The 57,671-nt window shown below is 54.3% G+C and carries 49 protein-coding genes (1 of these 49 running past the window's edge); 35 read left to right on the top strand and 14 right to left on the bottom strand.

Going from position 1 to position 57,671, the window contains the following annotated elements; translation table 11 throughout:
• The 4 genes from qseE to glnB form a co-directional block, all read left to right on the top strand.
• Positions 1-1,106: the 3' portion of a two component system sensor histidine kinase QseE/GlrK gene (gene qseE, locus JGF26_RS08825; protein WP_028016069.1), read on the top strand. 322 nt of this gene lie to the left of the window's left edge; only the last 1,106 of its 1,428 coding nucleotides appear in the window; its start codon lies off the left edge, out of view; it ends in the stop codon at positions 1,104-1,106.
• Position 1,107: 1 nt separating this feature from the next.
• Positions 1,108-1,836: a two-component system QseEF-associated lipoprotein QseG gene (gene qseG, locus JGF26_RS08820; protein ID WP_108090920.1), complete on the top strand. Its 729-nt coding sequence runs from the start codon at positions 1,108-1,110 to the stop codon at positions 1,834-1,836.
• The gene (gene glrR / locus JGF26_RS08815) at positions 1,833-3,170 is read left to right on the top strand and encodes a two-component system response regulator GlrR (RefSeq protein WP_028016071.1); all 1,338 of its coding nucleotides are present in this window, start codon (positions 1,833-1,835) and stop codon (positions 3,168-3,170) included. Before qseG ends, glrR begins: the two co-directional genes overlap by 4 nt.
• A gap of 80 nt (positions 3,171-3,250) precedes the next feature.
• Positions 3,251-3,589 carry a nitrogen regulatory protein P-II gene (gene glnB, locus JGF26_RS08810; protein ID WP_003860685.1) on the top strand — a complete coding sequence of 113 codons (339 nt, stop codon included), beginning with the start codon at positions 3,251-3,253 and terminating at the stop codon, positions 3,587-3,589.
• A 41-nt stretch (positions 3,590-3,630) separates the two neighbouring features.
• Here the strand turns inward: glnB and JGF26_RS08805 are convergent, their stop codons facing one another.
• The 5 genes from JGF26_RS08805 to hmpA form a co-directional block, all read right to left on the bottom strand.
• On the bottom strand, positions 3,631-5,097 hold the full coding sequence (locus tag JGF26_RS08805) for an oligopeptide:H+ symporter (RefSeq protein WP_134707655.1): 1,467 nt from the start codon (positions 5,095-5,097) through the stop codon (positions 3,631-3,633).
• A 54-nt stretch (positions 5,098-5,151) separates the two neighbouring features.
• Entirely contained in the window at positions 5,152-7,293 is a 2,142-nt protein-coding gene (gene cadA, locus JGF26_RS08800) for a lysine decarboxylase CadA (protein ID WP_049005975.1), read from the bottom strand.
• A 76-nt stretch (positions 7,294-7,369) separates the two neighbouring features.
• The gene (cadB, locus tag JGF26_RS08795; RefSeq protein ID WP_129323982.1) at positions 7,370-8,704 is read right to left on the bottom strand and encodes a cadaverine/lysine antiporter; all 1,335 of its coding nucleotides are present in this window, start codon (positions 8,702-8,704) and stop codon (positions 7,370-7,372) included.
• Positions 8,705-9,044: 340 nt separating this feature from the next.
• A complete protein-coding gene (gene cadC, locus JGF26_RS08790) occupies positions 9,045-10,586 on the bottom strand; it encodes a lysine decarboxylation/transport transcriptional activator CadC (protein ID WP_134707656.1) in 1,542 nt (513 codons plus the stop codon).
• A gap of 147 nt (positions 10,587-10,733) precedes the next feature.
• The gene (gene hmpA / locus JGF26_RS08785) at positions 10,734-11,924 is read right to left on the bottom strand and encodes an NO-inducible flavohemoprotein (RefSeq protein ID WP_108090917.1); all 1,191 of its coding nucleotides are present in this window, start codon (positions 11,922-11,924) and stop codon (positions 10,734-10,736) included.
• Between the two features lie 304 nt (positions 11,925-12,228).
• Between hmpA and glyA the strand changes: the two genes are divergently transcribed.
• The gene (gene glyA / locus JGF26_RS08780; RefSeq protein ID WP_028016077.1) at positions 12,229-13,482 is read left to right on the top strand and encodes a serine hydroxymethyltransferase; all 1,254 of its coding nucleotides are present in this window, start codon (positions 12,229-12,231) and stop codon (positions 13,480-13,482) included.
• A gap of 54 nt (positions 13,483-13,536) precedes the next feature.
• On the opposite strand, the gene JGF26_RS08775 is transcribed toward glyA, so the two are convergent.
• Positions 13,537-13,959 carry a DoxX family protein gene (locus tag JGF26_RS08775; protein WP_028016078.1) on the bottom strand — a complete coding sequence of 141 codons (423 nt, stop codon included), beginning with the start codon at positions 13,957-13,959 and terminating at the stop codon, positions 13,537-13,539.
• 172 nt (positions 13,960-14,131) lie between these two features.
• Between JGF26_RS08775 and JGF26_RS08770 the strand changes: the two genes are divergently transcribed.
• Positions 14,132-15,271, top strand: coding sequence for a 3-phenylpropionate MFS transporter (locus tag JGF26_RS08770; RefSeq protein WP_049005525.1), 1,140 nt, complete (start codon positions 14,132-14,134; stop codon positions 15,269-15,271).
• Here JGF26_RS08770 and csiE read toward each other — a convergent pair whose 3' ends face one another.
• Complete coding sequence (gene csiE, locus JGF26_RS08765) at positions 15,272-16,549, bottom strand: stationary phase inducible protein CsiE (RefSeq protein ID WP_134707657.1); 1,278 nt, start codon at positions 16,547-16,549, stop codon at positions 15,272-15,274.
• Between the two features lie 125 nt (positions 16,550-16,674).
• Here csiE and JGF26_RS08760 point away from each other — a divergent pair, with 125 nt between their 5' ends.
• Together JGF26_RS08760 and JGF26_RS08755 are read left to right on the top strand one after the other, a co-directional pair.
• The gene (locus JGF26_RS08760) at positions 16,675-17,313 is read left to right on the top strand and encodes a DUF1007 family protein (RefSeq protein WP_134707658.1); all 639 of its coding nucleotides are present in this window, start codon (positions 16,675-16,677) and stop codon (positions 17,311-17,313) included.
• On the top strand, positions 17,304-18,284 hold the full coding sequence (locus JGF26_RS08755; RefSeq protein WP_134707659.1) for a nickel/cobalt transporter: 981 nt from the start codon (positions 17,304-17,306) through the stop codon (positions 18,282-18,284). The genes JGF26_RS08760 and JGF26_RS08755 overlap by 10 nt, the downstream gene beginning before the upstream one ends.
• A gap of 40 nt (positions 18,285-18,324) precedes the next feature.
• Here the strand turns inward: JGF26_RS08755 and suhB are convergent, their stop codons facing one another.
• On the bottom strand, positions 18,325-19,128 hold the full coding sequence (gene suhB / locus JGF26_RS08750; RefSeq protein WP_013098296.1) for an inositol-1-monophosphatase: 804 nt from the start codon (positions 19,126-19,128) through the stop codon (positions 18,325-18,327).
• A 131-nt stretch (positions 19,129-19,259) separates the two neighbouring features.
• Here suhB and trmJ point away from each other — a divergent pair, with 131 nt between their 5' ends.
• The 11 genes from trmJ to sseB all read left to right on the top strand — a co-directional run bounded on the left by trmJ (position 19,260) and on the right by sseB (position 27,899).
• The gene (gene trmJ / locus JGF26_RS08745; protein ID WP_028016083.1) at positions 19,260-19,988 is read left to right on the top strand and encodes a tRNA (cytosine(32)/uridine(32)-2'-O)-methyltransferase TrmJ; all 729 of its coding nucleotides are present in this window, start codon (positions 19,260-19,262) and stop codon (positions 19,986-19,988) included.
• 215 nt (positions 19,989-20,203) lie between these two features.
• The gene (iscR, locus tag JGF26_RS08740) at positions 20,204-20,695 is read left to right on the top strand and encodes a Fe-S cluster assembly transcriptional regulator IscR (RefSeq protein WP_008502158.1); all 492 of its coding nucleotides are present in this window, start codon (positions 20,204-20,206) and stop codon (positions 20,693-20,695) included.
• A gap of 119 nt (positions 20,696-20,814) precedes the next feature.
• Positions 20,815-22,029, top strand: a complete 1,215-nt coding sequence (gene iscS, locus JGF26_RS08735; RefSeq protein ID WP_008502157.1) for a cysteine desulfurase — start codon at positions 20,815-20,817, stop codon at positions 22,027-22,029.
• A 24-nt stretch (positions 22,030-22,053) separates the two neighbouring features.
• Complete coding sequence (gene iscU, locus JGF26_RS08730; protein ID WP_003860661.1) at positions 22,054-22,440, top strand: Fe-S cluster assembly scaffold IscU; 387 nt, start codon at positions 22,054-22,056, stop codon at positions 22,438-22,440.
• A gap of 13 nt (positions 22,441-22,453) precedes the next feature.
• Entirely contained in the window at positions 22,454-22,777 is a 324-nt protein-coding gene (iscA, locus tag JGF26_RS08725) for an iron-sulfur cluster assembly protein IscA (protein WP_003860659.1), read from the top strand.
• Positions 22,778-22,857: 80 nt separating this feature from the next.
• The gene (hscB, locus tag JGF26_RS08720) at positions 22,858-23,373 is read left to right on the top strand and encodes a co-chaperone HscB (RefSeq protein ID WP_134707660.1); all 516 of its coding nucleotides are present in this window, start codon (positions 22,858-22,860) and stop codon (positions 23,371-23,373) included.
• A gap of 14 nt (positions 23,374-23,387) precedes the next feature.
• Entirely contained in the window at positions 23,388-25,238 is a 1,851-nt protein-coding gene (hscA, locus tag JGF26_RS08715) for a Fe-S protein assembly chaperone HscA (RefSeq protein ID WP_134707661.1), read from the top strand.
• 1 nt (position 25,239) lies between these two features.
• Complete coding sequence (fdx, locus tag JGF26_RS08710; RefSeq protein WP_014071345.1) at positions 25,240-25,575, top strand: ISC system 2Fe-2S type ferredoxin; 336 nt, start codon at positions 25,240-25,242, stop codon at positions 25,573-25,575.
• 1 nt (position 25,576) lies between these two features.
• Positions 25,577-25,777: a Fe-S cluster assembly protein IscX gene (gene iscX, locus JGF26_RS08705; protein ID WP_003860650.1), complete on the top strand. Its 201-nt coding sequence runs from the start codon at positions 25,577-25,579 to the stop codon at positions 25,775-25,777.
• A 53-nt stretch (positions 25,778-25,830) separates the two neighbouring features.
• Complete coding sequence (pepB, locus tag JGF26_RS08700; protein WP_028016086.1) at positions 25,831-27,117, top strand: aminopeptidase PepB; 1,287 nt, start codon at positions 25,831-25,833, stop codon at positions 27,115-27,117.
• Positions 27,118-27,122: 5 nt separating this feature from the next.
• Complete coding sequence (gene sseB / locus JGF26_RS08695; RefSeq protein WP_134707662.1) at positions 27,123-27,899, top strand: enhanced serine sensitivity protein SseB; 777 nt, start codon at positions 27,123-27,125, stop codon at positions 27,897-27,899.
• 31 nt (positions 27,900-27,930) lie between these two features.
• On the opposite strand, the gene sseA is transcribed toward sseB, so the two are convergent.
• Positions 27,931-28,779, bottom strand: a complete 849-nt coding sequence (gene sseA, locus JGF26_RS08690; protein ID WP_028016088.1) for a 3-mercaptopyruvate sulfurtransferase — start codon at positions 28,777-28,779, stop codon at positions 27,931-27,933.
• A gap of 193 nt (positions 28,780-28,972) precedes the next feature.
• Here sseA and JGF26_RS08685 point away from each other — a divergent pair, with 193 nt between their 5' ends.
• From JGF26_RS08685 to JGF26_RS08625, 13 genes are all read left to right on the top strand, one after another.
• Positions 28,973-33,925 carry an alpha-2-macroglobulin gene (locus tag JGF26_RS08685; RefSeq protein ID WP_134707663.1) on the top strand — a complete coding sequence of 1,651 codons (4,953 nt, stop codon included), beginning with the start codon at positions 28,973-28,975 and terminating at the stop codon, positions 33,923-33,925.
• Position 33,926: 1 nt separating this feature from the next.
• The gene (pbpC, locus tag JGF26_RS08680) at positions 33,927-36,251 is read left to right on the top strand and encodes a peptidoglycan glycosyltransferase PbpC (RefSeq protein WP_134707817.1); all 2,325 of its coding nucleotides are present in this window, start codon (positions 33,927-33,929) and stop codon (positions 36,249-36,251) included.
• A 156-nt stretch (positions 36,252-36,407) separates the two neighbouring features.
• Positions 36,408-36,839 carry a nucleoside-diphosphate kinase gene (gene ndk / locus JGF26_RS08675; RefSeq protein WP_003860625.1) on the top strand — a complete coding sequence of 144 codons (432 nt, stop codon included), beginning with the start codon at positions 36,408-36,410 and terminating at the stop codon, positions 36,837-36,839.
• Positions 36,840-37,008: 169 nt separating this feature from the next.
• Positions 37,009-38,175, top strand: a complete 1,167-nt coding sequence (locus tag JGF26_RS08670) for a bifunctional tRNA (adenosine(37)-C2)-methyltransferase TrmG/ribosomal RNA large subunit methyltransferase RlmN (protein ID WP_134707664.1) — start codon at positions 37,009-37,011, stop codon at positions 38,173-38,175.
• Between the two features lie 293 nt (positions 38,176-38,468).
• On the top strand, positions 38,469-39,485 hold the full coding sequence (gene rodZ, locus JGF26_RS08665) for a cytoskeleton protein RodZ (RefSeq protein ID WP_108090903.1): 1,017 nt from the start codon (positions 38,469-38,471) through the stop codon (positions 39,483-39,485).
• 26 nt (positions 39,486-39,511) lie between these two features.
• On the top strand, positions 39,512-40,630 hold the full coding sequence (gene ispG, locus JGF26_RS08660; RefSeq protein ID WP_023308814.1) for a flavodoxin-dependent (E)-4-hydroxy-3-methylbut-2-enyl-diphosphate synthase: 1,119 nt from the start codon (positions 39,512-39,514) through the stop codon (positions 40,628-40,630).
• A gap of 80 nt (positions 40,631-40,710) precedes the next feature.
• Entirely contained in the window at positions 40,711-41,985 is a 1,275-nt protein-coding gene (gene hisS, locus JGF26_RS08655; protein ID WP_028016092.1) for a histidine--tRNA ligase, read from the top strand.
• A 13-nt stretch (positions 41,986-41,998) separates the two neighbouring features.
• Positions 41,999-42,619: a YfgM family protein gene (locus JGF26_RS08650; RefSeq protein ID WP_028016093.1), complete on the top strand. Its 621-nt coding sequence runs from the start codon at positions 41,999-42,001 to the stop codon at positions 42,617-42,619.
• A 10-nt stretch (positions 42,620-42,629) separates the two neighbouring features.
• A complete protein-coding gene (gene bamB / locus JGF26_RS08645) occupies positions 42,630-43,808 on the top strand; it encodes an outer membrane protein assembly factor BamB (protein WP_028016094.1) in 1,179 nt (392 codons plus the stop codon).
• 112 nt (positions 43,809-43,920) lie between these two features.
• Positions 43,921-45,396, top strand: coding sequence for a ribosome biogenesis GTPase Der (der, locus tag JGF26_RS08640; RefSeq protein WP_024908655.1), 1,476 nt, complete (start codon positions 43,921-43,923; stop codon positions 45,394-45,396).
• Between the two features lie 301 nt (positions 45,397-45,697).
• Positions 45,698-47,239 (top strand): peptide MFS transporter, encoded by a 1,542-nt coding sequence (locus JGF26_RS08635; protein WP_028016095.1) that lies wholly within the window; start codon positions 45,698-45,700, stop codon positions 47,237-47,239.
• 61 nt (positions 47,240-47,300) lie between these two features.
• Positions 47,301-48,335 carry a Gfo/Idh/MocA family oxidoreductase gene (locus JGF26_RS08630; protein WP_134707665.1) on the top strand — a complete coding sequence of 345 codons (1,035 nt, stop codon included), beginning with the start codon at positions 47,301-47,303 and terminating at the stop codon, positions 48,333-48,335.
• 50 nt (positions 48,336-48,385) lie between these two features.
• The gene (locus JGF26_RS08625) at positions 48,386-48,607 is read left to right on the top strand and encodes a zinc ribbon domain-containing protein (RefSeq protein WP_129323998.1); all 222 of its coding nucleotides are present in this window, start codon (positions 48,386-48,388) and stop codon (positions 48,605-48,607) included.
• Here the strand turns inward: JGF26_RS08625 and JGF26_RS08620 are convergent.
• Genes JGF26_RS08620 through xseA form a run of 3 tightly spaced genes read right to left on the bottom strand, consistent with a single transcriptional unit; the run spans position 48,604 to position 51,406 of the window.
• On the bottom strand, positions 48,604-48,954 hold the full coding sequence (locus JGF26_RS08620; RefSeq protein WP_028016098.1) for a protealysin inhibitor emfourin: 351 nt from the start codon (positions 48,952-48,954) through the stop codon (positions 48,604-48,606). The two genes, JGF26_RS08625 and JGF26_RS08620, sit on opposite strands and share 4 nt — an antisense overlap.
• The gene (locus JGF26_RS08615; protein ID WP_134707666.1) at positions 48,955-49,974 is read right to left on the bottom strand and encodes a M4 family metallopeptidase; all 1,020 of its coding nucleotides are present in this window, start codon (positions 49,972-49,974) and stop codon (positions 48,955-48,957) included.
• Between the two features lie 58 nt (positions 49,975-50,032).
• Positions 50,033-51,406, bottom strand: a complete 1,374-nt coding sequence (gene xseA / locus JGF26_RS08610) for an exodeoxyribonuclease VII large subunit (protein WP_134707667.1) — start codon at positions 51,404-51,406, stop codon at positions 50,033-50,035.
• Positions 51,407-51,565: 159 nt separating this feature from the next.
• Here xseA and guaB point away from each other — a divergent pair, with 159 nt between their 5' ends.
• Together guaB and guaA are read left to right on the top strand one after the other, a co-directional pair.
• A complete protein-coding gene (gene guaB, locus JGF26_RS08605) occupies positions 51,566-53,032 on the top strand; it encodes an IMP dehydrogenase (protein ID WP_028016101.1) in 1,467 nt (488 codons plus the stop codon).
• 67 nt (positions 53,033-53,099) lie between these two features.
• Positions 53,100-54,677: a glutamine-hydrolyzing GMP synthase gene (gene guaA, locus JGF26_RS08600; protein WP_024908661.1), complete on the top strand. Its 1,578-nt coding sequence runs from the start codon at positions 53,100-53,102 to the stop codon at positions 54,675-54,677.
• Positions 54,678-54,823: 146 nt separating this feature from the next.
• Here the strand turns inward: guaA and JGF26_RS08595 are convergent, their stop codons facing one another.
• Positions 54,824-55,042, bottom strand: coding sequence for a hypothetical protein (locus JGF26_RS08595; protein WP_134707668.1), 219 nt, complete (start codon positions 55,040-55,042; stop codon positions 54,824-54,826).
• Between the two features lie 297 nt (positions 55,043-55,339).
• Between JGF26_RS08595 and JGF26_RS08590 the strand changes: the two genes are divergently transcribed.
• Positions 55,340-56,722: an HNH endonuclease signature motif containing protein gene (locus JGF26_RS08590; RefSeq protein ID WP_134707669.1), complete on the top strand. Its 1,383-nt coding sequence runs from the start codon at positions 55,340-55,342 to the stop codon at positions 56,720-56,722.
• 156 nt (positions 56,723-56,878) lie between these two features.
• Here the strand turns inward: JGF26_RS08590 and JGF26_RS22520 are convergent, their stop codons facing one another.
• On the bottom strand, positions 56,879-57,061 hold the full coding sequence (locus JGF26_RS22520) for an HNH endonuclease (RefSeq protein ID WP_276321484.1): 183 nt from the start codon (positions 57,059-57,061) through the stop codon (positions 56,879-56,881).
• Positions 57,062-57,671: the final 610 nt, after the last annotated feature.

Raw genomic sequence — 57,671 nt, 5'->3', positions numbered from 1 at the left:
ACAACCTGTATAAAGCGTTACGTCAGGATCTGAACGACCTTGCTCAGCTACAGTGTAAAAATAGCGGTCCGGATACGACTGCCGCCGCGCGCCTGGAGGCCTTTGCCAGCGCCAACACCGAGATGGTTCAGTCAACGCGTACCGTGATTTTCTCGCGCGGCCAGCAGCTTCAGCAGGAGATTGCCGAACGTGGACAGTTCTTCGGCTGGCAGGCGCTGGTGCTGTTCCTGGTGAGTCTCGGGCTGGTTCTGCTCTTTACCCGCATGATCATCGGCCCGGTGAAGGGCATTCAGCGTATGATTAACCGTCTGGGAGAGGGAAAATCGCTCGGTGATACGGTTGCCTTTAAAGGTCCGCGTGAGTTGCGGTCCGTAGGCCAGCGTATTATGTGGCTGTCTGAACGTCTGGCATGGCTCGAATCTCAGCGTCATCAGTTTCTGCGCCATATTTCCCATGAGCTTAAAACGCCGCTGGCCAGCATGCGTGAGGGCACGGAACTGCTGGCGGACGAAGTGGCTGGGCCGCTGACCACCGAACAGAAAGAGATTGTCGAGATCCTTGATGCCAGCAGCCGCAATCTGCAAAAGCTGATTGAGCAACTGCTGGATTACAACCGCAAGCTGGCTGATGGCGCGGTTGTACTGGAAAACGTCGAGATTGAGCCGCTGGTGGATATGGTGATCTCCGCTCATAGCTTGCCAGCAAGAGCTAAAATGATGCATACCGGTGTAGAACTGAATGCGCCAGCGTGCCTGGCTGAACCCATGCTGTTAATGAGCGTTCTGGATAATCTTTACTCCAATGCGGTGCACTATGGTACTGAATCCGGTAACATTTATATCCGAAGTTATACGAATGGTTCACGGGTGTTTATTGACGTCGCTAACACCGGCACCCCGATCCCCGATGACGAAAAAGCCATGATATTTGAGCCCTTTTTCCAGGGGAGTCATCAGCGTAAAGGTGCGGTTAAAGGAAGTGGTCTGGGCTTGAGCATCGCCCGAGACTGCATACGACGCATGCAGGGTGAGCTAAACATTGTCACGGACGAACGTTCGGATGTTTGCTTCCGTATCGAATTGCCCCTGAGCCGGAAAAATCAATAACATGAATCTATGTCTGGTGAGTATGTCACACGTCTTTTTCCGCGCCGTACGCGCGGTGTTTTCCCGCAACACGCTTCGCCTGAGCTTGCCTTGTTTATTTCTGGCAGGATGTGTTTCCCATGCGCCGCAAAGTGCAATTAGCGATAAACAAGAAGATAAATGGCCAGATAACCAACTGGCAGACTTTCTTTCAACCCGCTGTGAGGACATCTGGAACCTGTCAGGTCATGACGTTGAAAGCAACCCGTTGTTCTGGCTACGCGGAATAGATTGCGCCCAGCGTCTGGCACCGGTAGACGCTCGTTCGAAAGCAGCGATGCTGGATGACGACACCTGGCAGGACGCTTTCAAGCGCGGGATTTTACTGGCAGATGCGAAAATCACACCCGTTGAACGCCGCGCCAACGTGACCCGGCTGGACATGTTTGTGGTCAACCTTCCGGTCCAGATTCGCCCGGTATATCAGCTCTGGCGTGATGGGCAGACATTACAACTTCAACTGTCTGAAGAGCGCTCCCGCTACAGCAAATTGCAGCAGTCCACCGACAGCGAACTTGATACGCTGCGTCAACAGCAGCAACATTTGCGTACGCAACTGGATACCACGACGCGTAAGCTGGAAAACCTGACCGATATCGAAAGACAGCTTTCGTCGCGTAAATATCAGCCGGGGAGTTCATCTGCTGCACCGGACAGCGATACGCCGAAACAAGAGGATGTGAAGCCATGACCAGCCGTAAACCTGCCCATCTCTTACTGGTGGATGACGATCCCGGGCTGTTAAAGCTGCTGGGCATGCGTCTGGTGAGTGAAGGCTACAGCGTGGTAACCGCTGAGAGCGGGCAGGAGGGGCTGAGAATTCTCAGCCGCGAGAAGATTGATCTGGTGATAAGCGACCTGCGGATGGACGAAATGGACGGCCTGCAACTGTTCGCGGAGATCCAGAAGCAGCAGCCGGGCATGCCTGTCATTATTCTCACGGCGCACGGGTCGATCCCGGATGCGGTTGCCGCGACACAGCAGGGGGTGTTCAGCTTCCTGACCAAGCCGGTGGACAAAGATGCGCTTTACAAGGCTATCGACAGCGCGCTGGAACATGCCGCCCCGTCGAATGATGAAGCGTGGCGGGAGTCTATCGTCACCCGCAGCCCTATTATGCTGCGTCTGCTCGAACAGGCCCGTATGGTGGCGCAATCTGACGTCAGCGTGCTCATTAACGGCCAGAGCGGTACCGGGAAAGAGATCCTCGCGCAGGCGATTCATAATGCCAGCCCGCGCAGCAAAAATGCTTTTATTGCGATTAACTGCGGCGCACTCCCGGAACAGCTGCTCGAATCTGAACTGTTTGGGCATGCCCGCGGCGCTTTCACTGGCGCGGTAAGCAGCCGGGAAGGGTTATTCCAGGCAGCGGAAGGCGGCACGCTTTTCCTGGATGAGATTGGCGACATGCCTGCGCCGCTGCAGGTTAAATTACTGCGTGTGTTGCAGGAACGAAAAGTTCGCCCGCTGGGCAGCAACCGCGATATAGATATTAATGTGCGTATTATTTCGGCGACACACCGCGATTTACCGAAGGTGATGGCTCGCAACGAGTTTCGCGAAGATCTCTACTACCGTCTTAACGTGGTGAACCTGAAGATCCCAGCGCTGGCCGAACGTGCGGAAGACATTCCCCTGCTGGCGAACCATCTTTTACGCCAGGCGGCCGATCGCCATAAACCGTTCGTTCGTGCGTTTTCCACCGATGCGATGAAACGGTTGATGGCCGCAAGCTGGCCGGGCAACGTGCGTCAACTGGTGAACGTAATTGAGCAGTGCGTCGCGCTGACCTCATCACCGGTTATCAGCGACGCGCTGGTGGAGCAGGCACTGGAAGGGGAAAACACGGCATTGCCGACGTTTGCCGAAGCGCGGAATCAGTTCGAGCTGAACTATTTGCGTAAGCTGCTGCAAATTACCAAAGGCAACGTGACCCACGCGGCGCGAATGGCGGGGCGTAACCGCACCGAATTCTACAAGTTACTGTCTCGGCACGAGCTGGAAGCGAACGATTTTAAAGAGTAGTACCGCAAAATTCGCTTGAATATGATACTGTGAGCAACCGATTACGAAGCAGCTTACAGGCAAGAGTTTAAGGACCCACCATGAAAAAGATCGATGCGATTATTAAACCTTTCAAACTGGATGATGTACGTGAAGCGCTGGCGGAAGTTGGCATCACCGGGATGACCGTGACGGAAGTGAAAGGTTTTGGTCGTCAAAAGGGCCACACCGAGCTTTACCGTGGCGCAGAGTACATGGTGGACTTTCTGCCGAAAGTGAAAATTGAAATCGTGGTGAGCGACGACATCGTGGATACCTGTGTGGATACCATCATTCGCACGGCGCAGACGGGCAAAATCGGCGACGGCAAAATCTTCGTCTTTGACGTGGCGCGCGTGATCCGTATCCGTACCGGCGAAGAAGACGACGCGGCGATTTGATGGTATTCCTTCGCTGCCATTCCCTGGCGGCGAAGGGGCTTTTAATCGTGCTCTGTTTCCGGCAACGTGAGTGGAGAAGGGGTAAAACATCTTCTCAAACCAACGAATGTAACGATCAGCATCACGCAGCCTAGCGTCCACCCGCTCATCTGAGAGAAAAAGTGGGCATAGGCAGCAATCGCCGTATCGTTAATCTGTGGCTCTGTGGTTTGTTGCGCCACGCGTCCTGCCAGCCAGTTGGCGACTGCGCCTGTTGCCAGCATATAAATCCCCGTTAACAGACCTGTGATGCCCGGTAGATTCAGACGGGTGATTTGCGCCATCGCTACCGGGTCGATAAACAGTTCGGCGAAACCCATTAGCGCCAGACCGGCGATCATCATCCCCATTGAGACCTGTCCGTTTAACCCGCCATGACGTGCATTCAGCGCCAGTAACATAAAACCAACGCTCATTAACAACAGACCTAATGCGAACTTCAGCCATACGCGTAGCGCTGAGCGTATTTTCCCTTCCGGACGCGCTAGCCAGGAAAGGGCAATACCTGCTGCCATTACTGCAATGGCATTAACTGACTGAAACAGCGCCGTTGGTACCTCAATATTTAGCAGCTGTCGGTTAACAAAGCGGTCGATAAACAGGCTTATAGTACTGCCACCCTGCTGTGCCAGCACCCAGAACAGCGTCCCTGTTATCATCAGTATCGCGATTTGCCAAAGTGCGCGGCGATGCTCAGGAAATCTCATCATAATGCGCGCCACCATTATCACAGCAAACGCGCACACGGCGACCAGTAGATAACCAGAGCCATTATTCTCCAGTAACAGGGTAAAAAAGAGGGGCGCGATGCACAGCATTATCAGCAGCCAGCCCCAGACCGGGAGGAGATACTTTTTGCTGCATAATGCCTGTTTATTAACACCGCGCGTATGGTGGAAGTGGTGATGCCCGCTGAGGAAAATCAGCAAACCTGCAAACATGCCGATCCCGGCCAGTGCAAAGCCAATATGCCAGCCGTACCATTGCGCCGCCAGTCCGCAGGCAATCGGCGCAGCAATGGAGCCAATGTTCCCTGCGGCATATAACAGCGAAAATCCGCCATCACGACGTGGATCGTCATGGGCATAAAGTTCTCCCAACAGACAACTGATATTGGATTTAAACAGACCATAACCACATATGATTATCGCCAGTGCAACGTACAGACTGCGGGTTGAGTCAGATTCGATACCTAACACCACATGGCCGAACGTCATCAGCAATGCACCGGTAATAATGGCTGTGCGGTTGCCAAGCAGGCGGTCAGCCAGCCAGCCGCCGAGAATAGGGGTGACGTAGACCAAAGATGCGTAAGCGCTAAAGAGTGTGATGGCGTGGCTATCGTCGAAACCAAGCTGATGGGTGAGGTAGAGGATAAGCAGAGCACGCATGCCGTAAAAGCTGAAATATTCCCAGATTTGAATCGCCACGATGTAATAAATCGCGCGCGGTTGTGAGGGTGTTTTCATGTTATCTCCTTGCGGCGTGAAAAAGGGAAGTGGCAAGCCACTTCCCTTTAGTCTTTATTTATCGTTTTTCAGTACCTTAACGGTATAACGACCATCCGCCTGGCGATATGCACCATGGATGTCGGTTTCAAAGCCTGGATAGTGAGCACCTATTTCGCACAGCATTTGCAGGAATTCCAGCACTGGACGGCTCTCTTCAGTGATCATCTCACCAGGCATAACCAGCGGTACTCCTGGAGGATATGGCAGGATCATATTGGCGTTGACGCGGCCCACCATCTCACTGAGATAGACCTCTTCCGTCTCACCATGCAGCTCTTTCTGGAACGCGGCATACGGTGTTATCACCATTTTTGGCAGCACTTCAAATGCACGGAACATCAGATCCGGCAGATTATGATGCTCAACGAGTTTATGAATGTTCTGTGCAAGCTCCTGAATGCGCATGCTTTCGTAGAACTCAGGATTCTCACGATAGAGCGATGGCAGCATGTTTTTCACGCGCAGATTGAGATCGAAAGCGCGTTTGAAATCGGTGAGTGCGCGGAGCAGACTCAGGGCTTTCGTTTTATCAATACCGATGCTGAACAGGAACAGCAGGTTATACGGACCCGTTTTCTCAACCACGATGCCTTGTTCATCAAGGTATTTCGCGATGATACTGGCAGGAATACCGAAGTCGTCCATGGTGCCATCTTTCTTCATCCCCGGTGTCAAAATGGTGACTTTAATCGGGTCGAGATACATATGCTCGTTATCAATGTTCTTGAAACCGTGCCATGCACTATCGGAACGCAGAGGCCAGCATTCAGGCTCATCAATGTGTTCCGGCTGCCACACATCGAAGAACCAGCCTTCAGATTCGCCTTTCAGACGTTTAATCTCTTTGCGGAATTTCACTGCGCGCTGAATAGAACCGTCGATCAGACGCTTACCGGCATTACCTTTCATCATCGCCGCAGCGGTTTCAGTGGATGCCACAATCCCATAGTGCGGAGAGGTTGTCGTGTGCATCATGTAAGCTTCGTTGAAGGTCTCTTCGTTTACGTCGCCTTTTACATGAATCATCGAAGCCTGAGAAAACGCCGCCAGCAGTTTGTGCGTGGACTGAGTTTCATAAATCACTTTACCTTCCACACGACCGCCGCTCATCCCACTTTTACCCGCGTAAATAGGGGAGAAATTGGTATAAGGTACCCAGGCCGAGTCAAAGTGGATGGATTTTACATCCAGCGTTTTCTTGATGTAGTCAGTGTTGTAGAGCAGACCATCGTAGGTGGAATTGGTTATAACGGCGTGCACTGGCCAGGTCGCGTTTGGCGTCTCTTTTACGCGTTTGGCAATGGTTGCATGCTGAAGTTCGCTCTGCGGGATCCCGCCGAGAATACCGTATGCGTTACGGGTTGGTCGGAAATAGATCGGTGTAATATCGCTCATCATCATCAGATGCGTCAGCGATTTATGACAGTTTCGATCGATCAGTACAGTGCTGCCTGCAGGTGCTGAGTACATGCCGACAATTTTGTTCGCTGTGGATGTACCGTTGGTCACCATGTAGCTGCGCTCAGCATTGAATACACGAGCGATATACTCTTCTGCCTCTTTGTGCGGGCCGCTATGGTCAAGCAGTGAACCGAGTTCGGATACGGAAATCGAGATGTCAGATTTCATGGTATTAGGGCCGAAGAAGTCGTAGAAAAGACTTCCTACCGGGCTTTTCTGGAACGCGGTGCCGCCCATATGGCCAGGTGTACAGAACGTATATTTCCCTTCGCGAACATATTTGAACAGCGCTTTGGTCAGCGGCGGCAAAATCGTGTCGATATATTCATCTGTGTTCTGTTTGATTTTGGCGGCGATATCGTCAGCGGCACCGAGAGCATACTCAAAGAAACGTACTTTCATACGCAGATCGTTGAGGCTGACGTCGAGCGTGGAGTATGAATTAGCGAATGCATACAGCGGCATGTATTCGTTCATTTTGCTGATATCTTCACACAGCTCGAGATTGTATTTATCCCAGTCGAAAATAACGCCGCACAGACGCGCATTGTTCTCAATGAGTTTTAGTAAGTCTTCGCGGTCATTTGGGTAAACAATACGGAAATCCAGACGCTCAAGTGCGCGGTGGAGCTCACGGATAGGTTCTTCTTTAAAGTAAACGCCCATGTGATTCATGATAGCGATAACATTCATAGTCTTATCTCCAGGTGTAGAAAACCCCTCCCGTCACGGTGTGACAGGTGTCAGGAAGGGCTATAAGAAAGGGGGATTAAAGTGCGTCGGCGGTGGTGCTGTCGGCGTCGTTGTTATGTTGGCGCTGGTACATCTTGCGGCCATAGAACATCAGAATGACGAGGCTGACGATAAAGGTGCCAGACAGTTCGAAGGAGTTGGCCCCCATCAGTGCGATGAAGCAGAACGCGCAGCCAAGAATGGAGCAGACCAGGCTTGCCAGGTTGCGAACGTTAACGCCTTCGAAGCGAATCAGGTCAACGCAGGAGTAGAAATACGGCAGCATGGTCAGTAGTACTGCGATACCCGTCAGTTCGCCGAACAGGTCTGAGGCTTTACCGCCGCTTGAGTTCATCACGGTGATGAGAACCATCAGTACGGTCATTTTCAGCGCTGCCAGCAGCAGGCCTTTTTTCGGGATACCATTGCTATCAACTTCGCCGTAAATTTTCGGGAAGTTACCATCGTTAGCGGCGCGAACCCCGGCCTGGCCTACCAGCATCATCCAGGAGCCCAGTGAGGTCAGGCAGGCGAAGGCGGTGAAGGCAGATACTATCGGTGCAGCCCAGTTACCCATGATGGTTGAGGCACTGATAGCGAATGGTGCGCCAGAAGCGGCCATTTCAGAGGCCGGATACATACCAGAAATCACCTGTGTTGCCGCGATATAGACAATACCGGCCAGAGCGGTACCCAGCATGGTTGCCAGAGGCACTGTGCGTTTAGGGTTTTTCACCATCCCGGTGCTTACCGCAGCGGATTCAACCCCAACGAATGCCCACAGGCAGAGCAGGATACTTTTGATCACCGCATGAGGGTCGGTAGTGGTAGATGTGTTCCAGTTTGCCTGATAGATGGCAGCATCAAACCAGTGCCATCCCGCAATCGCAGTCACTACGACCGGGATCAGCACCAGTACCAGACCGATAGTCGTCAGGCGGCTCACCCAGGTCCCACCAAGCATATTCACAAAGGTAAACAGCCAGACAATTGCAATACAGGCAATACCTGCCGGAACAGGATTATTTAATGCCGGGAAGAAGGTGGAAAGATAAGAGACAGCGGTAATACCAATTGCCAGATTACCAATCCAGTTTGCGTGGTAATAAAGCACACCGGTCTGGAAACCGAAAGCGGGAGATAATTCCCCGGCATAAGCAATTGGGCCACCTTGTTGAGGGTTTTTGGTGGCCAGGCGGGCGTAGACATATGCCAGAGACATTGCCCCAATAATGGAAATTACCCATCCCCAAATTGCAATGCCACCGATGCTGGCAAGGTTTGCGGGTAATAAAGCAATACCGCTTCCCATCATATTACCGGCGACGACACCGGTGCAGGCAAATAGGCCTATCTTTTTGGCTGAACTCATGTTCGTTTCTCCTGAATTTTATTTTGGAGGTGCGGACCGTTGTTTAAGGCTCAAAATGATCCGACCGACTGACCGCAAGGTTACGGATGCGAACAGGAGAAGTCCTAAAGATAAAGTGAAATAAAAGACAACTTCAAAAAAATGATACCCTGAGATTTTTTCGTTAACATATCAGGATAAAAATTTTATATCAGGAAAAGATAAATAATGATATCTAACAGGGGATTGATGATATTTTTATTACGGCAGGGATTGTTGCCTGGAGGTAACAATTAACACCTCCTGGCAACATTTTTACTACTTACTGAATAAATTCATTAACGCATTCAGAGGGCGCTTTCTACTCTTGTGCAAGAAACGTTTTTAAATAAGGGGCTGCTTTTTTAATGGAAGTCTGGAAAACGCCATTCTCAATCCAGTAGAGAGTGTTTTCACCCGGCCTTAAGTTAAATGCTGTAATATAAGCATCAGCCGCCAGACGATTATCACCCTTCATCTCATAGATCTTTCCCAGTAACACATAATTTAGCCAGGACATTTCGAGTTCAATACTTTTGTTAATGTTCCTGTATGCATTGTCAATATCACCTTTGCTTAATCCATTGATAGTCTGTATTTGATACCACGTTGCTGATTCCTCAATGCCGGGAAGTTGCGCGATTTTACTCAGCTCATTATTCAGCGCGGTAAGTTGAGGTTCATTGAACTGTTGCTGTGAATGTCGTAGTACATCCACCAGTACTTTTTCCAGCAGCGCATTTATAAAGTCAGGTGCGTCTTTTGCGACGACGCTGAGTAACTCGCTGGCTTTATTTAATGACACGACATCACCTTCCATAATCAACTGGTCAGCCTGGTAGAACTGCGCCAACGACAGGCTTTGCGAATTGCGGAACTGGGCAAGTTGTGCCTGCATACGAGGTGGCCAGGGCTGCGTCAACACGGCGGAGAGACTGTGGAGGAGATCTTCCTGTACCGATAACAGTGTGTTGTCGGTAATAAAGTAGCGCTTGTCCAGCATGACAGAGCTGTCTGCATTATCGACCAGCAATACAGACATAAAACATTGCTGTGCCCGGTAATGGCGTTGATTAACGAATTTGATGGTGAGTGTTTTCCCGGAGCTACTGGGTTCTGTCACGTTGTAGTTGGTTTTGTCATGCACCATAAAGGTGGAATATGTGTTTAGTGACGAGGTAATCAGGTTTCCCAGGCCGATGGCGTAGGACTGTTGAGAAGACCACTTATTGCAAGAGATACCGCGCTCAAAACGTACATCTATATCGCGTGGATTGAGTAGCAGGCGCGTTTTGGTCACCGGTGGGTGAGAATTGATAAGCGACATGATAACCAGCGCAATCAACGCACCAAGTGACAACAGAAACAGTAGCCAGGTCCAGAAGGAGGCGACACGATTTCGTCGATCGACTTTTTTTCGCGCCTGTCTGAATGAGGGGGCGGATGCTGTTTCCGGTTCAGGAAGCGTATTGACCTGTCCGGCAGGCGTCGTTTCTGGTGAGGCTATAAGCGTGGATGGCCCACTGTCGGCGCTTTCTTCAGTCATCCAGACCACCGGCGCGGTGAGCTTGTAGCCCCTCTTTGGCACTGTGGTGATGTATTCTGGACTCTGCTCATCACCGTCTTTCAGCCATTTGCGGAGTTCTGAAATGCTCTGGGTAACCACATGACTGGTGACAATATTGCGCATCCAGATGTTATCAATGATCTCATCCCGGCTCAGGACTTCATCAGGATGACTGGCGAAATACACCAAAAGATCAATTAAGCGTGGTTCAAGCGTCAGTTGGCGACCTTGTCGACTAATTTGATTTATGGACGGCGTAACTCGCCACTCGCCAACGCGTACAACAGGTTGTTGCATAAAAAAGCGTCCCCAAGCGGAAAAGGGAAAAGAAAAATCATAACATGAATGACAAACTCATTATTGATAAGCCACAAGACTCAATGTTGAAGATGAAAGAAAAAAAGGATGCCGCTAAATACAGCATCCTGAGAGGAATGAGTCGGTTTACAGCACTTTATGAGGCCCGAAACACTCGTAATGAATGTTTTCAGATTTGATCCCCAGCGTAACTAACTGTCTGGCGGCAAACTGCATAAAAGCGACTGGGCCGCAGAGCCAGAATTGCATCTCTGGATTGCTGAACAGGCTCTCGTGTTTACTCAAATCCATCAAGCCCTCGCTGTCGAATCGTGCATTCTGACGGTCATCTTCATTAGGCTGGCGATACCAGGTATGCGCGGTAAAGCGTGGCAGGGTCGCCCCCAGCGTTTTTACTTCATCCGAAAAGGCATGCACATCACCGTTCTCGGCGGCGTGGAACCAGTTTACCTGTGCGGTGTGGGTTGCTTTCGCCAGCGTATCGAGCATCGCCAGCATTGGCGTTTGGCCGACACCCGCAGAGATCAGCGTAACAGGGGTATGCGTTTCAACGGCCATAAAGAAATCACCAGCAGGTGCGGCCAGATGAACCACGTCACCCACGCTGGCTTCGTTGTGCAGCCAGTTTGAAACCTGACCGCCTTCTTCACGCTTCACTGCGATACGGTAACGTTTACCGTCAGGTTTGCGGGTCAGGGAGTACTGGCGGATCTCCTGATGCGGGAAACCTTCAGGCTTCAGCCAGACGCCCAGATACTGTCCTGGCTGATAATCAGCTACCGGCTGACCGTCAACCGGTTCAAATTCAAAGCTGGTAATAAGCTGGCTGCGCGGCGTTTTCTCAACGATACGAAACGCACGCGTACCTTCCCAGCCACCGTTCTTACTGGCGTTTTCGCTGTAGATTTGCGCTTCACGATTGATGAATACGTTTGCCAGCACGCCGTAGGCTTTACCCCACGCGTCCAGTACCTCCTGACCCGGACTGAACATTTCGTCCAGGGTCGCTAACAGATGGCCGCCAACGATGTTGTACTGCTCCGGTTTGATCTGGAAGCTGGTATGTTTCTGCGCGATTTTTTCCACCGCAGGCAGCAGCGCTGCCAGGTTTTCAATATTACTGGCGTAGGCCGCGATAGCATTGAACAGGGCTTCGCGCTGATCGCCATTACGCTGGTTGCTCATGTTGAAAATCTCTTTGAGCTCCGGGTTGTGCGTGAACATACGATCGTAGAAATGGGCAGTGAGTTTAGGACCGGTTTCTACCAGCAGGGGAATAGTGGCTTTTACAGTAGCGATGGTTTGAGCGTCGAGCATGAGCGCGTCCTTCTGATGTCATTTTAATGATGTATTTTAAATGCATCTTATAAAAAATACCCCTTCGTTGTAAATGGTTCTTTGCAACATGAAAAATATGCATCACAAACCTGAAAAGAAATCGGTTGAAAATGTCGAGAGCTTTATTCCTCAAACCCTTGCGTGGCGTGAAGGAAAACGTTTGCGTAAAATCGTTTGTCAAGACCTGTTATCACAGAACTATTCAGTTATACTGTTGCCCGTCGTCCAACAGGACTGCCTTTTCAGGCCAAAATTTACTTGTTAGCTGAGTCAGGAGATGCGGATGTTAAAGCGTGAAATGAACATTGCCGATTATGATGCCGAACTGTGGCAGGCTATGGAGCAGGAAAAAGTACGTCAGGAAGAGCACATCGAACTGATCGCCTCCGAAAACTACACCAGCCCGCGCGTAATGCAGGCGCAGGGCTCTCAGCTGACCAACAAATATGCTGAAGGTTATCCGGGTAAGCGTTACTACGGCGGTTGTGAGTACGTTGATATCGTTGAGCAACTGGCTATCGACCGTGCGAAAGAGCTTTTTGGTGCTGACTACGCTAACGTGCAGCCGCACTCTGGCTCTCAGGCTAACTTCGCGGTCTACACCGCGCTGCTGCAACCGGGTGATACCGTTCTGGGTATGAACCTGGCGCAGGGCGGCCACCTGACTCACGGCTCCCCGGTTAACTTCTCCGGCAAACTGTACAACATCATTCCTTACGGTATTGATGAGTCCGGTAAGATTGACTACGAAGACATGGCGAAGCAGGCGCAGACCCATAAACCGAAAATGATCATCGGCGGTTTCTCTGCTTACTCCGGTATCGTTGACTGGGCAAAAATGCGTGAAATCGCAGACAGCATCGGTGCTTACCTGTTCGTAGACATGGCCCACGTTGCGGGTCTGATTGCCGCAGGCGTTTACCCGAACCCGGTACCACACGCTCACGTTGTGACCACTACCACCCACAAAACCCTGGCGGGTCCTCGCGGTGGCCTGATCCTGGCGAAAGGCGGTGATGAAGAGCTGTACAAAAAACTGAACTCTGCTGTGTTCCCAAGCGCGCAGGGCGGCCCTCTGATGCACGTTATCGCGGCAAAAGCGGTGGCGCTGAAAGAAGCGATGGAGCCAGAGTTCAAGGTTTACCAGCAGCAGGTTGCCAAAAACGCCAAAGCGATGGTGGAAGTGTTCCTGAACCGTGGCTACAAAGTGGTCTCCGGTGGTACTGAAAACCACCTGTTCCTGCTGGATCTGGTTGATAAAAACCTGACCGGTAAAGAAGCTGACGCTGCCCTGGGCCGCGCAAACATCACCGTGAACAAAAACAGCGTACCAAACGATCCGAAGAGCCCGTTTGTGACCTCCGGTATCCGTATTGGTTCACCAGCAGTGACTCGCCGTGGCTTTAAAGAAGCGGAAGTGAAAGAGCTGGCTGGCTGGATGTGTGACGTTCTGGACAATATCAATGACGAAGCGGTTATCGAGCGCGTTAAAGGTAAAGTTCTGGATATCTGCGCACGCTTCCCGGTATACGCATAATTCCTCTGCTTTGCAGAAATAAAAAAGGCCGCGCTTGCGGCCTTTTTTTATGGCTCAACGCCGGTCAAGGGAAATCGCGCCAGGCCCGACTATCGCCAGCAGAATAAAGGCACCAGCAATACTGACATTCTTGTAGAAGTTAATCATATTCGGTACGACCGCATCACCGGTCATATCCCAGTAGTGATGGCCTATTACCGCGGTTCCCAGAGTGTAAAACACAAACAGGACGGCGAGAGGACGGGTGAAAAAACCCAGTACGATCAGAATAGCGGCGGGCACTTCCATTACCACCGCAATAATGGCCGCCAGCATGGGCATCGGCGTACCCAGCGAGGTCATATATTGCACGGTGCCGCTAAACCCTGTGAGTTTCGGATAGCCAAAAATAATAAACAGTACAACAAGTGCGATGCGGCCAATCAACAGCAACAGGTGACGCGACTGACCGAAATCGAAATAACGAAGTGAGTTCATGGCAGAAAACCTCTGCAAGTGGAGTAATTTAAACGTAATACACATTTTCATTCCCTGCCATAAACCAGATGACTGCACATTATGTTAATTTTTCGTTAATTTATAGCAGGCTATCGACTTGCTTAATTTTTATATTCTCGCCAGACTATGGCCTCGATTTCGGGAGGGATTCATGGTCTTGCATTCCACGCGCTGGCTGGCGCTCAGTTATTTCACCTATTTCTTTAGCTACGGTATTTTTCTGCCTTTCTGGAGCGTCTGGCTCAAAGGCATTGGCCTGACCCCCGAGACCATTGGTGTCCTGCTAGGAGCCGGGCTGGTGGCGCGTTTCCTCGGCAGCCTGCTGATTGCCCCGCGCGTTAGCGATCCCTCCTTACTGATCAAGGCGCTGCGCATTCTTGCTCTGTTGACGCTGGTCTTTGTCGCCTGCTTCTGGGTCAGCCACCAGTTTGCCTGGCTGATGGTCGTGATGGTCGGCTTCAACCTGTTCTTTTCACCGCTGGTACCGCTGACGGATGCCCTGGCGAACACCTGGCAAAAGCAGATCACCATGGACTATGGCCGCGTGCGGCTGTGGGGCTCAATTGCCTTTGTTATTGGCTCTGCGCTGGTGGGTAAACTGGTCAGTCTCTATGATTACCGCGCGATCCTGGCTCTGTTGAGTATCGGAATTGCCTCGATGTTGCTGGGCATGCTGCTGCGACCGTCGGTGATGCCGCAAGGGGAGAGCCGCCATCAGGAGAGCGCAGGCTGGCCTGCCTGGCGGAGCCTGGTTGCACAAAGCTGGCGTTTTCTGGCGTGCGTGTGTCTGCTCCAGGGTGCGCATGCGGCGTACTATGGTTTCAGTGCCATCTACTGGCAGGGGGCGGGATATTCTGCATCAGCCGTTGGCTATCTATGGTCGCTGGGGGTAGTGGCCGAAGTCGTTATTTTCGCCCTGAGCAAAAAGCTATTCCGTCGTTTTGGCGCGCGCGACCTGCTGCTGCTTTCCGCCCTGTGCGGTGTGCTGCGGTGGGGCATTATGGGCTGGACGACGGAACTGCCGTGGCTGATTGTGGCGCAAATTCTCCACTGCGGTACCTTCACGGTGTGCCATCTGGCGGCGATGCGCTATATCTCGGCGCGCGAGGGAGGGGACGTGATTCGTCTGCAGGCGGTTTATTCTGCGGTTGCGATGGGCGGCAGTATTGCGATCATGACGGTCTTCGCCGGTTTCCTCTACCAGCATCTGGGGCATGGCGTCTTCTGGGTAATGGCGCTGGTTGCTTTACCCGCGATAATCGTTCGTCCTAAAGTGACCGCTCGCGCCTGACTATGATTCCAGCATGGCGCGAATATGTTCTTGCTGCTGTGTGTTCAGTGCTTCAACAGCATGGATCAACGGCGGCGAGAATAACGGTAGAGCAGTAGGATAGGGGGTGATAATCAGCGCGGCTTCGCGCGGTGCCCCCTCTTTCTGGAAAGTCTGCAACGCCAGATAGCGAATATTGAGCGGCAGCAGCGTCAACTCACGAAGTTGCTCCTCAATCAGATCTTCACAGGCTTTATCTTCCCCCGTCAGCAGAATGACCTGTTTTTCGTGTAGATCGGTCTCCTGCATCAGCCAGGCGCCGAAAATCACCGCGACCAGGCTCATCTCCTCATCGGAAAAACGTAGTCCAAATTCTGCCTCCAGCTCAAACAGCGCCTCTTTGGTGGTGCGTAAAAGTCGGGGATAGAGACGATGGATCTCCTCTGGCAGGCTGTTGTCGATGCCGATCTCAAACAGCGAGCGGTCCAGCGCCTGAGCAAGATGGATATACAGCTGATCGGTCAGACCTTGCTCATCGCTGAAATTCATCCCGGTTTGAGAACGAAAGCGGGCAATCATACGCACAATGGCACGACGTAAACGCTGATCCTGCTGGTGTTTATCAAGTGCGGGATCGGGCGTGCGGAGCATCATAAACAACAGTGCCAGAAACAGTTGTTCATCCCCGTGAGCGCCTTGTGGGACTCTTCGTTTCCAGTGACGCACGATCTCCTGCGCCGTAAAATACTCCCCTCTCGACTGGGTCCAGCTGCGCTGAACGTGGGAAAACTGCGGCGTGTTCCCCAACTGGTGCTGGATTAGGCAATATTGCAAATAGAGCTGTAAAAACTGGACATCGCGGCATTCAAACTGGCGCTGTAGCTTCCGCGAGCAGAAGTTGATCAGCGCCCGCAGGTTAGCATCGTCATAAAGCGGGCGGGCAATGCCATGCTGTTTAAGTGCGGTTTTTAATGCAGGGGTAAACTGGTGCGAAACAAACTGTGGACACAGCCGCAGAGCCCTGCGCAGCCAGTGCAGCAGGCATAAACGCTTATTCAGGGCTGTACCTTCAATCCGGTAGCTGCCGTCATGGTGCGTGACGATATCAAGCCGGTGATAGCGCTGGATTTCATCGCGCGTCTCGGCTATATCTTGCCGTGCCATAGCGTCGTCCACGCCATTAGCAGCGATTATGCTCTGTGCGGTGACGACAGCATCGGGCAGGTAAAGCATCAAAAGCACCTGGCAGCGGCGCTGCGAACTGGAAAGCACAGATGGAATTTCAAGCGTCGTCATCATCTGTCGGGTATCCAGTGTGAATGTTTGATAAGAATAGCTAAATGATGGACGCTGAAAAGCGCGCCGGCAGCCCTTTCATTCAGGATTGCTGGAGAACATCACAGAATTTTTGACGTGAGGAATTGATGCAAACAGTTAAACAATGCGCGATGGCGCTATTTTTTGCGGTTATCACCTTCACCGCCAGCGCACACCCTCACAGCTTTATCGACCTGAAAACCGAACTGGTCACCGATGGCACTCAGCTAAGTGGACTGAAAATGCGCTGGACGATGGATGAAATCACCTCCGCTGACCTGCTGTATGATGCAGGAAATGCCAAACCCGGCGATGAGATCTGGAAAAAGCTGGCGGCGGAAGTGATGGCCAACGTGCTGGGTCAGCACTATTTCACCGAATTCTGGCACAACGGGCAAAAGGTTAAATTTCTGAACCGTCCTACGGAGTACGGTATGACGCGCGAGGGGCATCAGGCGGTGCTGACGTTTGTGCTTCCGCTGGCACATCCGCAGCCGCTGGCAGGGCAAAAATACACGTTTTCGACCTTTGACCCGACCTACTATGTCGACATGAGTTATGCCGGGGATAGCGATGTGCAGCTTCCGGCATCATTACAAAAAACCTGCATGATTTCCGTTCATACCCCAAAGCCCAGCGAAGAAACGCTTAACTTTGCGGTTTCTCTCGATAAGGAAGATGCCCCGCCTGAAGACATGGAGTTGGGTAAACAGTTCGCGCAGGAGGTGACATTGCAATGTCAGTGATCTCTTCACAGGTTCGGAAGCCGCGCCGCTGGCTGCATCTCTGGCCGCTGGCGCTCTTTTTGCTGTTAGCGGTTTGCGGCGCGCTGTGGCTATGGCAGGCCTGGCCACAGGTCATGATGAAAAGCATTATCTGGCAGCGTGAAGTCAACCAGCAGATGAGTGGACTGCTGAAGGCGGTGGCGGAGAATCCGACCAAAGCGGGCGGCTCCCTGCTGGCGTTCAGTTTTGTCTATGGCGTATTACATGCGCTGGGGCCAGGGCATGGAAAAATCGTCATCACCACCTGGCTCGCCACTCATCCGTCGAAGCTGAAATCGAGCATCGGCCTGACGCTGGCCTCCTCGCTGCTTCAGGGCGGCGTGGCGATTGTGCTTGTCGTAGTTGTACTTTCGCTGTTACAGCTTCCGGCGCGCCAGCTGCACATGAGCAGCTTCTGGCTGGAGAAGGGCAGTTACGCGCTGGTGGGCGTGCTGGGGCTGATTCTTTGCTGGCGTGCACTGAAAAAATTGCGCGTGTTACTGCAAAAGCCGAAGTTCAAAGCCTTTACTCCCCATCATATTCACGATGCTCACTGCGGCTGTGGGCATCAACACCTGCCGACACAGGCGCAGTTGCAGAGTGGGGATGACTGGCGAGCGCGTCTGATGATCGTCCTCTCTATGGGCATGCGCCCGTGCTCGGGGGCGATCATGGTGCTGCTGTTCAGTAAGGTGATTGGCGTGTTCGGCTGGGGCATGCTGTCCGCGCTGGCGATGGCAGCGGGAACCTCTTTGACCATTTCGTCGCTGGCTCTGCTGGTTCACAGTTTCCGTCAACTGGCGGTAAAACTCAGTGGTAATAATGCGCCGGTGCTATGGCGACAAGTCGGCTGGACAACGCTCGCGCTGGCAGGTGGGGTGATTTTGCTGGTGGCTGCGGTGACGATGTGGGTGAGCGCGGTGCCGGTAGGAAGGGGATTGCGGCCTTTTTAGTTGTTATTCCCTCTCCCACAGGGAGAGGGAATTTTCGGCATTAACGCTTCAGCGCGTCACTCAGCTCATCACGCATGTTTGCCAGCATGGCTTTAACAACGCGTGGGTTACCCGCAACGATGTTGCCGGTAGACATGTAGTTATGGCCGCCGGTGAAATCACACACCAGAGCGCCTGCTTCACGCGCGATCAGCTCGCCCGCAGCAAAGTCCCACGGCTTCAGTGCCAGTTCGAAGTAACCGTCAACACGGCCGGTCGCAACATAAGCCAGATCCAGCGCAGCAGAACCGGTGCGACGGAAGTCCGCGCATTCGGTGAACAGTTTGCCCAGGATGTTCATATAGGTGGTTGCGTGCTGTTTGGCTTTGAACGGGAAGCCGGTCGCCAGAATGGTGCCGTCCAGATCGCGTGCATTGCTGCAGCGCAGACGATAGCCGTTCAGCTGTGCGCCCTGACCGCGGGTCGCGGTGAATAGTTCGTTACGCATTGGATCGTACACAACGGCGACTTCAGTACGGCCTTTAATGCGTACTGCGATAGACACAGAGAAGTGTGGCAGGCGTTTGACGAAGTTGGTGGTGCCATCCAGTGGATCGATAACCCATTGAACATCCTGATCGGTACCTTCATGTTCACCGCTTTCTTCGGTGATGATGGTGTGCTGCGGGTAAGATTTGCGGATCGTTTCGATAATAATCGCTTCTGCGGCTTTATCGACGTTAGTCACGAAATCATTGCTGCCTTTCTGGCTGGTTTCTACGGAGTCTGGCGTTTCGTAGTGTTTGGCAATTACATTACCCGCCTTGCGCGCTGCGCGCACGGCGATGGTCAGCATCGGATGCATCGGTCTCTCTCACTGGATGTTAAAGAACAGGAAAATCGGCGCAGAGTATAGCAGCGGGATCGGATTATGTCTCCCGTTTATGATAATATGCCGGAATATTCTTCAGACGCTGAATTCAGACATTAAAAACTATGCTGCAAAACATTCGAATCGTGCTGGTCGAAACATCGCATACCGGCAACATGGGCTCGGTTGCCCGCGCTATGAAAACCATGGGCTTAACGAACCTGTGGCTGGTTAACCCGCTGGTGAAACCTGACTCGCAGGCTATCGCTCTGGCGGCCGGTGCCAGCGACGTCATCGGCAATGCCCAGATCGTCGATACCCTTGACGAAGCGCTGGCCGGCTGCAGCCTCGTTGTCGGTACCAGCGCGCGTTCGCGTACGCTGCCGTGGCCAATGCTCGATCCGCGCGAATGCGGTCTGAAAAGTGTGGCAGAAGCTGAACAGGCACCCGTTGCGCTGGTCTTTGGTCGCGAGCGCGTTGGCCTGACCAACGACGAACTGCAAAAATGCCATTACCATGTCGCGATTGCCGCGAACCCGGAGTACAGCTCGCTGAACCTGGCGATGGCGGTACAGGTTATCGCCTACGAAGTGCGTATGGCCTGGCTGGCAACGCAGGAAAATGAGCGTACTGAGCCTCAGGAAGAGACCGCCTATCCGCTGGTGGACGATCTTGAGCGCTTCTACGGACATCTGGAGCAGACGCTGCTCTCAACCGGCTTTATCCGCGAGGGCCATCCAGGCCAGGTGATGAACAAACTGCGCCGTCTGTTCACCCGCGCGCGTCCGGAAAGCCAGGAGCTGAACATCCTGCGCGGAATTCTGGCGTCGATTGAGCAAAAGAATAAAGCGTAGTGTCGGTTTTCCCCTCTCCCCGTGGGAGAGGGCTGGGGTGCGGGCATCAGACCGCACCCCACAAAAAACGGCACAGAAGGTTAAATACCTGACTAAAACAGTCAAGTAAATAGTTGACCATTTTAGTCAGGAATGTCAGACTTGGCCCTGCTATGCAATACCCCATTTTACTATAAAAAACCCCGGGCAGGGGCGAGTTTGAGGTTAAGTAAGACATGAGACTGACATCTAAAGGGCGTTATGCCGTGACCGCGATGCTGGACGTTGCGCTCAACTCCGAAGCGGGCCCGGTTCCGTTGGCTGATATTTCTGAACGACAAGGGATCTCCCTCTCTTATCTGGAACAGCTGTTCTCCAGACTGCGTAAAAATGGACTGGTTTCCAGCGTTCGTGGCCCAGGCGGCGGTTATCTGCTGGGTAAAGACGCGGGCAGTATTGCAGTTGGTGAAGTGATTAGCGCAGTTGACGAATCCGTTGACGCGACCCGTTGCCAGGGTAAAGGCGGCTGCCAGGGCGGCGATAAGTGCCTGACTCACGCGCTGTGGCGCGATCTGAGCGACCGTCTGACCGGCTTCCTGAACAACATCACTCTTGGTGAGCTGGTGAATAACCAGGAAGTTCTGGATGTCTCCGGTCGTCAGCACAGCCATGATTCACAACGCAGCACCCGCGCGCAGGACGCTATCGACGTTAAGTTACGCGCGTAATAAAAAGATAAGTATTTCAGAATCAGGCCGGGGCGAGGACTCGCCCCGTGTACTCGGTCGTACATCCAGCCGGTTGCCTGATTCCTTGCATTGAAGCGATGTACGGAGTTTAAAGAGCAATGAAATTACCGATTTATCTCGATTACTCCGCAACCACGCCGGTGGACCCGCGTGTTGCCGAGAAAATGATGCAGTGTCTGACCCTGGACGGAAACTTTGGTAACCCAGCTTCCCGTTCACACCGTTTTGGCTGGCATGCTGAAGAGGCGGTGGATATCGCCCGTAATCAGATTGCTGACCTGGTGGGTGCCGACCCGCGTGAGATTGTTTTCACCTCCGGTGCGACCGAATCCGACAACCTGGCGATCAAAGGTGCAGCCAACTTTTATCAGAAAAAAGGCAAGCACATCATCACCAGCAAAACCGAACACAAAGCCGTGCTGGATACCTGCCGCCAGCTGGAGCGTGAAGGGTACGAAGTCACCTACCTGGCACCACAGAGCAACGGTATCATCGACCTGAAAGAGCTCGAAGCGGCCATGCGTGATGACACCATTCTGGTCTCCATCATGCACGTAAACAACGAAATCGGCGTAGTGCAAGATATCGCGACCATCGGCGAAATGTGCCGTGCGCGCGGTATCATCTATCACGTTGATGCGACCCAGAGCGTGGGTAAACTGCCTATCGACCTGAGCCAGCTGAAAGTTGACCTGATGTCCTTCTCCGGCCACAAAATCTATGGCCCGAAAGGTATCGGCGCACTGTACGTTCGTCGTAAGCCACGTATCCGCATCGAAGCACAAATGCACGGTGGTGGTCACGAGCGCGGCATGCGTTCTGGTACGCTGCCTGTTCACCAGATCGTGGGCATGGGCGAAGCATACCGCATTGCAAAAGAAGAGATGGAAACCGAGATGGCGCGCCTGCGCACGCTGCGTAACCGTCTGTGGGACGGCGTGAAAGATATGGAAGAAGTGTATCTGAACGGCGATCTCGAGCAGGGCGCACCTAACATTCTCAACGTCAGCTTCAACTATGTTGAAGGCGAATCGCTGATCATGGCGCTGAAAGACCTTGCCGTTTCTTCCGGTTCAGCCTGTACCTCTGCAAGCCTGGAGCCATCCTACGTGCTGCGCGCGCTGGGTATGACTGACGAGCTGGCACACAGCTCTATCCGTTTCTCTTTAGGTCGTTTCACTACCGAAGAAGAGATTGACTACACCATCAAGCTGGTTCGCAACTCCATCGGCCGTCTGCGCGACCTTTCTCCACTGTGGGAAATGTTCAAGCAGGGCGTGGATCTGAACAGCATTGAATGGTCACATCACTAATCGGTACATAAGGAGAATTCAATCATGGCATACAGCGAAAAAGTTATTGATCATTACGAGAACCCGCGCAACGTTGGCTCTTTTGACAACAGCGACGAAAGCGTTGGTAGCGGTATGGTTGGCGCGCCAGCATGTGGCGACGTGATGAAGTTGCAGATTAAAGTCAACAATGAAGGTATCATTGAAGACGCGCGCTTCAAGACCTACGGCTGCGGTTCTGCTATTGCCTCCAGCTCCCTGGTCACTGAATGGGTGAAGGGTAAGTCTCTGGACGAAGCACAGGCAATTAAGAACACGGATATTGCTGAAGAACTCGAACTGCCACCAGTGAAAATTCACTGTTCTATCTTGGCAGAAGACGCGATCAAAGCCGCCATTGCGGATTACAAAAGCAAACGTGAAGCAAAATAATTGAGGTTTGAGTATGTCGATTACCCTTAGCGACAGCGCTGCCGCGCGAGTAAGCTCTTTTCTGGCGAACCGTGGTAAAGGCTTTGGCCTGCGACTGGGCGTACGTACCTCCGGCTGTTCTGGTATGGCTTACGTACTGGAGTTTGTTGATGAACCGGCGTCCGATGACACCGTGTTTGAAGACAAGGGCGTGAAGGTGGTGGTCGATGGTAAAAGCCTGCAATTCCTCAACGGCACTCAGCTGGACTTTGTAAAAGAAGGCCTGAACGAAGGGTTCAAATTCACGAACCCGAACGTCAAAGACGAGTGTGGTTGCGGCGAAAGCTTCCACGTTTAACCGCGCGTCATCCGAAACCCCACCGTGGCGTTACTCGCTACGCGTGGGGTTTGTTCTAACAGGCTACCCCTGAGATTGTTATGGATTACTTCACTCTCTTCGGACTACCCGCTCAATATCCGATTGATCTCCAGGCGTTGACGATCCGTTTTCAGGATTTGCAGCGGCAGTACCATCCGGACAAATTTGCCAGTGGTACTCAGTCAGAGCAATTGGCTGCGGTATCGCACTCTGCGACCATCAACCAGGCCTGGCAGACGCTGCGCCATCCGCTAACGCGTGCAGAGTATCTGCTCTCGCTCCACGGTTTCGATCTGGCAAGCGAACAGCATACCGTGCGCGACACGGCGTTTTTGATGGAACAGCTGGAGCTGCGTGAAGAGCTGGATGAGATTGAACAGGCCAAAGACGAAGCGCGTCTGGAAAGCTTCATTAAGCGCGTGAAGGGCATGTTCGATACCCGCCATCAGCAGATGGTGGAGCAACTGAACAACGAGACCTGGGACGTGGCGGCAGATACTGTGCGCAAACTCCGTTTTCTCGATAAACTGCGAAGCAGTGCTGAACAACTCGAAGAAAAGCTGCTCGATTTTTAATTTCGGAAGCAATTATGGCCTTATTACAAATTAGTGAGCCTGGCTTAAGTGCCGCACCGCACCAGCGTCGTCTGGCGGTGGGTATCGATCTGGGCACCACCAATTCTCTCGTGGCGACCGTGCGTAGCGGCCAGGCGGAAACGCTGGCTGACGAGCAGGGCCGCCATCTGCTGCCTTCCGTGGTCCACTACCAGCAGCAGGGTCACGTGGTTGGCTATGACGCCCGCGCCAATGCCGCGCGCGATCCGGCCAATACTATCAGCTCTGTAAAGCGCATGATGGGCCGCTCGCTGGCCGATATTCAGACCCGTTACCCGCATCTGCCGTATCAGCTCCAGGCCAGTGAAAACGGCCTGCCGATGATCGCGACTGCGGCCGGTCTGCTGAACCCGATCCGTGTTTCTGCTGATATCCTGAAAGCGCTGGCGGCGCGCGCTACGGCGACGCTCGGCGGCGATTTAGACGGCGTAGTGATCACCGTACCGGCCTACTTTGACGATGCACAGCGTCAGGGCACCAAAGACGCCGCGCGTCTGGCGGGCCTGCATGTGCTGCGCCTGCTGAACGAACCGACGGCAGCGGCAATTGCCTACGGCCTCGACTCCGGTCAGGAAGGGGTGATTGCGGTTTACGATCTCGGTGGCGGTACCTTTGATATCTCGATCCTGCGCTTAAGCCGTGGCGTGTTCGAAGTGCTGGCAACCGGCGGGGATTCCGCACTGGGCGGCGATGACTTCGACCATCTGCTGGCCGATTTTATTCGCGAGCAGGCAGGCATCAGCGATCGCAGCGATGCTCGCGTACAGCGTGAACTGCTGGATGCGGCCATCGAGGCAAAAATTGCGCTGAGTGATGCACAGTCAGTCACCGTGAATGTCGCAGGCTGGCAGCGTGACATCTCCCGCGACCAGTTCAGCGATCTGATTGCCCCGCTGGTGAAACGTACCCTGCTGGCCTGTCGCCGTGCACTGAAAGATGCGGGCGTTGAGGCTGAAGAGGTGCTGGAAGTGGTCATGGTGGGAGGTTCAACCCGTGTGCCGCTGGTGCGCGAGCGCGTGGGCGAGTTCTTTGGCCGCACGCCGCTGACCTCCATCGACCCGGACAAAGTGGTTGCCGTGGGCGCCGCTATCCAGGCCGATATTCTGGTTGGCAACAAGCCGGACAGCGAAATGCTGCTGCTGGACGTCATCCCTCTGTCGCTGGGTTTAGAAACCATGGGCGGCCTGGTGGAGAAAGTGATCCCGCGTAACACCACCATTCCGGTGGCGCGCGCGCAGGAGTTCACCACCTTTAAAGATGGTCAGACCGCGATGTCCATCCACGTGATGCAGGGCGAACGCGAGCTGGTGCAGGACTGCCGCTCTCTGGCACGCTTTGCGCTGCGTGGTATCCCGGCGCTGCCTGCGGGCGGGGCGCATATTCGCGTCACCTTCCAGGTGGATGCGGACGGCCTGCTGAGCGTCACGGCGATGGAAAAATCCACCGGTGTTGAATCATCTATTCAGGTGAAACCATCCTATGGTCTGACCGATGGCGAAATCGCCTCCATGATTCAGGATTCAATGAGTTACGCTGAGCAGGATGTGAAGGCGCGTATGCTGGCTGAACAAAAAGTTGAAGCCGCACGCGTGCTGGAAAGCCTGAACGGCGCGCTCGCTGCCGATGCCGCGCTGTTAAGCGCCGCTGAGCGCCAGGTCATTGACGACGCTGCCGCACACTTAAGTGCCGTAGCGCAAGGCGATGACGCTGATGCAATAGAAGAAGCCATTAAAAACGTTGATAAACAAACACAGGACTTTGCTGCTCGCCGCATGGACAAATCTGTCCGCGTCGCGCTGAAAGGCCAGTCCGTGGACGAGGTTTAATATGCCAAAGATTGTTATTTTGCCTCATGCGGACCTCTGTCCGGATGGTGCTGTTCTGGAAGCGAAGACCGGTGAAACCATTCTCGATGTTGCCCTGCGTAACGGTATCGAAGTGGAACACGCCTGTGAAAAATCCTGTGCCTGCACTACCTGCCACTGCGTCGTGCGTGAAGGTTTCGACTCTCTCGCCGAGAGCACCGAAGACGAAGACGACATGCTGGATAAAGCATGGGGTCTGGAGCCAGACAGCCGCTTAAGCTGCCAGGCGCTGGTGACCGATGAAGATCTGGTCGTGGAATTCCCACGCTACACCATCAACCACGCACGCGAGCATTAATATGGGACTGAAGTGGACAGACAGCCGTGAAATCGGCGAAGCGCTCTACGATGCGAACCCGGATCTCGATCCGAAGACCGTACGATTCACCGACATGCACCAGTGGATCTGCGATTTAGAGGATTTTGACGACGATCCAAACGCATCCAATGAAAAAATTCTGGAGGCGATTCTGTTAGTCTGGTTAGATGAAGCAGAATAAATCACCTTACGGGCTGCCTTCAGGCGGCCCGTTTGCTAATAAGGATAAATAAAATGACCGAAGCGATGAAGATTACGCTCTCCACACAGCCTGCAGACGCACGCTGGGGAGAAAAAGCCACGTACAGCATCAACAACGACGGTATTACCCTGCACCTGACGGGCAAAGATGATTTGGGCCTGATCCAGCGCGCGGCGCGCAAAGTGGATGGTCTGGGCATTAAGCATGTCACCCTCGACGGCGAAGGCTGGGACACCGACCGCAGCTGGGCGTTCTGGGCGGGCTACAAAGGGCCGAAAGGCACCCGCAAAATTGAGTGGGCGAACCTTGATGCCGCGGGGCAGAAAGAGCTGGAAAGCCGTCTGACCATTATCGACTGGGTGCGCGACACCATCAATGCCCCGGCAGAAGAGCTGGGCCCGGAACAGCTGGCACAACGTGCTGTTGACCTGCTGTGTGGTGTGGCGGGCGACAAAATGTCTTACCGCATCACCAAAGGTGAAGATCTGCGCGAGCAGAACTACATGGGCATCCATACTGTAGGACGTGGTTCTGAGCGTCCTCCTGTGCTGCTGGCTCTGGATTACAACCCAACTGGCGATAAAGAAGCGCCAGTCTTTGCTTGCCTGGTCGGGAAAGGCATCACTTTCGATAGCGGTGGCTACAGCCTGAAACAGAGCGCGTTCATGGATTCCATGAAGTCCGATATGGGCGGCGCGGCCACCATTACCGGCGCGCTGGCGTTTGCTATCACCCGTGGTCTGAACAAGCGTGTGAAGCTCTACCTGTGCTGTGCTGACAACATGGTGAGCGGCAATGCCTTCAAGCTGGGCGATATTATTCGCTACCGCAACGGCAAAAACGTTGAAGTGATGAACACCGACGCCGAAGGCCGTCTGGTGCTGGCCGATGGCCTGATCGACGCCTCTGCCCAAAAACCAGAACTGATCATCGACATGGCAACCCTGACCGGCGCGGCAAAAACCGCGCTGGGTAACGACTACCATGCGCTGTTCAGCTTCGACGACAAACTGGCCGCGCGCCTGCTGGCAAGTGCTGCCGCTGAGAACGAGCCGTTCTGGCGTCTGCCGCTGGCCGAGTTCCACCGTAACCAGTTGCCGTCCAACTTTGCTGAACTGAACAACACCGCAAGCGCGGCGTACCCGGCGGGTGCGAGCACCGCAGCCGGTTTCCTGTCTCACTTTGTTGAGAACTACCAGGAAGGTTGGCTGCACATCGACTGCTCTGCAACGTACCGTAAAGCGGCGGTTGAGCAGTGGTCTGCGGGCGCAACGGGTCTGGGTGTGCGTACCGTGGCGAACCTGCTGACGGCTGAGTAATTGTTATGTCCGAAACCAAAAACGAATTAGAAACCCTGCTGGAGCAGGCGGCAACCGAGCCTGCCCATCGTCCGGCATTTTTCCGCACGCTGCTGGAATCCACCGTCTGGGTGCCGGGTACCGCCGCGGAAGGTGAGCAGGTCGTAGAAGACAGCGCGCTGGATCTGCTGCACTGGGAGAAAGACGACGGCACTTCGGTGATCCCGTTCTTCACCTCGCTGGAAGCGTTGCAGGAAGCGGTTGAAGACGAACAGGCGTTCGTGGTGATGCCGGTACGTACCCTGTTTGAAATGACGCTCGGCCAGACGCTGTTCCTCAACGCGAAGCTGCCGACCGGAAAAGAGTTCACCCCGCGTGAAATCAGCCATCTGATTGGCGAAGAGGGTAACCCGCTCAGCACGCAAGAGGTGCTGGAAGGGGGCGAAACGCTGCTGTTGTCTGAAGTGGCGGAACCGCCTGCGCAGATGATCGATTCGCTGACCACGTTGTTCAAAACCCTGAAACCGGTAAGACGCGCGTTCCTCTGTTCAATTAAAGAGCATGCAGACGAACAGCCGGTGTTGCTGATCGGTATTGAAGCTGATGGTGATATCGACGAGATCATTCAGGCGGCGGGCAGCGTGGCCACCGATACGCTGCCGGGTGATGAGCCGATTGATATTTGCCAGGTGAAGAACGGAGAGAAGGGCATCAGCCACTTTATTACTGAGCATATCACCCCGTTCTATGAGCGTCGCTGGGGCGGTTTCCTGCGCGATCTCAAAACCACGCGGATCATATAAACTTTTCGGGGTGAATATTCACCCCGTGAGTTTATCTGGTGGGTTCAACCGGCAGATCGTCTCGGGCTCCCCATTCGCTCCAGGCGCCGTCATAGAGCGTCACGTCGTTTACACCGAGCGTGGCGAGCGCCAGGATCACCACGCAAGCCGTTACGCCGGAGCCGCAGCTGGCAATAATCGGACGGTGTAAATCCACACCCTGACTCTCAAAAATAGCGCGAAGTTCGTCTGTGGTTTTCAGTTCGCCTTCAAATACCAGATCGCCCCACGGTACATTCAGTGCGCCCGGGATGTGACCGCGCTTCAGCCCTGGACGCGGCTCATCCGCTTCGGCATTGAAACGCGGAGCTGGGCGGGCATCGACGATTTGTGCCGTTTTTTCATGGCTAACCACCAGTACATCGGTCAGGCGTTTCACCACGTGTGGGGCAAACGTCGCATCGAAATCGCCTTCCGCCAGCGTGACTTCACCCTGTTGCAGCGGCAGTTCATCGCGCTTCCAGCCAGCCAGACCACCTGCCAGAATCGAGACCTTTTCGACGCCGAAGTTTTTCAGCATCCACCACGCGCGCGGCGCGGAGAAGAGGTTGCCCTCATCGTAGACAACCAGATGCTTGTCCTGGTTGATGCCCAGCTCGCGCATCGCCACAGAAAAGGCTTCCGCACGTGGCAGCATGTGTGGCAGGGGAGTGGTGTGATCGGAGAGGGCTTCAATATCAAAATATACCGCACCAGGCAGGTGGCCTGCGCGGTATTCCGCGACCATATCGCGGAGATGTTCCTGCCCGGCTGGGGCCATTCGCGCATCGATAATCTGGACTTCCGGGTCGTCGCTGTGCTCAATGAGCCAGTCGGCGGCGACAAAATATGAGGTAGTCATGGGGTGCCTCCATTCTTTTCCGTAAAAAAGAATTGTCGGTGTTTTTTCTGACGTCGACAAGCAAACTGCGTTCAAGTCGCGAGCCACCCCTTAATTTTACGGATTCTCAAATTGGACTTTTTGAATTAGTGAAACTTGCGGATAATACTTATCCGGACGACGACCAACAGGCTCCATGGGCCAGGGACAAAGGATGAAACCGTTTCGCTTAGCCGCGCTCTCTCTCGCGCTGCTCACCACGTTTACGCTTGTCGGCTGTGATAACAGCGACGATAAATCTCAGGCTGCGGCTCCCGCAGCATCCACCTCATCGGCATCGAAAGCAGTGGAAAAACCCGATGCTGAAAAGCTGGCCAAACTTGCGGCACAGAGTCAGGGTAAAGCGCTAACCCTGCTGGATGCCTCTGAAGTGCAGCTCGATGGCGCATCAACACTGGTGCTGACCTTCTCTGTCCCGCTGAATCCCGATCAGGATTTCGCGAAAACAGTGCATGTTGTGGATAAGAAAAGTGGCAAGGTTGACGGGGCGTGGGAACTTGCGCCGAACCTGAAAGAGCTGCGTCTGCGCCATCTGGAGCCCAATCGCAATCTGGTCGTTACCGTTGAACGTGGCCTGCAGGCGCTGAACAAAGCGACATTTGGTATTGATTATGAAAAAGCCCTGACCACCCGGGATGTTGAACCGACGGTCGGTTTCGCCAGCCGGGGCTCACTGCTGCCGGGCAAGGTGGTGGAAGGTCTGCCGGTGATGGCGCTCAACGTCAACAATGTGGACGTGAATTTCTACCGCGTGAAGCCGGAATCGTTGGCCTCGTTTGTCAGTCAGTGGGAATACCGTAATTCGCTGACAAACTGGGAATCCGACAATCTGCTGAAGATGGCGGATCTGGTTTACACCGGACGTTTTGACCTCAACCCGGCGCGCAACACGCGTGAAAAATTGCTGTTGCCCCTGAAGGATATTAAGCCGCTTCAGCAGTCTGGGGTCTATATCGCGGTGATGAACCAGGCGGGGCACTATAACTACAGCAACGCTGCGACTCTCTTTACCTTAAGCGACATTGGGCTGTCCGCTCACCGTTACCATAACCGCCTGGATATCTTTACCCAGAGTCTGGAAAACGGTGCGGCGCAGTCTGGTGTGACCGTCACCCTGTTGAACGATAAAGGGCAGACGCTTGCCGAAGCGAACAGCGATGGCGATGGTCATGCAAAGCTTGAGACCGACAAAGAGGCCGCGCTGATCCTTGCCAGTAAAGACGGGCAAACTACGCTGCTTGACCTTAAGCTACCGGCCCTCGATCTGGCTGAGTTTGATATTGCAGGTGCGCCGGGCTACAGCAAGCAGTTCTTTATGTTTGGCCCGCGCGATCTCTACCGCCCTGGCGAAACGGTGATCCTTAACGGTTTGCTTCGTGACAGTGACGGTAAACCACTACCCGATCAGCCCGTGAAACTTGACGTGCTGCGTCCGGATGGGCAGGTAGCGCGCACGATTGTCGTCCAGCCAGAGAACGGCCTCTATCGCTTTAACTATCCGCTGGACAGCGGGGCGCAGACCGGCATGTGGCATGTCCGCGCCAACACGGGGGATAACCTGCAGCGTCTGTGGGATTTCCACGTCGAAGATTTTATGCCAGAGCGTATGGCGCTGAATCTGACTGGACAAAAAACGCCGGTTTCACCGCAGGACAACGTCGACTTTAACGTGGTGGGATATTACCTGTACGGTGCGCCGGCCAACGGTAATTCCCTGCAGGGCCAGCTTTTCCTGCGTCCACTGCGTGAGGCCGTTGCTGCGCTGCCGGGCTTCCAGTTTGGTGATATCACCGAGGAGAACCTGAGCCGCAGTCTGGATGAAGTTCAGTTGACTCTCGATGATAAGGGGCGTGGGCAGGTTTCCACCGAAAGCCAGTGGAAAGAGGTGCACTCTCCTCTGCAATTGATTCTGCAGGCCAGCCTGCTGGAGTCGGGTGGTCGTCCGGTAACGCGTCGTGCTGAGCAGGCTATCTGGCCCGCGGCTGAGCTGCCAGGTATCCGCCCCCAGTTCGCCAGCAAAGCCGTTTATGACTACCGTACCGATACGACAGTCAACCAGCCAATTGTTGATGAAAATGGCAACGCCAGCTTTGACATTGTCTATGCCGATGCCAGCGGGGCGAAAAAGGCTGTTTCCGGGTTACAGGTTCGCCTGATCCGCGAGCGCCGGGACTACTACTGGAACTGGTCAGAAAGCGAAGGCTGGCAGTCACAGTTTGATCAAAAAGATCTGATCGAAGGCGAGCAGGAGCTTAGCCTCAAGGCGGATGAAACCGGCAAAGTTACCTTCCCGGTGGAGTGGGGCTCTTATCGTCTTGAAGTTAAAGCACCTGACGAGATGGTTAGCAGCGTGCGCTTCTGGGCAGGGTATAGCTGGCAGGATAACAGCGACGGCACAGGGGCTGCGCGTCCTGACCGCGTGACGTTGAAACTGGATAAACCGTCTTATCAGCCAGGGGATACGATTCAACTGCATATTGCTGCGCCGGCGGCAGGCAAAGGCTATGCGATGATCGAATCCAGCGAAGGTCCGCTGTGGTGGAAAGAGATCGACGTACCGGCAAACGGGCTTGATCTCTCTATTCCGGTGGATAAGGCCTGGAAACGCCACGATCTCTATCTCAGCACGCTGGTGGTACGCCCTGGGGACAAATCCAAATCCGCTACGCCAAAACGTGCGGTGGGTCTGCTGCACCTGCCGATGGGCGACGAAAATCGCCGTCTGAACATTGCCCTGGACAACCCGCAGAAGATGCGTCCGAACCAGACGCTCTCTGTGAAGGTGAAAGCCAGCGTGAAAGAGGGCGCGGCTCCGCAGAAAGTGAACGTGTTGCTTTCGGCGGTGGACAGCGGGGTGCTGAACATTACCGATTACGTCACGCCGGATCCGTGGCAAGCCTTCTTCGGTCAGAAGCGTTATGGCGCAGATATCTACGATATCTACGGCCAGGTCATTGAAGGTCAGGGCCGTATGGCCGCACTGCGTTTTGGTGGTGACGGAGATGAACTCAAGCGTGGTGGCAAACCGCCGGTGAACCACGTCACCATTATCGCCCAGCAGGCTCAGCCGGTTACGCTTGATGCCAACGGGGAAGGTACCGTTACGCTGCCGATTGGCGATTTCAACGGTGAGCTGCGCCTGATGGCGCAGGCCTGGACGGAAGATGATTTCGGCAGCAGCGAAAGCAAAGTCATTGTCGCCGCGCCGGTCATTACCGAGCTGAATACCCCACGCTTCCTGGCAAGTGGAGACACCTCGCGGCTGACGCTGGATCTCACCAACCTGACTGACAAGCCGCAGACGCTGAACATCGCCCTGACCGCGACCGGTAAACTGTCGCTTGAAGGCGCACAGCCGCAGCCGGTTCAGTTATCTCCTGGCGCACGCAGTACGCTGTTTATTCCCGTACGTGCACTGGACGGTTATGGCGACGGTGAAGTGACCGCGCAGGTTACCGGCCTGCAGCTTCCGGGCGAGACTTTCGCACCGCAGCAGAAGAGCTGGAAAATCGGCGTGCGTCCGGCGTTCCCGGCCCAGACGGTGAATACGGGGGCTATGCTGAACCCTGGTGAGTCCTGGACGGCACCTGCGCAGCATATCAATGGTTTCTCTCCTGCGACCCTGCAGGGGCAACTGTTACTGAGCGGCAAACCGCCGCTCAATCTGGCGCGTTATATTCGCGAGCTGCAGGCTTATCCGTATGGCTGTCTGGAACAAACTGCCAGCGGTCTGTTCCCGTCGCTCTACACCAATGCGGCGCAACTCACTGCACTTGGCATCAAAGGTGATACGGACGACAAACGCCGCGCGGCCATTGATATCGGTATCTCCCGTCTGCTGCAGATGCAGCGTGAGGATGGCGGTTTCGCTCTTTGGGACAAAAATGGCCCGGAAGAGTACTGGCTGACCGCCTACGTTACTGACTTCCTGGTGCGCGCGGGCGAGCAGGGTTACAGCGTACCTGTCGATGCGGTGAATAACGCCAATAGCCGCCTGCTGCGTTATCTGCAGGATCCGGGCATGATGTCCATTCGCTATAGCGACGATACTCAGGCCAGCAAGTTCGCCGTACAGGCTTACGCTGCACTGGTGCTGGCGCGTCAGCAAAAAGCGCCACTGGGTGCGCTGCGTGAGATCTGGGAGCGCCACGGGCAAGCGGCTTCCGGGCTACCGCTGATGCAACTGGGTATGGCACTTAAACTGATGGGTGATGCTCCGCGCAGCCAGCAGGCGCTGGAGCTGGCACTCAAAACACCGCGTAACGACAGTAAAACCTGGATGGCCGATTACGGTAGCGTCCTGCGTGATAACGCACTGATGCTCTCCCTCCTGGAGGAGTACAAGCTGCTGCCGGATTCGCAAAATACGCTGTTGAATGCCTTGTCTGAACAAGCCTTCAGCCAGCGCTGGTTGTCCACTCAGGAGAGTAATGCGCTGTTCCTGGCCGGTCGTTCGCTGCAAACCTTGTCAGGGGCATGGCAGGCGAAAACCTCGTTGTCTGATACCGCTTCAGGTGGGGATAAATCGCTGATCCAAAATGTGAATGGCGATCAGCTTGGCGCACTGCAGGTGACCAATACCGGTACGACACCGCTGTGGGTGCGCCTGGACAGTACGGGTTATCCGGAATACGCGCCTCAGCCAGCCTCTAACGTATTGCAGGTTGAACGCCATATTCTGGCAACCGACGGCAGCACGAAGTCTCTTTCTGAGCTGAGGAGCGGGGAGCTGGTGCTGGTGTGGCTCGAAGTCAAGGCCAGTCAGAACGTGCCTGACGCGCTGGTTGTCGATCTGCTCCCGGCTGGGCTGGAACTGGAAAACCAGAACCTGGCGAGCAGTAGCGCCAGCCTGCAGGATAGCGGTAGCGAAGTGCAGAACTTGCTCAGTCAGATGCAGCAGGCGGATATTCAGCATATGGAGTTCCGTGACGATCGCTTCGTGGCGGCAGTTCCTGTCAATGAAGGACAGCCGGTGACGCTGGTCTACCTGGCCCGTGCGGTCACGCCGGGAACCTACCAGGTGCCGGTTCCGATGGTTGAATCCATGTATGTTCCGCAGTGGCGGGCAACGGGTGCGGCCAGTGGCCCGCTGATTGTTGTTCCGTAATATGCTGATGGCACCTTTGATACGCTCCCGCTGGCTTTGGCTGGCGGGAGCGCTTCTCGTTTTATGGGGGCTGATCTTCGTTGCTGACCGCCTGTGGCCGTTGCCTCTGAAAGAGGTCAACCCTGCGCGGGTCGTGGTGGATGAAAAGGGGACGCCGCTCTGGCGTTTTGCCGATAGCGACGGGATCTGGCGCTACCCGGTGACGATTGAAGAGGTCTCTCCCCGTTATCTTGAGGCCCTGATCCAGTATGAAGATCGCTGGTTCTGGGATCATCCTGGCGTGAACCCTTTCTCTGTTCTTCGTGCGGCCTGGCAGGATCTCTCTTCCGGAAAGGTTGTCTCTGGCGGCAGCACGCTCACCATGCAGGTGGCGCGCCTGCTGGATCCACATCCGCGTACCTTTGGCGGCAAAATTCGTCAACTCTGGCGGGCGATGCAGCTGGAATGGCATCTTTCCAAACGCGAGATCCTCACGCTCTATCTCAACCGCGCCCCGTTTGGCGGCACGTTGCAGGGGGTGGGAGCCGCAAGCTGGACCTATCTCGGCAAACCGCCGTCGCAGCTCAGCTATTCCGATGCGGCGCTGCTGGCGGTGCTTCCTCAGGCTCCGAGTCGTTTACGCCCGGACCGCTGGCCTGAACGGGCCGAAGCGGCGCGCAATAAAGTGCTCGACCGGATGGCGACGCAAGGCGTCTGGTCTGCAAAACAGGTCAAAGAATCCCGTGAAGAAGCGGTATGGCTGGCACCACGACAGATGCCGCAGCTGGCGCCGCTCTTTGCACGGATGATGCTCGGTAAAAGTCGTGACACGAAAATTGTCACCACGCTGGATGCCGGACTGCAACGGCAGCTGGAAGAGCTGGCGATGAACTGGAAATCCCGCCTGCCTGCACGCAGCTCGCTGGCGATGATCGTGGTCGATCATACCGATATGAAAGTGCGCGGCTGGGTGGGATCGGTGGATATCAACGATGACAGTCGTTTCAGCCATGTGGATATGGTCAATGCGATCCGATCCCCGGGATCGGTATTGAAGCCCTTTATCTACGGTATGGCGCTGGACGATGGCCTGATCCATCCCGCGTCGTTGCTTCAGGACGTTCCAAGAAAAACCGGTGATTATCGCCCGGGGAATTTTGACAGTGGGTTCCACGGACCGGTCAGTATGAGTGAAGCGCTGGTGCGCTCCCTCAACCTGCCTGCGGTACAGGTGCTTGAAGCGTATGGGCCAAAACGGTTTGCCGGGATGCTGAGCAATGCAGGCTTGCCGCTTATACTGCCTGCGGGCGCTCAGCCAAACCTTTCTCTGATACTGGGAGGTGCAGGCGCACGACTGGCGGACATCACGGCAGCCTACAGCGCCTTTGCCCGACACGGTAAAGCGGGACGATTGCGTTTACAGCCAGGCGATCCGCTGGTTGAACGTCCGTTATTGTCACAAGGCTCGGCGTGGATTATTCGTCGTATTCTGGCGAATGAGGCGCAGCCGCTACCGGATAACGCGCTACCGCAAATCGCGCCGCTGGCGTGGAAAACAGGGACCAGCTACGGCTACCGCGATGCCTGGGCGATTGGCCTGAATGCCCGTTACGTGATTGGCATCTGGACCGGACGACCAGACGGCACGCCGGTGGCGGGGCAGTTTGGTTTTGCCAGTGCCGTGCCGCTGTTAAATCAGGTGAATAACCTGATTCAGTCGCGCTCAACGGTAGACGAAGCCCGTCTGCCGCGCGATCCGCGTCCGGAAAGCGTAGGGCGGGGCGTGATCTGCTGGCCGGGCGGCCAGTCGCTGCCGGAAGGCAGTGAAAACTGCCGACGTCGTCTTTCGACGTGGTTACTTGAGGGGAGTGAACCACCCACGCTGCTTTTACCGGAACAGGAAGGCATACGCGGCATTCGTTTCCCGGTATGGCTGGATAAAACCGGCAAACGCGTTGCGGCAGACTGCCCTGACGCAACTGAAAAAGTCCTTGATGTCTGGCCGCTGCCGCTGGAGCCGTGGCTGCCTGCAACCGAACGTCGCGCGGTCCGGGTTCCTCCCTCTTCGGCAACGTGTCCGCCGTTGTCACAGGATGCACCTGCTCCGCTCATGTTGACCGGCGTGCGCGAGGGGGCCGTTATCAAACGTCTACCTGGTGAGCCCCGCGTTTCGCTTCCCCTTCAGGTGACCGGCAATAGCGGCGAGCGCTGGTGGTTTTTGAACGGTGAACCGCTGAGTGTGAAAGGGAGAGTTTACACATTACAGCTTGATAAATCGGGCGATTATCAGTTACTCGTTATGGATGAGAGCGGGCAGGTCGCGACGGTGAATTTTACGCTTCAGTGATCAGAAAACAGCTTTCAGATGTGAGCTGTTGCTAAAACTCGTCTTATTTTAAAAAAATGTTACCTGAATCCATAGGCAATGGCGCTATTGCTCATTATAATCCGCGCCACACCATACTCAGGTATGCAAAACAACAGAACATTGACAGAGGTTATCATGGCTATTGAACGTACTTTTTCCATCATCAAACCAAACGCGGTGGCAAAAAACGTTATTGGCAGCATCTTCGCTCGCTTTGAATCAGCAGGTTTTAAGATTGTTGGCACTAAAATGCTGCACCTGACCGTTGAACAGGCTCGCGGTTTCTACGCTGAGCACGAAGGTCGCCCATTCTTTGACGGCCTGGTTGAGTTCATGACCTCTGGTCCGATCGTTGTATCCGTACTGGAAGGCGAAAACGCAGTACAGCGTCACCGTGACCTGCTGGGTGCAACCAACCCGGATAACGCGCTGGCAGGTACCCTGCGCGCTGACTACGCTGACAGCTTCACCGAGAACGGTACTCACGGTTCTGACTCTGTTGAATCTGCTGCCCGCGAAATCGCTTTCTTCTTCGCAGAAGGCGAAGTGTGTCCACGTACCCGTTAATTTAACGGTTTCGTTTACACATTATTTTCGTAAATGCCGCGTCCAGACGTGGCATCCCTGCGTCAGAGTTTGTACAATGCAACGCCCCGGACGAGCAGACTGCTTTCCGGGGCGTTTCTATTCAACCCTCCATGGGCCATAACGTGTAACAACGAGGCCGGAAAATATTATGTCTGAATTAGTGAATACCTCCGAAGTCGCCATGCCTGCGGTTCCAAATAAAAATGGAAAAATCAACCTGCTGGATCTGAACCGTCAGCAGATGCGCGAGTTCTTTAAAGAGATGGGTGAGAAGCCGTTTCGTGCCGATCAGGTGATGAAATGGATGTACCATTACTGCAGCGACAATTTTGATGACATGACTGACATCAACAAGGTCCTGCGTAATAAGCTCAAAGAAGTTGCAGAGATCCGTGCGCCAGAAGTGGTGGAAGAGCAGCGTTCTTCTGACGGCACCATCAAATGGGCGATTGCCGTAGGCGATCAACGCGTTGAAACCGTCTACATCCCGGAAGAAGACCGCGCCACGCTGTGTGTCTCCTCTCAGGTAGGCTGTGCGCTGGAGTGCAAATTCTGCTCTACCGCGCAGCAAGGTTTTAACCGTAACCTGCGTGTCTCTGAAATTATCGGCCAGGTCTGGCGTGCCGCAAAAATTGTGGGCGCAGCAAAAGTGACAGGTACGCGTCCCATTACCAACGTGGTGATGATGGGCATGGGTGAGCCACTGCTGAACCTGACCAACGTCGTTCCGGCGATGGAAATCATGCTGGATGACTTCGGTTTCGGTCTGTCTAAACGTCGCGTGACGTTGTCGACCTCCGGTGTTGTGCCTGCTCTGGACAAGCTCGGCGATATGATTGACGTTGCGCTGGCAATCTCCCTGCACGCACCAAACGATGAAATCCGTGACGAAATTGTGCCGATCAACAAAAAGTACAATATCGAAACCTTCCTCGCTGCCGTGCGTCGTTACCTGGAGAAATCTAACGCGAACCAGGGCCGTGTCACTATCGAGTACGTGATGCTTGACCATGTTAACGACGGTACCGAACATGCACATCAGCTGGCTGAACTGCTGAAAGATACGCCATGCAAAATCAACCTGATTCCATGGAACCCGTTCCCGGGCGCACCTTATGGACGTAGCTCGAACAGCCGTATCGATCGCTTCTCCAAAGTGCTGATGGAGTATGGTTTCACCACCATCGTGCGTAAAACTCGTGGTGATGACATTGATGCCGCATGCGGACAGCTGGCAGGTGATGTCATTGACCGTACCAAACGCACCCTGCGTAAACGCATGCAGGGTGAGACAATTGCGGTCAAAGCTGTTTGATTATTATGCACTCACGGCGCATTATCTGCGCCGTGAAGCATAATCTTACTGAATAATCAGTCAGATTCGTGATGACTGAGTAATAATTACGGTGCGTTTCATTCGACTTTCGGGCAGTATGTAACGACGTAACAACAGTTTAGCCGTACGGGCAGGGCTGTACTGTCATCTCCGGGCAGACAGTCTTATACTGTCTGTTCACGGTTAACTGACCAGAAGTTTCGCGGTGCGGGTGGCATTGTGACTCACCGGCGCCTGAACCCTTATTTTTCACGTACCAGTAGTTGTAGCGAATGAATACTGAAGCCACTCACGACCAACATGAAGCACTCTCCACTGGCGTTCGTCTTCGCAACGCCCGTGAACAACTCGGACTCAGCCAGCAAGCCGTTGCAGAACGCTTGTGCCTGAAGGTTTCCACGGTTCGCGATATTGAAGAAGATAAGGCACCTGCCGATCTGGCTTCAACGTTCTTGCGCGGTTATATCCGCTCTTACGCAAAACTGGTGCACATCCCCGAAAACGAATTACTGCCGATGATGGAGAAGCAGGCACCGGTACGTGCAGCGAAAGTTGCGCCGATGCAGACTTTCTCCCTGGGGAAACGTCGTAAAAAACGTGATGGCTGGCTGATGAGCTTTACCTGGCTGGTCTTGTTTGTGGTGATCGGTCTGACCGGCGCATGGTGGTGGCAAAACCACAAGGCGCAGCAGGAAGAGATCACCACCATGGCCGATCAATCCTCCGCCGAACTGAACCAGGCCGGAAGTGAGAACGGCCAGAGCGTGCCGCTGAATACCGACGGCGCAGCTTCCTCCAGCGAGCCACAGACCGCAGCGCCAGACGCGTCGGCGACCGGTACAGCGCAGACCCCGGTAGCAACGGCGAACACCGCTGCGCCTCTGGCTCAGGATCAAAACGCGGTGGTTTCCCCTTCTCAGGCTAATGTTGATACGGCGGCGAACGCGCCAGCGGCCAGTCAGCCTACGGACAATACCGCAGCCTCTCTGCCAACCAACCCGGCAGGCACTGCCACGGCAGCCGCTGATCCGAATGCGCTGGTGATGAACTTTAACGCCGACTGCTGGCTGGAAGTGACTGACGCAACAGGTAAAAAACTGTTCAGCGGCCTGCAGCGTAAAGATGGCACGTTAAACCTAACCGGCCAGGCTCCTTATAAACTTAAAATCGGCGCTCCGGCAGCGGTACAGATCCAGTATCAAGGAAAACCTGTCGACCTGAGCCGCTTTATCAGAACTAACCAGGTTGCACGTCTTACCGTTAATGCCGAACAATCAGCAGCACAGTAACAGACGGGCAACGCGGGAGATTTTTCATGCATAACCAGGCTCCGATTCAACGTAGAAAATCGAAACGGATTTACGTTGGGAATGTGCCAATCGGCGATGGGGCACCTATCGCCGTTCAGTCGATGACCAACACGCGCACCACCGATGTGGAAGCGACGGTCAATCAAATCAAAGCATTAGAACGTGTAGGCGCGGACATTGTTCGCGTCTCCGTCCCGACCATGGACGCCGCTGAGGCGTTTAAGCTGATCAAACAGCAGGTCAGCGTTCCGCTGGTGGCTGATATCCACTTCGACTACCGCATTGCCCTGAAAGTGGCCGAATACGGCGTCGACTGCTTGCGTATTAACCCGGGCAATATCGGTAACGAAGAGCGTATCCGCATGGTAGTGGACTGCGCCCGCGATAAAAATATTCCTATCCGTATCGGCGTCAATGCCGGTTCCCTGGAAAAAGATCTGCAGGAAAAGTACGGTGAGCCTACGCCACAGGCGTTGCTCGAATCCGCGATGCGTCACGTCGATCATCTCGATCGTCTTAACTTCGATCAGTTCAAAGTCAGCGTAAAAGCGTCTGACGTATTCCTTGCGGTGGAGTCTTACCGCCTGCTGGCAAAACAGATCGACCAGCCTCTGCACCTCGGGATCACCGAAGCAGGTGGTCTGCGCAGCGGCTCGGTAAAATCCGCGATCGGTCTGGGGCTGCTGCTCTCCGAAGGGATCGGTGACACCCTGCGCGTCTCTTTGGCGGCCGATCCGGTCGAAGAGATCAAAGTCGGATTCGATATCCTGAAATCGCTGCGTATTCGCGCACGTGGGATCAACTTCATTGCCTGCCCAACCTGTTCACGTCAGGAGTTTGATGTGATCGGAACGGTGAATGCTCTGGAACAGCGTCTGGAAGACATCATCACCCCGATGGACGTCTCCATCATCGGCTGTGTGGTGAACGGTCCGGGTGAAGCGCTGGTGTCAACCCTGGGCGTGACCGGCGGTAACAAGAAAAGTGGTCTCTATGAAGATGGCGTTCGTAAAGATCGTCTGGATAATAGCGACATGATCGACCAGCTTGAAGCCCGCATCCGTGCCAAAGCGGCCATGATGGACGAGACACAGCGTATCAGCGTTCAGCAGGTTGAAAAATAACGTGATGGGAAGCCGCGAGCTTCCCATGTATGATTGAACCCATTCTTTGGGTTTTTTTTGTATATAGAAAGAGAATAAACGTGGCAAAAAACATTCAAGCCATCCGCGGCATGAACGATTATCTGCCTGGCGAAACCGCCATCTGGCAGCGCATTGAAGGCACACTGAAGCAGGTGCTCGGCAGCTACGGTTACAGCGAAATCCGTTTGCCGATTGTAGAGCAGACCCCGTTATTCAAACGCGCGATCGGCGAAGTCACCGACGTGGTTGAAAAAGAGATGTACACCTTTGAGGACCGTAACGGCGACAGCCTGACCTTGCGTCCGGAAGGGACGGCGGGCTGCGTACGCGCCGGCATCGAACATGGTCTTCTGTACAATCAGGAGCAACGCCTGTGGTATATCGGCCCGATGTTCCGCCACGAACGTCCCCAGAAAGGTCGTTATCGCCAGTTCAACCAGCTGGGTGTGGAAGTCTTTGGCCTGCAGGGGCCGGATATTGACGCTGAGCTGATTATGCTGACCGCTCGCTGGTGGCGCGCGCTGGGGATTTCTGAGCACGTTTCGCTGGAGCTGAACTCAATCGGCTCTCTGGAAGCACGCGCAAACTACCGTGACGCGCTGGTGGCGTTCCTGGAACAGCATAAAGATAAGCTGGACGAAGACTGCAAACGTCGTATGTACAGCAACCCGCTGCGCGTTCTGGATTCCAAAAACGCAGATGTACAGGCGCTGCTGAACGATGCGCCTGCGCTGGGTGACTACCTGGATGAAGAGTCTCGCGAACACTTCGCGGGCCTGTGCAAGCTGCTTGAAGCGGCAGGTATCGCTTACACCGTTAACCAGCGCCTGGTGCGCGGTCTGGACTACTACAACCGCACTGTATTCGAGTGGGTTACCTCAAGCCTCGGTTCGCAGGGCACCGTGTGTGCGGGCGGTCGTTATGACGGTCTGGTAGAGCAGTTAGGTGGCCGTGCAGCCCCTGCGGTTGGCTTCGCGATGGGTCTTGAACGACTTGTTTTGCTGGTTCAGGCAGTTAATCCGGAATTTAAAGCAGATTCCGTTGTCGATATATACCTGGTGGCCTCAGGTGCGGATACGCAGTCTGCGGCGATGCAGCTTGCTGAACGCGTGCGCGATGCACTGCCGGAGGTTAAGCTGATGACCAACCACGGCGGCGGCAACTTTAAAAAACAGTTTGCTCGTGCCGATAAGTGGGGCGCAAGTATTGCACTGGTGCTGGGCGAGTCCGAAGTGGCTAACGGCGAAGTAGTAGTGAAAGACCTGCGCTCTGGTGAGCAGACAACGGTAACGCAGGACGGCGTTGCGGCGCACTTGCGCACTCTATTAGGCTAAGGAGAAGGACTGCGTGGAAATTTACGAGAACGAACACGATCAGGTCGACGCGATTAAACGCTTCTTCGCTGAAAACGGCAAAGCGCTGGTTGTTGGGGTTATTTTAGGTGTCGGTGCGCTGATAGGCTGGCGTTACTGGAACAATCATCAGGCGGATTCCGCGCGTGGCGCGTCCCTGTCCTATGAAAATACCGTGAGCGCAATTCGAGCCGATCAGCCACAAACGCTGACGGCAGCCGAAAAGTTTGCGGCTGATAACAAAAACACCTACGGTGCACTGGCTGCACTGGAAGTAGCACAGCAGTACGTTGATAAGAACGAACTGGATAAAGCGGCTGCTCAGCTGTCTCAGGGCCTTGCGGCCGCCAGCGATGAAAACCTGAAAGCGGTTATCAACCTTCGTCTGGCACGTATCCAGGTTCAGCAGAAAAAAGCTGACGACGCGCTGAAAACGCTCGATACCATCAAAGGTGAGGGTTTTGCTGCCATCGTTGCCGATCTGCGCGGTGAAGCACTGCTGAGCAAAGGTGACAAAGCGGGCGCGCGTAAAGCGTGGCAAGCTGGCGTGGATAGTCAGGCATCACCTGCGCTGAGCGAAATGATGCAGATGAAAATAAATAATTTGTCCGTCTGAGAGGGACCCGATGCAATTGCGTAAATTACTTCTGCCAGGACTGCTTTCTGTTACGTTATTGAGTGGTTGTTCACTGTTCAGTGGCGAAGAAGACGTTGTGAAAATGTCCCCACTGCCGACGGTTGAAAACCAGTTTACCCCATCCACTGCGTGGAGCACCTCCGTGGGTGATGGGATTGGTGATTTCTATTCCAACCTTCATCCGGCCTTTGCCGACAGCGTAATCTATGCGGCTGACCGCAAAGGTACCGTGAAAGCGGTGAACGCTGATGACGGAAAAGAAGTGTGGTCGATTAACCTGGCGGAAAAAGACGGCTGGTTCTCCCGTAAACCTGCACTGCTGTCTGGTGGCCTGACGGTTGCCGGTGGTCATGTCTACGTGGGCAGCGAAAAAGCACAGGTTTATGCCCTGAACAGCAGCGACGGCTCCATTGCCTGGCAAACGACCGTGGCGGGTGAATCCCTGTCTCGTCCGGTGGTGAGTGACGGCCTGGTGCTGATTCATACCAGCAACGGTCAGCTGCAGGCGCTGAACGAAGCGGACGGACTGGTGAAATGGACCGTTAACCTGGATATGCCAGCGCTTTCTCTGCGCGGCGAATCCGCACCGGCTACCGCGTTTGGTGCTGCCATTGTCGGCGGTGACAACGGTCGCGTGAGCGCAGTGCTGATGCAGCAAGGCCAGATGATCTGGCAGCAGCGTATCTCTCAGGCTACGGGCTCAACGGAAATTGACCGTCTGAGCGACGTCGACACAACGCCGGTTATCGTTAACGGTGTGGTTTACGCGCTGGCCTATAACGGTAACCTGACTGCGCTGGATCTGCGCAGCGGCCAGATCATGTGGAAACGTGAGCTGGGCTCGGTGAATGATTTCATCGTTGAGGGTAACCGCATCTATATGGTTGACCAGAACGACCGTCTGCTGGCGCTGAGCACCGAAGGTGGCGTGACGCTGTGGACGCAAAGCGATCTGCTGCACCGTCTGCTGACAGCGCCAGCGCTGTACAACGGTAGCCTGGTGGTTGGTGACAGCGAAGGGTATATGCACTGGATTGATCCAGAAAATGGTCGCTTTGTTGCACAGCAAAAAGTCGACAGCTCTGGTTTCCTGACCGATCCGGTTGTGGCCGATGGTAAACTGCTGATTCAGGCAAAAGACGGCACGCTGTACGCGATCACGCGTTAATTACCCGGCGGTTGTAGTATACTAAACGGCTCCTGTTCATTCAGGAGCCGTTTTGACATTTTTAAAAACGCCGCGAAAGCGACGTTATTTTGAATTTTATGAGGCTTCAAACATGGTACCTGTGGTCGCGCTTGTCGGGCGCCCTAACGTTGGAAAATCCACTCTTTTTAACCGTTTAACACGCACCCGTGATGCGCTGGTTGCGGATTTCCCGGGGCTGACGCGTGACCGTAAGTACGGTCGTGCAGAAGTAGAAGGACGCGAGTTCATCTGTATTGATACCGGTGGTATTGACGGCACTGAAGATGGTGTTGAAACCCGCATGGCAGAGCAGTCGCTGCTGGCAATTGAAGAGGCCGATGTGGTGCTTTTCATGGTGGATGCCCGTGCTGGCCTGATGCCAGCGGACTCCGCTATCGCCAAACATCTGCGTTCACGCGAAAAGCCGACCTTCCTGGTGGCGAACAAAACTGACGGCATCGATGCCGATCAGGCAATCGCGGATTTCTGGTCTCTGGGCCTGGGCGAAATCTACCCAATTGCGGCATCGCATGGCCGTGGCGTAACCAGCCTGCTGGAAACCGTTCTGCTGCCGTGGGTCGACGAAGTTAACCCGCCAGAAGAGGTGGACGAAGACGCCGAATACTGGGCGCAGTTTGAAGACGGAGAAGAGGGCGAAGAAGAAGAGCCTGAAGACGACTTCAACCCGCAGGATCTGCCGATCAAGCTGGCTATCGTGGGTCGTCCAAACGTAGGTAAGTCTACGCTTACTAACCGTATCCTGGGTGAAGAACGCGTGGTCGTTTACGACATGCCGGGCACCACCCGTGACAGTATCTACATCCCTATGCAGCGCGATGAGCGTGAGTATGTCCTCATCGACACCGCAGGCGTACGTAAGCGTGGAAAAATCACCGATGTGGTGGAAAAATTCTCCGTTATCAAAACCCTGCAGGCGATTGAAGATGCCAACGTGGTGCTGCTGGTTATTGATGCTCGCGAAGGTATCTCCGATCAGGATCTCTCTCTGCTCGGCTTCATCCTCAATAGTGGGCGCTCACTGGTTATCGTGGTCAACAAATGGGATGGCCTGAGCAATGAAGTGAGAGAGCAGGTGAAAGAGACCCTCGACTTCCGTCTGGGCTTCATCGACTTTGCTCGCGTGCACTTCATCTCCGCGCTGCACGGCAGCGGCGTGGGTAACCTGTTCGAATCGGTGCGTGAAGCGTATGACAGCTCCACCCGTCGTCAGAGTACCGCCATGCTGACCCGCATCATGAACATGGCTGCAGAAGACCATCAGCCGCCGCTGGTGCGCGGTCGTCGCGTGAAGCTGAAATATGCCCACGCCGGTGGTTATAACCCGCCAATCGTGGTGATTCACGGCAACCAGGTGAAAGACCTGCCGGACTCCTACAAGCGCTATCTGATGAACTACTTCCGTAAATCGCTCGACGTGATGGGTACGCCTATCCGTATCCAGTTTAAGGAAGGGGAAAACCCGTTCGCCAACAAGCGCAACACCCTGACGCCAAACCAGATGCGTAAGCGTAAGCGTTTGATTAAACACATTAAGAAAAGCAAATAATCATTGCAGATCTCACCAAAGCCCGCGTTTATCGCGGGCTTTTTTTTCGCTCAATCATACCGTCGGTTTTCTCTGTGTGAAGTCAATCACTATTCACTTTTAACCAAGTTTAAATCTAAGAAAGTAGACAATAGTCGAATTTTCATCTTAAAGTCCGGGGTCCGGTACTAGACAAAACTAGCGCCTGGTTATCAAATGGTTAACTAACTTTTCGCCACATGTAAAAAATCGGTCAGATACGTAACTGACCGGCGTACTTGCTGGTGTTTACAAGCACGACGACATACCTTTCGGGAGAATTATGCAATCCTCTGTTAATCAAAAAGAAAGCCGAACGTTCTTCGGCCATCCGTATCCGCTCGGTTCTCTGTTCTTCACCGAGATGTGGGAGCGTTTCTCGTTTTACGGCATTCGCCCGTTACTGATCCTGTTTATGGCCGCCACCGTATATGACGGCGGGATGGGGCTGGCGCGCGAAAACGCCTCGGCGATTGTCGGTATCTTTGCCGGGACCATGTATCTGGCCGCACTGCCGGGTGGCTGGCTGGCCGATAACTGGCTCGGCCAGCAGAGAGCCGTCTGGTACGGTTCGATTCTGATTGCGCTCGGTCACCTGTCGATCGCGCTGTCGGCCATCATGGGCGATAACCTGTTCTTTATCGGCCTGATGTTCATCGTGCTCGGCTCTGGTCTGTTCAAAACCTGTATCTCGGTGATGGTCGGTACTCTGTACAAAAAAGGTGACGCGCGTCGTGACGGCGGATTCTCGCTGTTCTACATGGGCATCAACATGGGCTCGTTCATCGCGCCACTGATTTCCGGCTGGCTGATCAAAACCCACGGCTGGCACTGGGGCTTTGGTATTGGCGGTATCGGGATGCTGGTCGCGCTGATTATCTTCCGCGTGTTTGCCGTTCCGGCGATGAAACGCTATGACAGCGAAGTCGGTCTGGACTCCACCTGGAACAGCCCGGTTGTGAAGCGTAACGGCGTGGGCGTGTGGCTCCTGGCGCTGGCCGCAGGTGTGGCGACGATCGTCACGCTGATCGCCCAGGGCGTGATTGTGATTAACCCGGTCGCGGTAGCCAGCGTACTGGTTTACGTGATTGCGGCGTCCGTGGCCCTCTACTTTATTTATCTGTTTGTTTTTGCAGGCCTGAACCGTAAAGAGCGCGCCAGACTGCTGGTCTGTTTTATTCTGCTGATCTCTGCGGCCTTCTTCTGGTCTGCGTTTGAGCAGAAGCCAACCTCGTTCAACCTGTTCGCCAACGACTACACTAACCGCATGATCGGTGATTTCGAAATCCCGGCGGTGTGGTTCCAGTCAATTAACGCCCTGTTCATCATCCTGCTGGCACCGGTATTTAGCTGGGCATGGCCGAAGCTTGCGAGCATGAACATTCGTCCGAGCAGTATCACCAAGTTTGTTATCGGTATTCTGTGTGCTGCGGCAGGTTTTGGCCTGATGATGCTGGCGGCAGAAAACGTGCTGAGTAATGGTGGCGCGGGCGTGTCGCCGTTCTGGCTGGTGGGCAGTATCCTGATGCTGACGCTCGGCGAACTGTGCCTGAGCCCGATAGGCCTGGCGACCATGACATTGCTGGCGCCAGAGAGAATGCGTGGTCAGATGATGGGCTTGTGGTTCTGCGCCAGTGCGCTGGGGAACCTGGCTGCGGGCCTGATTGGCGGTCACGTGAAGGCCGACCAGCTGGATATGCTGCCGGATCTCTTTGCTCGCTGTTCTGTCGCGCTGCTGATTTGTGCCGCGGTACTGATCGTCCTCATTGTTCCAGTGCGTCGTATGCTGGAAAATGCGCAGACTAAACCGGCTGCTAACGCCTGATAAACCTCAGTGTGCCGGGGCAGACGTTACGCCCCGGCACTGTATTCCCTGAGGTGAAATTATGCAGTTAGGATTTGTTGGTCTTGGCGCGGTAGTGGAAACCGCGTATATGCCCGCGTTGCGACATCTTTTTGGTCACTCGGTTCGTTGTTTCGGGTTTGATGTTCTTCCCGCAAAGCACCCTGAAGGCGTTACGCGCTGCACTTCCCTTGCGGAACTTCTTGCTATACCGCTGGATACCCTGTTTATCACCACTGCATCGCTGCATCATCTTGAGGTGCTGGAGCAGGCGATTGCCTCGCCCGTTCCACGCATTGTGGTTGAAAAACCGGTAGTCGCCACGCTTCCCCAAATAGAAAAGCTCAACGCGCTGCTGGCAAAACCCGGTGTGGCATCTCGCGTGCTGGCGCTCGACCACTGGATGGCGCGCATTGAAACGGTGAAGCGGTCGCTGGTGGGCAATATTTCTGACATCGTCAAAATCGACGGTTTTTTGCAGGAGCCGAGTGGCTATAACGTAGCTGGAGAACCCATCGCGCTTAACTTTGCCACGGGCGAGCCGGATACCCGTACGCTTTGCCATCCTGATGGCGTGATTCTGGATATCGGTACGCACGTGCTGGCGATGCTGCGCGAAACGGTGCGTTATCTGGGAGGCCATGACGATATGACGTTGCAGGTCGTCACGGCTAAAGACCGGCTGGGTCGCGAAATCGCAAAAGGCGACCTGACCACTGCGGAAGGCGAGGCGCATCTTCAGGGCTGCATCAGCGGCGTGCCGGTGGATATCTGGCTTAACAAATACGCGGGACCCGCGGGCGGGCAAAAAGGTTTACGGCTCTGCTTGAGGGACGGGGGCACTATCAGCTACGACCGGCACGGCACAGAAGATGTGCTGGAGCTGATAAATGGCGAGACCCGTCAATGCTGGAAAATTCCCGGCACAATCTACGAACACTGTCTTGCAGAGCATATTCTGGGCGTCAGGAGTCTGTATGAACGGGCTCCGCAAGAGGTGAGTCGCACCACGCGCCGCAGGATCGATGAAGTGACGCTGCTGCTGACCTTGCAGCAACAGTTGCGTGGCCCGCACTGAACGCAACGTGGTAAAATTATCACAGACATGAATGCGCTAAAGGAGTCACTATGACGATTACCTGCCCGGATTGCCAGACACAGCTTGAGCCCCTGAACGGGGTGGCACATTGCGACAGCTGTAATAAAGACATTGCGCTTGAAGCCCGTTGCCCGGAATGCCATCAGCCGCTCCAGGTATTAAAAGCCTGCGGCGCGGTGGACTATTTCTGCCAGAACGGCCACGGTCTTATCTCTAAAAAACGCGTGGAGTTCGTTCAGGCCGAAGGCTAATCGCACACGCAGCCTTCGCCTTTCTGCCACAGCTCGATCAGCGACTCGGGCGCCTCCTGCTCCGGTACCAGCACGATGATATCGGCGTAGTGCGCCTGATTTTGCCCGGTCCAGATAATCTGGATGCGGAAATAGCGCTGGTCGCCGCTGCCGGGTGACGAGGCTTGTCCCGGCGGCTGACCGCGCGGAAAGGCCTGCTCCAGGATGCTCACCACGCGCTGGCGCTGAGCCTCATTGAGCGAAGAAAGCGCGATGGTACGCTGGCCGCTCAGCTTAGGAATAAAAGCGACGCCGCCTTCACGGGCCAGCTCAACTACGGCGTCATCCGTCAGTTCCGGAACCTGCATTTACAGCACTCCCACCTGTTCCCAGGCTTGCTTAATGGCCGCTCCAACGTCGCCACCGGAGCGTTTCTCTCCGTGCGCTATCGTCAGTTTTGCGAAGGCCTCAAAATCCGCATCCTGCGCCAGATTGCGATCGCAAACTGTGTCGTACCAGGCATAACCCGCTTTTTCCCAGGCGTAGCCGCCGATCGCCGTCGCGGCCAGATAAAATGCCCGGTTGGGAATGCCGGAATTCAGGTGGACGCCGCCGTTATCCTCGCGCGTTGTAATGAAATTTTTCATGTGCGCGGGCTGCGGATCGTTGCCGAGCAGCGGATCGTCGTAGGCAGTACCGGGTTCAGACATCGAGCGCAGCCCTTTACCGTTGATTCCTTTTGCAAGCAGCCCTTCACCAATGAGCCAGTCTGCTTTGTCGGCGGTTTGCTTCAGATGATACTGTTTGACCAGGGTTCCAAACACGTCTGACAGCGACTCGTTCAGCGCGCCAGACTGTTCAAAATAGATAAGCCCGGCTTCGGTTTCAGTCACACCGTGGCTCAACTCATGTGCCACCACGTCGATGGCGATGGTAAAGCGGTTAAAGATTTCCTCGTCACCGTCGCCGAATACCATCTGCTGACCGTTCCAGAAGGCGTTCTGATATTCCCGACCGTAATGCACGGTACCGGTCAAAATAAGCCCTTTATTATCGAGTGAGTCACGCTGATATTCTTTCCAGAAGAAATCATGGGTAATACCCAAATAATCGTATGCTTCATCCACCGCCACATCACCGTTTGAAGACTGGCCTTCGTAACGCACCTGCGAACCCGGCAGTTCCTGGGTCTGCTTCGCGTCGTAAATATCGCGCTCCAGCTGTCCGGCTTTATTCACGTGCGGCGCGGCAGGTTTTCCCGGCATGTGGGCCATCAGCGTCTGGACATGGGTTAAGGTCTGGCGGGCGCAGCGCTGTTGCGGCTCTGAACCGCTTTCGATAATACGACGAAGAATATAAGGGGGAATAACGCTATGACGATGGGACATGCTGCTCTCCTTATTAAAAAAGGGAATAGCAGCAGTATAGTAAGTAACCGGCGAAGAATTATCCGGTTTTACGCTGGCGCGTTTTTTTCACCGGTTTAATTGATTTCACTTCGCTTTCAACCCAACCGTCTGAAAGACGTGTCGTCAGCACATCACCGGTATTCACCTGTTTAGTTTGCTTCAGCACTTTGCCGTCTGTCGCCGTCGTCACGCTATAGCCGCGCGCCAGCGTGGAGAGGGGGCTGACCGCTTCAAGATGGGTCACCGCATTGCCAAAGCGTTCGCGGGTTGAGCTCAGTCGTGTACGGATATTCTCTGCCAGACGATATTCAAGCTGCTGGATCCGCGTTTGCGCGCGATAAATTTTCGGCTGTGGGTTCTGCTGGTTCAGGCGCTGCGTGACGCGCTGCTGACGCGACACCGCACGCTTGAGCTGGTTATCCAGCGCGAAATTCATACGCTGACGCAGGCGCTCCAGGACGGTCTGCTGACGCGCCAGTCGCAGTTGTGGGTGCTGCTGCTGCAGTCGATGATGAAGCTGGGTAAAACGACGGGTACGGTTTGCGAGGAAGTAGTCCATTGCCATTTCCAGACGTTGCTGGCCGTTCTGAAGCTGACGCAGCAGTTCCAGCTGGTTGCGGCTCACCACTTCCGCTGCTGCGGAAGGCGTAGGGGCGCGTAAATCCGCAACAAAATCCGCTATGGTGACGTCCGTTTCGTGCCCGACGGCGTTCACGACAGGGATATGGCTTGCGAAAATCGCCCGTGCGACACGTTCGTCGTTAAAGCTCCACAGGTCTTCCAGCGAGCCGCCGCCACGTCCGACTATCAGCACGTCGCACTCCTGACGCGCATTCGCCAGTTCAATGGCGCGGACAATCTGGCCCGGTGCATCGTCACCCTGTACGGCGGTTGGGTAGATGATTACGGGCAGAGAAGGGTCACGACGCTTAAGCACGTGCAAAATATCGTGCAGGGCCGCACCGGTTTTTGAAGTAATAACCCCAACGCAGTGGGCAGGAGACGGCAGGGGCTTTTTGAACTGCTGGTCGAACAACCCCTCTTCCGAGAGTTTTGCTTTTAGCTGTTCATACTTCTGCTGTAGCAAGCCTTCGCCCGCAGGCTGCATGCTCTCGACGATAATCTGATAGTCGCCGCGCGGCTCATACAACGTGATATTGGCGCGCACCAGAACCTGCTGGCCGTGCTGAGGACGGAACGTCACGCGACGGTTGCTGTTGCGGAACATCGCGCAGCGCACCTGGGCGGTATCGTCTTTTAGCGTAAAGTACCAGTGACCGGATGACGGCTGCGTGAAGTTTGAGATCTCACCGCTGATCCACACTTGCCCCATTTCCTGCTCAAGCAGTAAACGAACCGTTTGATTAAGGCGGCTAACAGTAAAAATTGAAGGGGTTTGAGAGGATAACATGTGAGCGGGATCAAATTCTAAATCAGCAAGTTATTCAGTCGATAGTAACCTGCTGAGAGGGGAGTGCAAGGTTTTTTTATAAAAAAGTGTGGATGCAATCGGTTACGCTCTGTATAATGCCACGGCAATATTTAACCACCCAGGTCAGAGATATTGCCCATGCTACGTATCGCTAAAGAAGCACTGACGTTTGACGACGTCCTCCTTGTTCCCGCTCACTCCACTGTTCTGCCGAATACTGCCGATCTCAGCACGCAGTTGACGAAAACCATTCGCCTGAACATTCCTATGCTCTCTGCGGCAATGGACACCGTGACTGAAGCGCGCCTGGCTATCGCCCTGGCACAGGAAGGTGGCATCGGCTTTATTCACAAAAACATGTCTATCGAGCGTCAGGCAGAAGAAGTTCGCCGCGTGAAGAAACATGAATCCGGTATCGTGTCTGACCCACAGACCGTTCTGCCAACCACTACCCTGCACGAAGTGAAAGCCCTGACCGAACGTAACGGCTTTGCCGGTTACCCGGTTGTGACTGAAGCCAACGAACTGGTCGGTATCATTACCGGTCGTGACGTGCGTTTCGTGACCGACCTGAACCAGCCTGTCAGTGTTTATATGACACCGAAAGAGCGTCTGGTAACCGTTCGTGAAGGCGAAGCCCGTGACGTCGTGTTCGCTAAAATGCACGAAAAACGCGTTGAGAAAGCGCTGGTTGTGGATGCGAACTTCCACCTGCGAGGCATGATCACCGTTAAAGATTTCCAGAAAGCAGAACGTAAACCTAACGCCTGTAAAGACGAGCATGGCCGTCTGCGCGTAGGTGCTGCAGTTGGCGCGGGTGCCGGTAACGAAGAGCGTGTTGATGCGCTGGTTGCTGCGGGCGTTGACGTGCTGCTGATTGACTCCTCTCACGGCCACTCTGAAGGCGTTCTGCAACGTATTCGTGATACCCGTGCTAAATACCCTGATCTGCAGATCATCGGCGGTAACGTGGCGACGGGCGCAGGTGCTCGCGCACTGGCTGACGCTGGTTGCAGCGCGGTGAAAGTGGGTATCGGTCCTGGCTCCATCTGTACTACCCGTATCGTCACCGGCGTGGGCGTTCCACAGATCACTGCAGTGTCTGACGCGGTTGAAGCACTGGAAGGCACCGGTATTCCGGTTATCGCTGACGGCGGTATCCGCTTCTCTGGTGACATCGCCAAAGCGATCGCCGCAGGTGCTGCTGCGGTGATGGTAGGCTCTATGCTGGCTGGTACCGAAGAATCCCCGGGTGAAATCGAACTCTACCAGGGCCGTTCTTACAAATCTTACCGCGGTATGGGCTCTCTGGGCGCGATGTCCAAAGGTTCCTCTGACCGTTACTTCCAGACCGATAACGCCGCTGACAAACTGGTACCGGAAGGTATCGAAGGTCGCGTTGCCTATAAAGGCCGTCTGAAAGAGATCATTCACCAGCAGATGGGCGGCCTGCGCTCCTGTATGGGTCTGACCGGCTGTGGTACCATTGACCTGCTGCGTACTAAAGCGGAATTCGTACGCATCAGCGGTGCGGGTATCCAGGAGAGCCACGTTCACGACGTGACGATCACCAAAGAGTCCCCGAACTACCGTCTGGGCTCCTGATAAGTTTCCGCGCCCGGCTCCTGCCGGGCGCTCTGTTTTTGTTTCACTTGCCTCGGAATTAGCGTCAATGACGGAAAACATTCATAAACATCGCATTCTCATCCTGGACTTTGGTTCTCAGTACACTCAGCTGGTGGCGCGTCGCGTACGTGAACTGGGCGTTTACTGTGAACTGTGGGCGTGGGATGTCACGGAAGCACAGATTCGCGAATTCAATCCAAGCGGCATCATCCTGTCCGGCGGACCGGAAAGCACCACCGAAGAGAACAGCCCGCGCGCACCGCAGTACGTGTTCGAAGCTGGCGTGCCGGTATTCGGCGTTTGCTACGGCATGCAGACCATGGCAATGCAGCTTGGCGGCCACGTCGAAGGATCTAACGAGCGTGAGTTTGGCTACGCGCAGGTAGAAGTTGTCACCGACAGCGCGCTGGTGCGCGGTATCGAAGACTCCCTGACCGCAGACGGCAAACCGCTGCTGGACGTGTGGATGAGCCACGGCGACAAAGTCACCGCCATCCCGTCTGACTTCGTGACCGTTGCCAGCACCGAGAGCTGTCCGTTCGCCATCATGGCAAACGAAGAAAAACGCTTCTACGGCGTGCAGTTCCACCCGGAAGTGACTCACACCCGTCAGGGTATGCGCATGCTGGAGCGCTTCGTGCGTGACATCTGCCAGTGTGAAGCCCTGTGGACCCCGGCAAAAATCATCGACGACGCCGTTGAGCGTATCCGCCAGCAGGTTGGCGATGACAAAGTGATCCTCGGCCTCTCCGGCGGCGTGGACTCCTCCGTGACCGCGATGCTGCTGCACCGCGCCATCGGCAAAAACCTGACCTGTGTCTTCGTCGACAACGGTCTGCTGCGTCTGAACGAAGCCCAGCAGGTTATGGACATGTTTGGTGACCACTTCGGTCTGAACATCGTTCACGTGGAAGGCGAGCAGCGCTTCCTGGACGCGCTGAAAGGTGAGAACGATCCTGAAGCGAAACGTAAAATCATCGGCCGCGTGTTCGTGGAAGTGTTCGACGAAGAAGCGCTGAAGCTGGACGACGTGAAGTGGCTGGCGCAGGGCACCATCTACCCGGACGTGATCGAGTCTGCGGCCTCCGCAACCGGTAAAGCACACGTTATCAAATCTCACCACAACGTGGGCGGCCTGCCGAAAGAGATGAAGATGGGTCTGGTTGAACCGCTGCGCGAGCTGTTCAAAGACGAAGTGCGTAAGATCGGTCTGGAACTGGGTCTGCCGTACGACATGCTCTACCGTCACCCGTTCCCGGGCCCGGGTCTGGGCGTGCGCGTGCTGGGTGAAGTGAAGAAAGAGTACTGCGACCTGCTGCGTCGCGCGGACGCGATCTTCATCGAAGAGTTGCACAAAGCTGACCTGTACAACAAAGTGAGCCAGGCGTTCACCGTGTTCCTGCCGGTTCGCTCTGTAGGCGTAATGGGCGATGGCCGTAAGTACGACTGGGTTGTTTCCCTGCGTGCGGTGGAAACCATCGACTTCATGACCGCGCACTGGGCGCACCTGCCGTATGACTTCTTAGGCCGCGTGTCTAACCGCATCATCAACGAAGTTAACGGTATTTCCCGCGTGGTGTATGACATCAGCGGTAAGCCACCGGCTACGATTGAGTGGGAATGATTTCCCAACCGGAAAAGTCTGGTACTAACAGGTTCTAAATTATCTCTAAGCCCGCAGATTGCGGGCTTTTTTTTGGGCCATGGCTGGCAAGACCATCTCAGGTGAGTGCCAGGAGCGGGCGCAACGTAATGCTATCCATTAAATCCTTATTCGATGCGTTCCACATTTGGATGACGATCGGTTGCGGTTTCATGGAAAATGTCACCCAGCCAGCCGGCAATCTCACCTTCAGTCATATCGTCAGGAATAGCGATGTCATAGAGTCGAGAAAACTTTCTCTCCGTCAGGTCAGCACGAAATACCAGCCACCGATCATGCTTACGTTGAACACCAATATGCCGTCCAAAAACGTTATATATCAGCATATGCCATCTCCGATCATGCTTGCGAGTTCCTGTATCTATGATATATACGTCAGATCAGGCCAGAGCGTAAATCGTACAAAGATGAAAGATCAGCGTTCGCACCTCGCTCACAGCGGACATCATGCTTCTGTATCTGCTCTGTCTGCTCTGTGCCAGGAGCAGATGTTGTTGATATCAGTTTGTGTTGAGTAACGGGGAACATATCAACTGTAAAATGAGGCCTGTGTTTTCTATAAGTTAAGGTGAAAGTACATACCTTAACTAATCACCCCAGTGGCTATCGGGCAAGAGGCAACAATGGCGAAGAAACGCAAGGCGAAAAACTACATAACACCTGAGCAGATTGCAGCACGCAAGCTGGAAGATCAGCGTCATAAGCAAGCCGATGAGGTTATGGCCAACCTCAAGATCGGGAAAAGTCAGTACTTGGGCGTTTCTATTTGGAAGAATATCACCATCCAGTTGGCACGCGGAAAAAACGTCGCTGAAATCACGTACGATATGGAACGAGATACGTTGGTCGGCCAGTGCCGTACTATAGAGGTTAAACGCCTTCGAGCCAAAGAACATCAACAGCAAAGCAGAGCCAGCGCGGAAAAGATTGTAGCATCGCGCGTCCCGCCGCTAGCCACACCGGCTACCGTGGATAACCGCCAGAAACCGGGCAAACTCAGAGCCAAAACCCTTCATCTGCTGAAAAAAAAGCCCGCTAGCAGCAAAGTGGATGCGTGGACGATTGCACGCGACGCGTCACGGTCATCCGCACCTCAAAAGAAATTGACCTTTGGAGCGGTATTACATCAGAACCCAGTAGCTAAGCCTGAAGTTATCAGCTTTAGCGGAAACGAGAAGCGGTTAGAGGGGGCTGACACGCCAGCGGCTACCATTAAAAGATACGATCTTCCGCTGCCTAAGCCTAGAGAGGCCACCATGAGGCGCAAACTGACGGGTATTGAGAAGGCCATGAAGATGGTTCCCGTTGCAAGCCGTCACGAGTTTGCGATGTTCGTACATAAACACCATGAAAGTGGTTATACGGCAGAGCAACTGCTCGCACAGTACTTGGCTGCTGCAATTACCGCACCTGGAGCAAATGATTCAGTTGTTGTCGCGCCGGAGATTATTAACGAAACGGCCGCCGTAGAGTTGACCGCACCATTACCGGTATCTCACGATCCATTTAAAGAAGCGCGCTTATCAAACCTCCGCCAGACGCTGGATATCAGCATCGAAACGCCGAAAGATATGGAGGAGCTGGGAGAGCAGGATATCAACCCGCTGCGCGATGGCCGCGAGCTGAAAGGCGGCTCCTCCGAACGTCTGGTGCGTCAGCGCGATGCGGCAATCCAGGCTGAGTTTAAAGCAGAGCTTTGCTACAACTTCGGTTACCGTTGTGCCGTGTCCGGTAAACACCTGGGCGGTGTACTGGATGCCGCTCACATTGAAAGCGCGGCCAAAGGGGATTACAGCGCGAGCAACGGCATTCTGCTGTCACCTACTCTGCACCGCCTGTTTGACGCGAACAAGATGGGAATTAATCCTGAGACAATGACTGTTCATTTCAAACCAGGCATTGAGTTTGAGGAATATGAAGGCCGTGTGATCACCCCAATGCATTACCGCCTGAACAAAGACAAACTGGCTGCTCGCTGGGGTGAATACCTGAGAGATGCAAATTGAGATACGCCATGCAGCGCTACCTTGAAGCAGGGCATAAAAAAACTGCCGCTGTTGATACCAGTGTAATTTCCGCCACTAATCACCCTTTCCTAGTACTTCCTATATGGCCAGGAGCGGATGTTGCTCACCTATAAGTACCCCAGTAAAACAAAACACTCATCTTTGCAATCTTTTTATGTTTATAAGAAGTTCCTCGATCAACTCTTCCGAATTTTGGCTGTAATGCAATGCCCGATGGCAATTCGGGCATAGTGCAATACAATTGCTTATGGTGTCAGCACCAGATAAAGAGACTGGTATCACATGATGGGCTTCGAGATATTGGGTATCGCCATTTATTAAGAACGGTGCATTTTCACCACATCTTTCACAAACTCCCTTACTCTTTTTTTACAATACCCAAACTTTAACAGCAGGATCCCGAATATAAACCTTCTGAACTCTTTTTAATGTTCCAATTTTTTATATCCCTCGGGTTCGTTCAAAGGAACTTTTATTTGCTTACTGATCATTTTACTTAGAACACTCTAATCATTTATAGGCTCGAAAAGCGCTGATGTATCTCCGTATATGATAGGTTTCCAAAACTCAGCACTATTGACACCAGGAACATTTATCATTGCTTGCTTAGTTCTGTTCCCTGATGGTGCATCTTTTTTACCAGTGCTGCTCAAATGAGTCTGATAAATACACATTTCTTAGAGAATATCGGAATGGTAGTTTCCCACTAAAGAAAAATACATCACCAGTATGTATTTTTCTTTCAGCTATAGATGGTATATGTCTTCTAATTAGTGATGAGGTCAAATACACAACGACTTTTTTTACCCCGGAATAAATAAGTCGTTCAACGATATAATCGAGGGCAACATCATAATCTTTTTTCTATGCGCCGGTCCTTAGGGCTCAAATATCAGGCCATATACCTCTTCTTCTTCACCCACTTGGT

The sequence above is a fragment of the Enterobacter sp. E1 genome (assembly GCF_016809815.1).
GTDB classification, from domain to species: Bacteria; Pseudomonadota; Gammaproteobacteria; order Enterobacterales; family Enterobacteriaceae; genus Enterobacter; species Enterobacter adelaidei.
Note: the sequence above shows the minus strand (reverse complement) of the source record. Positions and strands in the feature narration are given on the sequence as shown.

Bases quoted from the DNA above. Each gene is read 5' to 3' on its own strand.
- hscB (WP_134707660.1), top strand. From the start codon at position 22,858: ATGGATTACTTCACTCTCTTCGGACTACCCGCTCAATATCCGATTGAT.
- glnB (WP_003860685.1), top strand. From the start codon at position 3,251: ATGAAAAAGATCGATGCGATTATTAAACCTTTCAAACTGGATGATGTA.
- glrR (WP_028016071.1), top strand. From the start codon at position 1,833: ATGACCAGCCGTAAACCTGCCCATCTCTTACTGGTGGATGACGATCCC.
- der (WP_024908655.1), top strand. From the start codon at position 43,921: ATGGTACCTGTGGTCGCGCTTGTCGGGCGCCCTAACGTTGGAAAATCC.
- iscX (WP_003860650.1), top strand. From the start codon at position 25,577: ATGGGACTGAAGTGGACAGACAGCCGTGAAATCGGCGAAGCGCTCTAC.
- JGF26_RS08620 (WP_028016098.1), bottom strand. From the start codon at position 48,954: ATGCAGGTTCCGGAACTGACGGATGACGCCGTAGTTGAGCTGGCCCGT.
- JGF26_RS08670 (WP_134707664.1), top strand. From the start codon at position 37,009: ATGTCTGAATTAGTGAATACCTCCGAAGTCGCCATGCCTGCGGTTCCA.
- ispG (WP_023308814.1), top strand. From the start codon at position 39,512: ATGCATAACCAGGCTCCGATTCAACGTAGAAAATCGAAACGGATTTAC.
- qseG (WP_108090920.1), top strand. From the start codon at position 1,108: ATGAATCTATGTCTGGTGAGTATGTCACACGTCTTTTTCCGCGCCGTA.
- pepB (WP_028016086.1), top strand. From the start codon at position 25,831: ATGACCGAAGCGATGAAGATTACGCTCTCCACACAGCCTGCAGACGCA.
- rodZ (WP_108090903.1), top strand. From the start codon at position 38,469: ATGAATACTGAAGCCACTCACGACCAACATGAAGCACTCTCCACTGGC.
- JGF26_RS08770 (WP_049005525.1), top strand. From the start codon at position 14,132: ATGGTCTTGCATTCCACGCGCTGGCTGGCGCTCAGTTATTTCACCTAT.
- bamB (WP_028016094.1), top strand. From the start codon at position 42,630: ATGCAATTGCGTAAATTACTTCTGCCAGGACTGCTTTCTGTTACGTTA.
- iscU (WP_003860661.1), top strand. From the start codon at position 22,054: ATGGCATACAGCGAAAAAGTTATTGATCATTACGAGAACCCGCGCAAC.
- sseB (WP_134707662.1), top strand. From the start codon at position 27,123: ATGTCCGAAACCAAAAACGAATTAGAAACCCTGCTGGAGCAGGCGGCA.
- guaB (WP_028016101.1), top strand. From the start codon at position 51,566: ATGCTACGTATCGCTAAAGAAGCACTGACGTTTGACGACGTCCTCCTT.
- JGF26_RS08685 (WP_134707663.1), top strand. From the start codon at position 28,973: ATGAAACCGTTTCGCTTAGCCGCGCTCTCTCTCGCGCTGCTCACCACG.
- trmJ (WP_028016083.1), top strand. From the start codon at position 19,260: ATGCTGCAAAACATTCGAATCGTGCTGGTCGAAACATCGCATACCGGC.
- cadA (WP_049005975.1), bottom strand. From the start codon at position 7,293: ATGAATGTTATCGCTATCATGAATCACATGGGCGTTTACTTTAAAGAA.
- pbpC (WP_134707817.1), top strand. From the start codon at position 33,927: ATGCTGATGGCACCTTTGATACGCTCCCGCTGGCTTTGGCTGGCGGGA.
- hmpA (WP_108090917.1), bottom strand. From the start codon at position 11,924: ATGCTCGACGCTCAAACCATCGCTACTGTAAAAGCCACTATTCCCCTG.
- JGF26_RS08625 (WP_129323998.1), top strand. From the start codon at position 48,386: ATGACGATTACCTGCCCGGATTGCCAGACACAGCTTGAGCCCCTGAAC.
- csiE (WP_134707657.1), bottom strand. From the start codon at position 16,549: ATGATGACGACGCTTGAAATTCCATCTGTGCTTTCCAGTTCGCAGCGC.
- JGF26_RS08760 (WP_134707658.1), top strand. From the start codon at position 16,675: ATGCAAACAGTTAAACAATGCGCGATGGCGCTATTTTTTGCGGTTATC.
- guaA (WP_024908661.1), top strand. From the start codon at position 53,100: ATGACGGAAAACATTCATAAACATCGCATTCTCATCCTGGACTTTGGT.
- iscA (WP_003860659.1), top strand. From the start codon at position 22,454: ATGTCGATTACCCTTAGCGACAGCGCTGCCGCGCGAGTAAGCTCTTTT.
- cadB (WP_129323982.1), bottom strand. From the start codon at position 8,704: ATGAGTTCAGCCAAAAAGATAGGCCTATTTGCCTGCACCGGTGTCGTC.
- JGF26_RS08635 (WP_028016095.1), top strand. From the start codon at position 45,698: ATGCAATCCTCTGTTAATCAAAAAGAAAGCCGAACGTTCTTCGGCCAT.
- suhB (WP_013098296.1), bottom strand. From the start codon at position 19,128: ATGCATCCGATGCTGACCATCGCCGTGCGCGCAGCGCGCAAGGCGGGT.
- iscS (WP_008502157.1), top strand. From the start codon at position 20,815: ATGAAATTACCGATTTATCTCGATTACTCCGCAACCACGCCGGTGGAC.
- cadC (WP_134707656.1), bottom strand. From the start codon at position 10,586: ATGCAACAACCTGTTGTACGCGTTGGCGAGTGGCGAGTTACGCCGTCC.
- glyA (WP_028016077.1), top strand. From the start codon at position 12,229: ATGTTAAAGCGTGAAATGAACATTGCCGATTATGATGCCGAACTGTGG.
- JGF26_RS08615 (WP_134707666.1), bottom strand. From the start codon at position 49,974: ATGTCCCATCGTCATAGCGTTATTCCCCCTTATATTCTTCGTCGTATT.
- sseA (WP_028016088.1), bottom strand. From the start codon at position 28,779: ATGACTACCTCATATTTTGTCGCCGCCGACTGGCTCATTGAGCACAGC.
- JGF26_RS08630 (WP_134707665.1), top strand. From the start codon at position 47,301: ATGCAGTTAGGATTTGTTGGTCTTGGCGCGGTAGTGGAAACCGCGTAT.
- JGF26_RS08805 (WP_134707655.1), bottom strand. From the start codon at position 5,097: ATGAAAACACCCTCACAACCGCGCGCGATTTATTACATCGTGGCGATT.
- JGF26_RS08590 (WP_134707669.1), top strand. From the start codon at position 55,340: ATGGCGAAGAAACGCAAGGCGAAAAACTACATAACACCTGAGCAGATT.
- hscA (WP_134707661.1), top strand. From the start codon at position 23,388: ATGGCCTTATTACAAATTAGTGAGCCTGGCTTAAGTGCCGCACCGCAC.
- xseA (WP_134707667.1), bottom strand. From the start codon at position 51,406: ATGTTATCCTCTCAAACCCCTTCAATTTTTACTGTTAGCCGCCTTAAT.
- JGF26_RS08775 (WP_028016078.1), bottom strand. From the start codon at position 13,959: ATGAACTCACTTCGTTATTTCGATTTCGGTCAGTCGCGTCACCTGTTG.
- iscR (WP_008502158.1), top strand. From the start codon at position 20,204: ATGAGACTGACATCTAAAGGGCGTTATGCCGTGACCGCGATGCTGGAC.
- ndk (WP_003860625.1), top strand. From the start codon at position 36,408: ATGGCTATTGAACGTACTTTTTCCATCATCAAACCAAACGCGGTGGCA.
- JGF26_RS08755 (WP_134707659.1), top strand. From the start codon at position 17,304: ATGTCAGTGATCTCTTCACAGGTTCGGAAGCCGCGCCGCTGGCTGCAT.
- fdx (WP_014071345.1), top strand. From the start codon at position 25,240: ATGCCAAAGATTGTTATTTTGCCTCATGCGGACCTCTGTCCGGATGGT.
- JGF26_RS08595 (WP_134707668.1), bottom strand. From the start codon at position 55,042: ATGCTGATATATAACGTTTTTGGACGGCATATTGGTGTTCAACGTAAG.